Raw genomic sequence first — 57,671 nt, 5'->3', positions numbered from 1 at the left:
GCTCGTTGTGGAAAAACGAGGCGCCTACAGCCGTCAAAACATCGTCAATCTGAAGCAGGACGCCGTCTTCTCGCTTGCACGCCTGGCGCCGGATCGCGGCGTCGCAGGCAACATGCCCACCGTCGATGGCATCGCGCGCACCATACGCAACAACGAGCGGCAGACTGTCACCGAGATCAGGATTGAGCGGGACGGCATGGCGCTGCGTCGGCAACTTCAGAAACACTGCCGATTCATGGAATGGATGGCACCGTCCGACGGCCTTCCCGCCCGGCTTCCGCAACTGAAACGGCCCATCGGAGGGGTTTCTGCCTATCTCGACGTGCACGAGCCCAGCTCGACCAGGCGCATCATCGCGCAACATGAGCGGGAAGCGACGATCAGCTCGCCGTACCTCGACCCGGCATTTCCCGACGATCAATTTATCGGATCGACGGACCTGAACGACTGGCGCCTCGGCCCACCGGAGCGTATGCGCACCGAAACGCTCGTGCTTACGAGCCTGATGGACCTCGAGCGGAGTCTGAACGACTATTGCGCCGCGCAACCGGGCATCGACATCGTCCATGCGGAGGTGCATCTGCAGGAAAACAGGAGCGCAGACGATCGCTTCATACCTGTGCTCAAGATAGGGGAAGAATCCATCCGCCCAAACTTCCCGATCGATCTGATTTGCATCGCGGAAGGCGCGCACAGCGCGAATCGGGAAGTCATCGGCGGCGCACCGGCTGCGGTCGATCCGAATGAAAGCTGGCACCAAAGTGTTTACGTACAGCCCACAACCGGCGCATACCGTCCGGACAACTTCGACGTCATCGACGTCCGCCACGATCCGTTCCGGATAACCGTCGTCGATTACGTCGAGCAGCCCCGTCAGTCGGTCGCCCTCGTCTCAGTCTGCACGCCCGCAGACGCGAGACCGAACGAAGCGGCGATGCGCGCCGAGCTGGCGTGCGCACAAGCGCATATCGTCGCGCGACGTACTACGCCTTTTCAAGTCGGCGAAGCGACACGCCAGTTTGCGTCGGGTGAAATCAACGTGAAACTGATGCGCGCGAAAATCGCCGGAAAGGGGAACGCGGTGATTGTCGGCGACGCCGCTGCCTGCGGATCTCCTGCCGGAGCAACCGGCGCGTCGTTTGCGGTGTCCGCGTACCCCGAAGCCATCGAGCGTCTGGTCACGCATCCGCAATTCGGTGGCTCAAACGGCGTGATCCCGAAAGCCCTGATGGCTACGTACAACGAGGAAATTTCCCGCATCGCCGACGTCGCTCATGGTAGACAGAGCACCATCATGCGCTCCATGGGGGCCTATTCACCGGAAACCGGGACAAATCTCGCCCGGCAGATCGCAAAGGCGCGATTCGGAAGACTCGAATGAAGTTTGGAACAGTGGGAGACCTGACGGCTTGCGGAAACCGGGGTCATCTGAAGGGGAATTTATCGGCGGTTGCGAAGGCTATCTATATAGATAACCTCGCAGGCCGAAGGATGCGCCGGCCGTGGCGCATCGCGAGGTCGTCGGCAAGTGCCGACCGCTCAGGCTGCCGTGCTATCGTCCGCTTCGAGCGGCTTGGCAGCCGAAGCCGCCTTGCCGTTCGAGGTCGACGCTGCCGGTGCGGGAGCCGACTCCGTCGAATCAATCGACTTGCCAGCCGAGACCGGCTTCGCCACCGGTTTGGCCGAGCTGACGATCACCGGCGCTTGCGGCTCGTTCGGCGAGACCTTGCGTCCCATGGACACGCCACGCAGTCGATCGCGCTCGGCGAGCACCTTTGCACCATAGCCACCGTCACCGGTGCTGGTCGACCCGACATACAGACGCAGACCGCCCGCGAGCGAACCGCCACGTGCGATGCATTCCTTCAGGATCAGTGCACCGACCTTGATATTGGCCAGCGGGTGCAGTGCAGCTTCCGGACCGCCGAAGTATTCAAGCTTGTCCTGATGCACTTTCGACATGACCTGCATGAGGCCTTGCGCACCGACGGTGCTCTCGGCATACGGGTTGAAACCCGATTCGATGGCCATCACGGCGAGCAGCAGCAACGGATCGAGTCCGACTTCGTTGCCCGTCGAGTAAGCCGCGCGCACGAGGTTACCCGTCACGTCGCCCGCCACGCGATAGCGGCGCGCGAGATAGTCGGCAACGGCAATCTGTTCACGCGTATCGAGCACCTTGGTGGCGCGCGCATCGGCCGCCACACGTTGGTTCGGAATATACGCCGCGAGGACAGCGGCCGACGGCACGTGCTGCGCCGCTTGCGCCATCATCGTCGAATCCGACGCCGTGCCTTGTGCGACGATGCCGCCGTTGGCGCCCTGGCCAGCCGCGCTGGCCGTACCGGTGGCTGCTTCAAGCAGCGGACCCACGCGCGACGCCATATCGGCGCGCCACGTCGGTCGAGCCCACAGCGCCAGCGTACCAACCACGGCAACGAGGCCAAGCGCGCTGGACGTGTACAGTCCAAAACGACCGCCGTGCCAGGCCAGGCGACGCCAATCGCGGCGAGCCACGGCTACCGTTGCCGCGCCGCGCGCGCGAAGCGCACCGAACACGGCCAGTAGCCAGGGTGATAAACCAGACTTCTTCATACTACGTACTCCGGTTACGCCGTCACCACGGGGTGGCCCCGGGGCGTAAGGAAGTAAGCCGGTATGCCCGCCAGGCATCCCGTTAAGCGCTTACTTACGGCATATGGAAAGAGGCGGTGCATCGTGTTGTCATGGACGATGCCGCTACCGCCGCAGCGCGCCGACCTGTTCAGGTCTCTGGCGCTGACGAGCTATCGCTCGCGCTGCTTCCTAAAACACTGGTTTCCCAACCTCAGTGAGAAAACCAGCCACTGAAAATCCACGTCGATGTTGTAGTTGTCGCTAAGCTCGAGCGGGTCGGCCTACCCGTCATCGAAGCCGCCTTTCTGGATTCAACGGGCGGATTGTAGCAGTGATATATAATCCGTCAATACTATTAACAGTCAAAATCATTACCAAAAGTAATTTGTAACGCCTGTTTTGCCGTGACGTTTTACTGCCTTGGCCGGTAAAATGCCCTGCCCCACCCCGCGTTTACAAGGGTGTCACCCCGACTTTCACGCGATTCAAACGCCCGTTCGATCCAGGCGTATGAATTTCGTAAAAATTTTTGGTAACGGTTTGTTTCATGAAATATCTCGATCTTCGTGACTTCACCGCGCAACTGGAGCGATCCGGCCAGCTTCGTCGCGTAGACGTGCCGGTCTCGCCGGTGCTTGAGATGACAGCGCTGGCCGACCGCGTGCTCAAAGCCGGTGGTCCGGCCCTGTGGTTCGAGCAGCCGACCGGTCATGACATGCCCGTGCTGGCCAACTTGTTTGGCACCCCTGAACGAGTGGCACTGGGAATGGGGGTCGAGCAGGGCGAGAACGCCCTCGGCTCGCTGCGCGATATCGGCCGTCTTCTCTCGACGTTAAAGGAACCCGAGCCGCCGCGCGGGCTGAAGGACGCAGGCAAGTTGTTCGGCATGGCCAAGGCCGTGTGGGACATGGCCCCGAAAGAAGTCAGTAGCCCGGTGTGTCAGGAGATCGTCTGGGAGGGCGACGACGTCGACCTCTCCCGTCTGCCGATCCAAACCTGCTGGCCCGGCGACGCAGCGCCGCTGATTACGTGGGGACTGGTCATCACCAAGGGCCCGCACCGTAAGCGTCAGAATCTCGGCATCTATCGTCAGCAGGTCATCAGCCGCAACGAAGTCATCATGCGCTGGCTCGCGCATCGCGGCGGTGCGCTGGATTTCCGCGAGTTCGCACAGGCGAATCCGGGCAAGCCATTCCCGATTGCCGTCGCCCTCGGGGCCGACCCGGCGACCATGCTCGGCGCGGTCACCCCCGTGCCCGACACACTCTCCGAGTATCAATTTGCTGGCTTGCTGCGCGGCAGCCGCACGGAACTGGCGAAGTGCGTGACGCCCGGACTGGAGTCGCTACGCGTGCCTGCCCGCGCCGAGATCGTGCTCGAAGGCTTTATTTATCCGTCCGAACAACCGCCTATCGTCCCCGAATGCGCACCGCCGCCGCCCTCGCGGGGTGCGACCGCCGGTTACGAACATGCGCTCGAAGGCCCTTACGGCGATCACACCGGCTACTACAACGAGCAGGAGTGGTTCCCGGTGTTCAAGATCGAGCGTATTACGATGCGCCGCAACGCCGTCTATCACTCGACTTACACGGGCAAGCCGCCCGATGAGCCGGCTGTCCTGGGTGTGGCCTTGAACGAAGTCTTCGTGCCGCTGCTGCAAAAGCAGTTCCCGGAAATCACCGACTTCTATCTGCCGCCCGAGGGTTGCAGCTACCGAATGGCCATCGTCCAGATGAAGAAGGCGTATCCGGGCCATGCCAAGCGCGTGATGTTCGGGGTGTGGAGCTTCCTGCGCCAGTTCATGTATACGAAGTTCATCGTCGTGGTGGACGAAGACGTCGATATCCGTGACTGGAAGGAGGTCATCTGGGCGATCACGACACGTGTCGACCCGACGCGCGACACCACGCTCGTCGACCAGACCCCTATCGACTATCTCGATTTCGCCTCGCCCAAGGCCGGGCTGGGCTCGAAGATGGGGATCGACGCGACCAACAAGTGGCCGGGCGAAACTTCGCGCGAGTGGGGGCGTCCGATCGAAATGACCGCCGACGTCGACGCGCGCATGGCTGCTCTATATAAGGATCTCGGCCTGTAAAACCGGCCACCGACTCCGCGTCATGCCCAACGCCGGCGGCCATCAGGCTGTCGGCGTTTGTGTTTGCGCGCAATGCACGCTGCACGTCACGAACCCTCTCCATCAATAGAGTAAGCTGGCATCCGAAAGACAGATAAGCCGTATCCGTTTCCGTCCCCCGGGTCGGCGCGAACTCCCCCCGAGCGCACCGGCCGGTCATCGAAAGGAGCTAATCGTGTCCTCATCCCGCGCCTCCCACACCGCCCACGCGTCGGCCAAGTCACATCCCGCGCTGGCTCGCCTCAAAGATCCCGACCTGCTCAAGTCCAGCGCCTACATCGACGGCGACTGGACGCAAGCCGACTCCCACGCCACCTTCGCGGTCAACGACCCGGCCACCGACGCCGAAATCGCGCAAGTTGCCGATCTCGGCGCGAAGGAAACCGAGCGCGCACTCGTCGCCGCCGAAACCGCCCTGCCCGAGTGGCGCCGCAAAACCGGCAAGGAGCGCGCCCGCATCATGCGTCTCTGGTTCGATCTCATCATGGCGGCACAGGACGACCTCGGCGCCATCATGACGGCAGAACAAGGCAAGCCGCTGTCCGAATCCAAGGGTGAGGTCGCGTATGGTGCGTCGTTCATCGAGTGGTTCGCCGAGGAAGCCAAACGCATCGACGGCGACGTACTCGCCTCGCCCGAAGGCGGCAAGCGCCTGCTGGTGCTCAAACAACCCATCGGCGTGTGCGCGTCGATCACGCCGTGGAACTTCCCCATCGCGATGATCACGCGCAAGATCGCGCCAGCCATCGCGGCGGGCTGCACCATCGTGGTCAAACCGGCGCGCCTCACCCCGCTGTCTGCGTTGGCTCTCGCCGAGTTGGCCGACCGGGCCGGGTTGCCCAAGGGTGTGTTCAATGTCGTGACGTCGAAAAACTCGTCGGACGTGGGTAACGCGCTGACGTCCAGCCCGCGCGTGCGTCACCTCTCCTTCACCGGCTCGACGCCGGTCGGCGCGAAGTTGATGGAGCAATGCGCGTCCACCATCAAGAAGGTGGCGCTCGAGCTCGGCGGTCTCGCGCCGTTTCTGGTATTCGACGACGCCGACGTCGATGCCGCCGTCGAAGGTTGCATCGCATCCAAATTCCGCAACGCAGGACAAACGTGCGTCTGCGCCAACCGCATCTACGCACAGGACGGGATTTACGACGCCTTCGTCGAAAAGCTCACTGCTGCGGTGAGCCGCCTGCGCGTGGGAAATGGCTTCGAGCCGGGGGTGGCGATCGGCCCGCTCATCGAGGATGCCGCCATCGCCAAGGTCGAGCGTCACGTCGAGGACGCAGTCGCCAAGGGCGGACGCGTCACCGTCGGCGGCAAGGTGCTGCACGGCCGCTTCTTCGAACCGACCGTCGTGGCCGACGCCAGCGCCGACATGCTCGTGGCACAGGAGGAGACGTTCGGCCCGGTCGCGCCCGTCTTCCGCTTCAAGGACGAAGGCGACGGCATCCGGCTGGCGAATGCATCCGACTTCGGACTGGCGTCGTATTTCTTCGCGCGCGACGTAGGCCGCGTATGGCGCGTGGCCGAGGGCATCGAGGCCGGCATGGTCGGCATCAACACAGGCCTCATCTCGAACGAAGTCGCGCCATTCGGCGGGGTCAAGCAATCCGGCTTGGGCCGTGAGGGGTCGAAATACGGCATCGATGAGTACCTTGAGATGAAGTATCTCTGCCTCGCGGGGATGTGAAAAACATCTGACCCCTTAACAATTGGTAAAAGTTGCTTTTCCCACGGCGTGAGCCACGCTCTCACTGGGTCGCGCGCATTTCGACCTAACGTCGCCGAACCGGACGCCATCGTGGAAACGTTACAAAGTCCCACAGATGGGGTCCGGCTCGGGTAGAATCGCGCTTTTTTCGCGAACCGCGACTCCGACCCCAATTCGTCCGACACAAGGGCCAATTGCGGTGTGACGTCGGAGGCCGGTGCAGTGTCGCGAAGCCGATCAACAGAAGTCGCGTCCGTCAGCGCCTCCCCCCGCCGTCATGCTCCTTGTGATGGCGACGGCCTGACGGCCGTGTCCGCCCTCGCGCAATGCGTCGCTCGCTCTCTGCGGGCGTCTGCTTGTCACCTCCCGGGCGTGGAGTAGACATCTATGGATAACAATCAATCTCTCATGCGCAACATCGGGCCGTTCGCCCTGATGTTGACCGGTCTCGGCTCGATCATCGGCTCCGGCTGGCTGTTCGGCGCCTGGAAAGCCGCCAAGATCGCCGGACCGGCCGCCCTTTTCGCCTGGCTTATCGGCGCCGTCGTGATCCTCGCCATTGCCCTGACGTACGCCGAGCTCGGCGCGATGTTCCCCGAGTCGGGCGGCATGGTCCGCTACTCCCGTTACTCGCACGGCAGTCTCGTCGGCTTTATCGCCGCCTGGGCCAACTGGATCGCCATCGTGTCGGTCATTCCGATCGAAGCCGAAGCGTCGATCCAGTACATGAGCACGTGGCCGTACGACTGGGCGCACGCCTTGTTCGTGGACGGTACGCTCACCACGAGCGGGCTGGTGCTATCCGCTCTGCTCGTGATCGTCTACTTCATGCTGAACTACTGGGGCGTGAAGCTGTTCGCACGTGCCAACACGGCGATCACGCTCTTCAAGTTCGCGATTCCTGCGCTGACCATCGCCGGTCTGATAATTGCCGGCTTCCATCCGGGCAACTTCAACATCGCCGAGCATGGCGGCTTCGCGCCGAACGGCATGTCGGCGGTGCTGACCGCCGTTGCCACATCCGGTATCGTGTTCGCGTTCAATGGCTTCCAAAGTCCCGTGAACCTCGCCGGTGAAGCGCGCGATCCGGGCCGCAGCATTCCGTTTGCGGTCGTCGGCTCGATCCTGCTCGCGACCGTCATCTATCTATTGCTGCAAGTCGCATACATCGGCGCGCTCTCGCCGGAGCAACTGGCGGGCGGCTGGCACATGGTGAGCTTCAGTTCGCCGTTCGCCGAACTGGCGATCGCACTGGGTCTGAACTGGCTGGCGATCGTGCTGTACTTCGACGCGTTCCTCAGCCCGAGCGGCACAGGCACGACGTACATGGCCACCACCAGCCGAATGATCTACGCGATGGAGCGCAACCGCACGTTGCCCGCCATCTTCGGTCGTGTACACCCGCTGTACGGTGTACCGCGCCAGGCGATGTGGTTCAACCTCGCCATCTCGTTCATCTTCATGTTCTTCTTCCGCGGCTGGGATTCGCTGGCCGCCGTGATCTCGGTGGCGACCGTGATTTCGTACCTCACCGGCCCGATCAGCGTGATGTCGCTGCGTCGTTCGGCACCGGAGATGCACCGTCCGCTGCGCCTGCCGGGTCTGCCGCTGATCGCGCCGTTCGCGTTCGTCTGCGCCTCGCTGATCCTGTACTGGGCCCGCTGGCCGCTGACCGGCCAGATCATCGTGCTGGTGGTCGTGGCGCTGCCGGTGTACTTCTACTATCAGGCAAAGGACAAGTGGCAAGGCTTCGGGCGCGACCTCAAGGCCTCGTGGTGGCTGATCGGGTATCTGCCGTGCATGGCGCTTTGCTCGTATATCGGCAGCAAGGAATTCGGCGGTCTCGGTCTGCTGCCCTATGGCTGGGACATGGTCATCGTCGCGGTGCTGTCGCTCGCGTTTTACCAGTGGGGCGTGAAGGCTGGCTGGCGCACGCCGTACCTGTCGGAAGAGCGTGAGAACGACGCCGCCAGCATGGAAGGTATGCCGACGCTGTCGCACTAAGCGTTAGAATGCTTCACACGAAAAGCCCGCCAATCGGCGGGCTTTTTTCATTGTGACGAAGCGCCGTCAACCGGCTTACCGGTGCGCCCGCCGCCGTTCGATGAACAGACTGTTGCCGAGCGCGCGCTTGGCCATCTTTTTGGCGTCGGCAGCGGCGGCCGAGACTTCCACATGTGACGGAAAGCTCTCCGGCGTGACCGCAACCACGCCAATCGACAGACTCGTGATCGGATGGAAGATGACCATGCCGCGACGATCCTCCGCCTCGAACCCGCCCGCCGCGATCTGATCCGGGTGAAAGTACTCCGTCACCGCTTCACCGAAGCGCGTAAGCGCTTCGCGGCACCGGGCCTCCCAATCGGGGCTGCGGAACAGAATCAGGAAGTCGTCGCCGCCGATGTGCCCGAGGAAATCGCGCTCGGGATTGCGCACCGCCATCAGCACGCGCGCGACCAGTTGAATCAGGTCGTCGCCGCGCCGATAGCCGAACACGTCGTTAAACGGCTTGAAGTTATCCAGATCGACGTAACAGGCGTGGAACGACTGACGCTCCCCGATCATGCGATCCATGTAGTCGTCGATGGGCACGTTGCCCGGCAGCAGCGTCAGCGGGTTGGCATAGCGCGCCGCATCCAGCTGCATATCGGTGATATGACGCATGAGCGCATGCCCCTGCGCCACGCCGAAATAACGCCCCTGATCCGTGACGATGAAACCGGCCGCGATCTGACGGCTCGCCCCTTCCGCAATCATCCGGCTCAGATCCTCGACGCGCGCCGCCTTGTCGAACGTGAGCGGTCGCGGCTCCATCACGGCCGAGCACGGCTTGCGCCCGTACAATTCGCGCGTAAACGGTCGTGCAAAGCGCCCGATCAGCGACGCCCGCCCGATCAGCCCAACCGCGCGCTCGCGCTCCACCACCGGCAGCACTTCCAACGCGGGATCGCTCTCGAAGCGCGCCATGACATCCTCGCTGCGCGTGTCCGGCGAGACGGGAGCGACATAGGACGCAATGCGCTCCAGCGTGACATTCCCCGCCCCCAACTGACTCGGTTGCTGATGGACGTAGGCACGGCGCTCGTTCACCACTTCCTGCACACTCGCGGTGATGGCGCGCTGCGGCTGCGCTTCGGGCCGCGCAATGAAATACCCCTGTCCAAGGAAGATGCCCAGATCGCGCACGACCTGAAGCTCCTCGGCATGCTCGATGCCTTCGGCAATGACCCGAGTGCCGCTCGTCTCCGCGATCTGACGCATCGAGCGCACGAACTGAAGTTTGACGGTGTCCGTGTCGATGCCGTCGACGAAATGCCGGTCGATCTTGACGTAGTCCGGCCGCAGCTCCGACCACAGACGCAAGCTCGCATAGCCCTCGCCCATGTCGTCCAGCGCCACTTCGAAGCCCAGCGCACGGTAGGCGGCAAGCGACGCGCGTGTGCTCGCCAGATCCAGCGTTGGCGCGTGTTCGGTCAGTTCCAGCACCACGCGCTCCGGCGCAAGCCGGAACGACTGAAGCATGGCGAATGTCTCGTCCAGCCCCAACGATTCACTCACGCCGCCGCCAGGATGTGCACGCGTGACCGGACCGATGTTCAGGAACAGGCGTTCGGGCAAGTCCTGCTCGACGAACTCGCGCAGCACCGTACGTCGACAGGCAAGTTCGAGCGGCCCGCTCACGCCGTGACGCCGCGCCGCAGCGAACAACGCAATCGGCGAATGAATCGACGTGCCCGCAGGCCCACGCACCAGACCCTCATAACCCGCAACTTCGGACGTCCGAAAATCGACGATGGGCTGGAACACGCAGGTCAGGCCGATGCCTTCGCACAACTCGGCGAGCAGCGACGCTTCATCGGGTTCGACGTAAGGAGCGGACGCGGAGGACGAGGTAGAGAGCGCGGACGCTGGCTGCGCATCGCGCGCGGTCGCGGGAGCGCCAAAGCGATCCTGCGGACGTATCCCGGCAACTCCGGCAGGCGGGAGAGGGTTCAACTGAGACTCCGTAAGTCGGTGCGGCGCGCCGGCATCATGCAAACAGCTGTACGTTATGCGGGCATGTGTCGGGCACACTCATACGCACCGGGGCATCTTTGCTTCGATGTGCCCCGATGAAGTCTCACCCGTTCCCCGTGTTTCACGTGCGGTCGCTGCTCTCTGGCCCATATCCGCGTCTTGTGACGGTGCCCGTGGGCACCCTCTTTTACTTGGCACTCAGGCTATCGCCGCTATTTGACAAAACCGTGACAGCACCGGAATTGCAACAAATGTCGACGCCCGCGCCCGTCTCCCGCTACGCGGGAATCCGTAGCCTGACGGAGGGGTTCGCGCCGCACAAGGACGAAAAAAAACGGCAACGCCGCAAAGCGTTACCGTCGTTCGTCAGGCGCAACCGGGCGGTGCGCCGCCGAATCGTCCTGAAACTTACCAGGCCGTCACAACCGAGCCGCCGAACTTCTGCTCGATGAATGCCTTCACTTCCGGCGAGTGGTAGGCCTTGATCAGCTTGGCGACCCACGGCTTGTTCTTGTCGGCCGAGCGGATGACCAGCACGTTGGCGTACGGGCCGTTCGCGTCTTCGATCGCGATCGAATCCTTCTTCGGGTTCAGACCGGCTTCCATCGCGAAGTTGGTGTTGATGACGGCCACGGCCACGTCGTCGAGCGAGCGCGGCAGTTGGGCAGCGTCCAGTTCCACGAACTTCAGCTTCTTCGGGTTCTCAGCCACGTCGATGGGCGTCGCCTTCAGACCTGCGTCGGCGCGCAGCTTGATCAGGCCCTGCTTTTGCAGCAACAGCAGCGCACGGCCGCCATTGGTCGGATCGTTCGGCAGGGACACCTTGTCGCCCGTCTTCAGATCGGCCAGCGACTTGATCTTCTTCGAGTAAATGCCCATCGGGAAGATCACCGTCTTGGCGATCGATTCGAGCTTGTAGCCACGGTCCTTCACCTGCGCGTCGAGGTACGGCTGGTGCTGGTAGCTGTTCACGTCCAGATCGCCCGACGACAGCGCGGCGTTCGGCTGCACGTAATCGCTGAACTCGATGACCTTGAGGTTCAGGCCGTCCTTGGCTGCGACCTTCTTCACTTCGTCGAAGATCTGAGCGTGCGGGCCGCCCGTCACACCCACCTTCAGGTTGATGGCGTCAGCGGCAACCGCAGGCGCCGCAAATTGCGTTGCGAAAACCGTGGCGGCGCCAACACCGGCCAGCAGCTTGAAAATCGTACGACGTTGCATGAAAAACCTCGCGTGTGTGAATGAAGTGCCGGTTCGACCGGCCACCGTTGTTATGTGGGAATTACTTGTGGCTCAGACGCCGCACCAGCCAGTCGCCGAACGTCTGCACCAGTTGCACGAAAACGATCAGAATCAGCACCACGGTGATCATCACTTCCGGTAGGAAGCGCTGATAACCGTAGCGGATGCCGAGGTCGCCCAGCCCGCCGCCGCCAATCGCACCGGCCATTGCCGAGTAACCGACCAGGCTCACGAACGTGATCGTCAGACCGGCGACGATGCCGGGCAACGCCTCGGGCAGCAGCACCTTCATGACGATCTGGCCAGTCGTCGCGCCCATCGATTGGGCGGCCTCGATCAGGCCTCGGTCCACTTCACGCAGCGCGGTCTCCACCAGCCGCGCCACGAACGGGGCTGCGGCGATGGTGAGCGGCACCACGGCGGCCATCGTGCCGATGGACGAGCCGACGATCAATCGCGTGAACGGAATCACCGCGACGAGCAGAATGATGAACGGCGTCGAGCGCACGGCATTGACGAGGATGCCGACAACCCGGTTGGTCGGCAGGTTCTGCAACACGCCGTTGCGGTCCGTCAGATACAGCAGCACGCCCAGCGGCACGCCCACGACCGCACCGATCAGGCCGGAGATGCCGACCATGATCAGCGTCTCCCAGAACGACGAGACGAACAGATCGAACATTTCACTCCACATGGCTCAGCTCCTCAACGACAACGCCCTGACTGGCGAGGAACGCCATGGCTTCGGCCACGCGGGCCGGGGTGCCGCCCGCCATCACGGCGAGCGATCCGAACGCCTGCCCCTGGATCTCGTCGATCTGGCCATGCAGGATATTGAAATCGAGTTCGTAGCGGCGAATGGCCTCGGAGAGCAGCGGCTGGTCCACGCCCGCGCCGGAGAACGCCAGACGATACAGATGGTCGTGACCGTTGCCGATGCGCGAGGCCACACGCTGGCGCACGCCCTCGGGCAGTTCCTGCGCAATCACGTCGCCGATCAGCGCGCGGGTGACTTCATGGCGCGGACGCAGGAACACGTCGATCACCGCCCCCTGCTCGACCACGCGGCCGGCGTCGAGTACGGCCACACGGTCGCAAACCTGCTTGATGACTTCCATCTGGTGCGTGATGAGCACGACCGTCAGACCGAGTTCACGGTTGATGCGCTTGAGCAGTTCGAGAATCGAGCGGGTCGTCTCGGGGTCGAGCGCCGAGGTGGCTTCGTCCGAGAGCAGCACTTGCGGCTCGCTCGCAAGCGCACGGGCGATGCCCACGCGCTGCTTCTGACCGCCTGAAATCTGCGACGGGTAGCGATCCTTCTGCGCCGTGAGGCCCACGAGTTCGAGCAACGGCAGCACCTTCGCACGAATGTCTGCGGCCGGCATGCCTGCGAGTTCCAGCGGCAACGCTACGTTCTGGTAGACGGTGCGCGAGCTGAGCAGGTTGAAGTGCTGGAAGATCATGCCGATGCGACGACGCGCCTGACGCAATTCGTCGGACGATAGCGAGGTCAGATCCTGACCGTCGACCCGCACCGAGCCGTCGCTGGGACGGTTAAGCAGGTTGATGACACGCACGAGCGTGCTCTTACCGGCGCCGCTTCGGCCGATAATGCCGAAAACTTCGCCGCGCTCGATCGACAGGCTGATATTGGAAAGCGCGTCGATCGGCCCCTTGGGCCCAGCGAAGCGCTGGGTAATGTTCTGGAGTTCGATCATGCAAAAAAATAGCAGCCCACTGCCCAAATTTCCCGAACAGTGCCGCCGCCAAGACTCTATTTAGCGCAAAGGCAATATTCTAGCCCATGCGCCTAAATAGTTGAAAATAATAAAATTTGATCTCTTTATACTGGTTTTCGCAGATAGAGAGCGCAGGCCTCAGGCCCGCCGCTCGTTGGCAAAATCGTCGAGCACCCTGATGACTTCGTCGAACTCCAGGGACTTGTCGAAAAAGTGCCGTACACCCAGTTGCTGGCAGCGCTTGCGGTAGGTCGCGAGCGCGTAGTTGGTCAGCACGATCGCCATCAGCTTTTCCAGCATGCCTTTACTGTGCAGGTACGACAGCACGTCCATGCCCGAGCCGCGCCGCAACTGGATATCGACGATGACCGCGTCGAAGGAATCGTTTTCAAGGGTACGGACCGCGTCGTCGGCCGTCTCCGCCACGCCTGTCACTTCGAGCATCCCGCTCGATCCGAGCGCTTCGGACAGACTCTCGCGAATCACCGCCGAATCTTCGATCAGCAGCACCTTGAGGGGCGCACGCGTCCCTGTCTGCGTTGCTGCGTTCTCGGTTGACATGAAAGCCTCTCTCAACTGATCAAGCCATTCTTGAGCGCGTAAAGCGTCAGGTCGGCATTGGTTTTCAGGTGCATCTTTTCCAGCACGCGCGCGCGATAGGTACTGACAGTCTTCACCGACAAATGCAACTCGTCGGCGATCTCGGTCGGCGTGCGGCCCTGCGCCAGCTTGCAGAACACCTGAAATTCGCGCTCCGAGAGTTGTTCGTGCATCGGTTCGTCAACCGGCTTGTCGAGCTTCTGCGCCAGCAGATCCGCCGTCACCTCGCTCACATAGCGATGACCGCGCGCCACCGTGCGGATCGCCCGAATGATCTCCTCGGGCGCGGCATCCTTCATCAGATAGCCGTCGGCACCGGCGCGCAGCAGGTTGACTGCGTATTGCGCTTCGGGATACGTGGACAGGAACAACACGCCCTGCTCGGGTCGCAACTGTTTGATCACGCGCAGGGTGTCGATGCCGTTCTTGTCAGGCATGGCGATATCCAGCAGCACGACATCGAATTCGGTTTCGCGCACGGCACGAATCACCTCGTCCCCGCTCGCGGCTTCGCCCAGCACCTCCATGTCCGACTCGTCGGCAATGAATTGCTTGAAGCCGGTACGAACGATGGCGTGGTCGTCGGCAATGAGGATTTTTATTGTCAGTGACATCTAAGCTCCAGAGACTGTCCCCGTCGGCCTCCTGGCCGCGCTTGAATGAATTCGGTGCGCGCGCCATGGCCTTCACTCCCGGTCGAGCAGATCCCGCATATCGTCGGCATGCTCCTCCTCGACCGCGAGGATTTCTTCGAGCAAGCGACGGGTTGTGGTATCCCGGTCGCCCAAATAATGAATCATCTCGCGGTAACTCTCAATCGCTATACGCTCGGCGACGAGGTTTTCGCGAATCATGTCGCGCAGGGTGTTACAAGTGACGTACTCGGCGTGGCTACGCGAGGTAAGCGTATCCGGCGAGAAATCCGGCTCGCCGCCCAGTTGCACGATACGCGCCGCGATGCGATCCGCGTGATCCTGCTCCTGCGTGGCGTGCTCGGCGAATTCGGCGGCCACTGGCTCGGCATGGATGCCTGTCGCCATGAAAAAATGGCGTTTGTAACGCAGCACGCAGACCAGTTCGGTGGCGAGCGCATCGTTGAGCATGTGCACGACCGCGTCGCGATCGGCCCGGTAGTCTTCCGTGACGGCTCCTTCGTCCAGGTGCTCACGGGCACGCTCGCGCAGGGCGCGAACGTCGATTTCGAAATCCTCTCCCGCGTGCTGGCTATGACCATTACCGGTCATCGCGTGCTCGGACTGCTTGGCGTGCTGTTTAGCTTGCTTGGCGGTGTGCATCTGCGAATTCTCCTGTAGCGGTTTGGCGCGTTTGCCGGGTTGGGTGAACGTCATTGCCATTTCTCACGCCGAATATGGCGAAGGGCGGCTCGGGCCGCCCTGCGTTCCCTGACGGTCTCTATCGTCGGACCACCCCGAAGAGCAGCGTGACCAGGAAGATCACCAGGAAGATGAAGAACAGAATCTTCGCGATTTCAGCCGCGCCAGCGACGATTCCCGTGAAACCGAAAACCGCGGCGATCAACGCGATCACGAAGAAAACAACGGCATAGTGAAGCATCGCAACCTCCTTGAATGTCGATGGCCCGTTAGCGCATGTGGCATGCGCAGCGCGAACCCCTTGCCGCGAGCCACATGACGATGCTGCGGCGCGAGACACCACTGCGCCGCAGCGTGCTTCTAGTCGACGATTTTCTTGGCGACGGTCAGGCCAAGCAGCAAGAAAATCACGAACAGCACCAAGAACAGCACGAACAGTATCTTCGCGATCCCGGCGGCGCCGGCGGCGATCCCGGTAAAGCCCAACAGGCCTGCCACGATCGATACCAGCGCGAACAACAAAGCCCACTTCAGCATGGCGTTCTCCTTGGTTTCATGTGTCGTTTCCCGGAGACTTCTGGCTCCCGGCGGCGGGCGCACTGCCTTGTCAGGCGGTACGCCAACCCGGGGGCGCTGAATGAATAGTAGAAAAACGCCGCTCGCAGGAATGCCCGCGCGGCGCTGGTTTTTGCGTAGGAATTTGCTGACAATTGCCCGGATGGTGCGATTTTCGCCGTATGATCGAAGCACTCCCCGCAATCAACGGTCATCCACACTCCGCCAATGCCCCGATTTACGTCCTGGTTGCGTCGCCGAAGCTGGATCATCGCCATGATCGCTGCGATCGTCATCACGGTTGGCAGTCTGATCGGTCTGGAATCGGCGCACCACCGCCTCGCGTCCACCTACGAAGCGGCGCTGCAAAACATGACCGCCGCCAATGAACTCAATGAGATCATCGCGCGCACCTCGACGGTGGTGGCAAGCCAGCGTGGCTATCTGCTCACAAACGATGTGGGCTATCTGGATCCCTATCTGTCGGCCGTGCGACGCATTCGCGATCTCTCGGCGCTCATCATCCAGCACTACCAGGACGTGGGCGACGATCAGGCCACGCGCGATTTCGCGCGCGTCATGACCCTGTTCTCCGAGCGCATCACGGCGATGGACACGGCACGATCCGCCGTGACGCAGGGCCAGATGACGATGGAGGAAGCGTTGTCACCGGCCCATCTCGGCCTCGGGACGATGGAATCGGTCCAGACCGGCATTACCGACCTCTATAACCGCGAGCTGGCCCGCGCCCGCACAGCGCAGGACAACGGCCGCTTCGATCAGGCGATCTCGGCGGTCAGCGCCGGCGCACTGTCGGTACTGACAATTCTGCTCTTCATCCTGTTGTTCCGCTTGCTCGGCAAGCAGATGCGTCAGGAACAACTCGCCCGCGACCAGTTGCACGAGCAGCAGGCTCACCTTGACAGGCTCGTGCGTGAGCGCACCGAACAACTCGACGAACTGGCCACCCACTTGCAGAACGTCAGCGAGGACGAGAAGACGCGTCTGTCACGGGAATTGCACGACGAACTCGGCGCGATTCTCACCGCCTGCAAGATGGATGTCACGTGGGCGCATCACAAGCTGCGCAACGTCGATCCTGTAATTTCCGAGAAACTTGCGCGCGCGCAACGCAATCTCGATTCCGGCATTCAGACCAAGCGCCGCATCATCGAGAACCTGCGTCCGACCGTACTGATCAACTTCGGCCTCGTCACCGCGCTGCGCTCGCTCGCGGAAGAAACGGCCGATCAGCAACACTGGCAACTCGATCTCGATCTGCCCGAGGAAGACTTCGCATTGCCCGAGTCGACCGCCATCGTGCTGTTCCGCGTAGCACAGGAAGCGCTGACAAACGCGGGCAAATACGCGCGCGCGACTACCGTACGGGTCGCCCTCGCGTGCGACGAGCAGCGCGTGCGCCTCGAAGTGATCGACAACGGCATCGGCCTCACGCAGGACCAGTTCAACAAGCCCAAAACGCACGGCCTGTTCGGCATGCGTCAGCGCGTCTCGGCCAAGGGCGGACGTATCGACATTCACTCGCTGCCACAGCGTCTGGGGACTGAGATTCAGGTCGTGCTGCCCTTGTGCAATCCAGCCGATGCGCTGGATATCGCGACCGAAGTCACCGAAAGCACCGTCTCCGCGCAATCGGGCGAGGCATCGTCCGACGGCAAGACGACCGAGTCGTCGAACGCGACACCTTCGCGCGACAGCGCCGGCACTACCGGCACGACTGACGCCTCGCAGCCTCCCCGCCCCCCGGTCGGAATGCACTGACAGCGCAACCCGACTCCGCCTACACCGCGTTGCCCTCGCGGCTGACAGCGCAAACACTTCGCACTCCCTACCATGGAATCACCTGCCGACGCCCCGAAGGGCGCGGATTGTGGGCTTCCGTGCGCACACCGTGCGGTGTGCGCCAGATAACGGAATCGCGGACTCCCCGCAGAAGCACCTGAACTAACCCAACACTGAGGAGTGGTTTATGAACTCGGATCTGATCAAGGGCAAGTGGAACCAGCTCAAGGGCGAAGCGAAGAAGCAGTGGGGCAATCTGACCGACGACGATCTGCTGAAGATCGAAGGCAATCGCGACAAGTTCGTCGGTGTGATTCAGGAGCGCTACGGCAAGGCCAAGGCCGATGCCGAGAAGGAAGTCGACACCTGGAACAACCAGCACAAGCTCTGGTAAGCCAACGGCACTCGCGTGAGCCAGGCCGACCGGGAGGTCGGGCTGGCGCCTCCCCCCTCGCGCGTCCTATGCGCTTCGGACGACATCATCTCTCCAAGGAGAATTCAAAATGAAACGATTGATCGCCATCGCACTGCTTTCGGGCTTCGCACTGGGCCTGGCCGGTTGCAACACTATTCACGGCGCAGGCAAGGACGTTGAAAAGGGCGGCGAAGCCATTCAGGGCGCGGCCGACCGCAACAAGTAACGCGGCATCGGCCGGTGCGCACCCACACCGGCGCGCAGCACCCGGCAGCATCGACATCCCCCCGATACGCGACGCGCGGCGCATGACGCAATCGCCATGCCGTCCGGGCGTCGCCCCAACGCTCGCCCAATCCCCAGACTAGGAGGACTTTGAGATGTCACATCGAATCGCTATGAACGTCCTGACCTGCGCCTGCATCGCGGCGGCAGGCATGTTCGGCACAACGGCGGCCAGCGCCGCCGATGCCGCGGCCAAGGACCGTTACGACGCCGCCCAGAAATCGGCCGAAGCCGACTACAAGGCCTCCGCTGCGCGTTGCGACGACATGAAGGACAACGCGAAGAAGATTTGTGTGGAAGATGCGAAGGGCAAGGAGAAGATCGCCAAGGCCAACGCGGAAGCCGACTACAAGCAAACGCCGAAGGCCCGTTACGATGCCGCCATCGCCAAGGCCGACGCCGATTACAGCGTCGCCAAGCTGCGTTGCGACGACAAGAAGGGCAACGACAAGGATGTGTGCGTGAAGGACGCCGACGCCGCCAAGACCAAGGCCTACGGTGATGCCAAGGTCATGCGTACGAGCCGCGAATCGTCCAAGGACACCGTGGAGGCGCGTCAGGACGCCAACGCCGATGCCAACAAGGCCCAGTACAAGGCCGCGATCGAGCGTTGCGACAGCCTGACGGGCAATAGCAAGGACAGCTGTGTGGCGGACGCCAAGTCGCGCTACCACCAGTAAGGCACCGTCGATATCGATTGGAACGACAGCAGGTTTAGCAGGGAGGAGGAGGCGTCACGGACCGTCACTACGGGTGTGCGCCGGACGTCGGCACCGGGCGAATGTTGCGCAAGCGGCATTCGCCCGGTGTTTTTGCGCCACAGGCCGGGGCGTCGCATGTAAATGAATGTAACAAGTGTCGCGCGACACGCGCGGCGCACCGTCTTCCGCCGCTTGGAGCGATGTCAACCGAAACGAGCGCAAAGCGTTGATTTTGAATAGAATAGAGGCCTGATTTTCACGTTTGGCGGCCGCTTTTCTACGCCCGAACGTTCCCCACACCGGATGGCTTCGCATACTTTGCAACAATTGCGTCGCGCCCGCGTTTCGGAACTTCAGTAAAGTAAAGCCAGAGAATCTGACGAACCAGGGTGCCGGCGGGCACCAGGCGCGTCGAACGGCATGGTGCCGCTCGGGCGCTGTCATCAGTACGCTGCCAAGTCCGCAGGAGAAATGTCATGAAAACCAAGTTTGCCGCCCTTGCTATCGCCGGGGTCGCGCTCGCCGCGGGTGCGATCGGGACGGCGCAGGCACACGTTTCGGTCGGTATCGGTATTGGCGTACCGCTGATCGCACCGGCGCCGGTCTATGCACCGGCACCGGTCTACGTTGCGCCGCCTCCGCCGGTCTACGTTGCACCGCCGCCCGTTTATGTCGCCCCGGCCCCCGTCTACTATGGTCCGCCCCCGGCATACTACGGTCGTCCGTACGGTTACGGCGGCTACGGCCGCGGTTACTGGCGTCATGGCCGCTGGTACGGGTATTGATCGACGGCGCCCCGTCCGAACGCCGAAACGAAACGCGCCGCCGACTGAGAAGTCGGCGGCGCGTTTCGTTTATGAGGAAGGAAAGTCCCCAGCAATGTCTAGCGTGCCACCCGGTACGCGATCCGGAAGCCGCCCCAGTGACGCCCGTTCACATAAATTGGCGCGGACGCATCCTTCATCACCACGAACTCCCCGCCCCCCATATCGCGACGATACGTTTGCAGCAACAGCGGCTTGGTGTTGCGCCCTGCCGCAGCGCCGGTGCGATCGTTGAACAGCCGTCGATTGCGACAGTGCGCGGCGTTCCACACGGGATCGTTCGTCGGCGCTTGCGAGAACTTGCGGTTGTGTGTCGGCAGATAGCCGTTTTCATCGACCGCCGCACAGAACGTGATGCGCTCGTTCATGCCGAGCAACGGTTCCTGAATCGCAGGCAGCGTCTCGTCCGTAAAGCGTGTAAAGCGCGCCATCAACTGCTGCGGATTAGAGCCCGGAATCGGTTCGTAGCGACGGTCGAACAATTCCTGCTCGCTGATCTTGCCCTTCGCAAGGGCCGCTTCGAAGCTTTCGCCGACCTGCTTGGCCGCGCGACGCACGGCTCGAATGAACGGTGTGTCCTCCGTCTCGACATCGGCTTCCGCAATGAGACCGATCAGATGCTCCGACACCGACAGCAGACCGTTGATCCGCTCGCGCGCGCGCTCGACGTGTTCGGCGGAATGCGTCACACCATCCGCCATTTCGTCGACGTGTGCGGCGAGCGTGTTGCATTCGTTTTCGATGGCTTCGCTCGCTTGTGCGATCTGTCCGGCCTGCCGGTCGAACGTATCGAGCGCCGTGCCAGCCGTCTCGATGACGCTGGCGATGGCCCGGGTGCCTTCTCGCGCGTCGTTGGCACGCGCAACGTTGGCGTTGCTCTCACGCATGAGACGCTGGGTGCGCTCGCTGAGCGCCGCCAGCGTGTGTTCGATTTGCTGCGTGGCCTCGGCCGTCTTGCTCGCGAGCAGCTTGACCTCGGTCGCCACGACGGCGAAGCTGCGTCCGGCCGCACCGGCCCGCGCGGCTTCGATAGCGGCATTCAGGGCGAGCAGATTGGTCTGGCGCGCGATGACGGAGATGCCTTCGGCGACCTTGCCGACGTGATCGAGCGCTTCGCGCAGGCCGGAGATTTCGTCCGCCATCCCGGAAACGCCTTCCACAAGCCCGTGAATCGACGCGAGCGACGCGTCGGCCGTGCTGCGCGATGCCGAGATTTCCGCACTGGCGCGATCGGCCACGTCGCGGGCTTCGCGCGCCGCTTCGGCAATACGCTGATTCCCTTCGCTGGTATCGGTCGCGGCGCGGCGAAGCTCCTGAAACACTTCGGCCTGACGCTTGATGCGAACGGCGATTTCGTCGACGTTGCCCGCGATATCGCACAACTCCACACCGAGGGTGCCGGCGTTGGCCGCCACCTCGTTCATGATGTTGACGGTCTGCCCCGCTCCCCTTGAGCGCGTGAATAGCCCCATCGTCAGTCTCCTCGCATCTCTGATCTGCTTGTTATGACGAGGGCGAGACGGTCGCCGGAACTGCCAAAACGTAAAACGCCGGATCGACGTCTGCGCCACACGTATGGGTATTCTTTTTACCCGGTGTCCGAAAGTATAACGGGAGAAAAAACGGCGGACTTGAGAGTTTCTTCGCGCGATTCGCCCCCGGTTTCTTTACTTTTCGACGTTTATACGGGCACCCTCTCACGCACGGCTTACGCGGGACTTACTGCCGGGCACGACATGCCGTCAAGGCGCTTTCAACGCCCCCGCCAGCGCATCGGCCAGCGCCACGACCAGCCCGCCCGCGTCACGGCGGCGTAGCAACGCGACTTCGCTCTCGGCATTCGCGTCGTCGAGCGCAACCCGGCGCACGTCCGGCCCGGCAAGCGCCGCGAGGCTCTCGGGCACGATCGCTACACCGAAGCCAGCCGCGACCAGATTGACGAGGGTTGCCTTTCGCGACGTTGCCGCCGCCGCCCTTGGAAAGAAGCCGTGTTGCTGACACAGTTGCGCGACCCGGTAGCTCAGTCCACCGCGCTCGCGATGCGGCAACGACACGAACGGCTCGGCAGCGAGCGCCGCCACGCTCACCGATGCCACGCCTGCCAGCGCATGATCGCTCGCCACCAGCAGCAACAAGCGCTCGCGGGCAATCGTCTCGCAAACGAGCGACGGCGCGGGGCGCAGCACAGGCAATCGCACCAGCCCCAGGTCGATGCGCCCGGCTTCGACTTCGTCCTGTTGTTGTTCTGAAGACAGCGTCGAGACCTCGACGGTGACGCCCGAGTTCGCCTGCAGGTGGGCACGCAACGCCACGGGCAGTCCTCCGGCGAACGGCACGGAACTGGAATGGGCGACCCGCACGCTGCCTTGCTCGCCGCGCGCGACGCTGCGCGTGAGCGCGATGGAGCCTTCGAGTTCGGTCAGCACGCGTCTCGCCTCAGTGACGAACGTGCGTCCTGCCGGGGTGAGCGTCACACCTTTGGACGAGCGCTCGAGCAACACCGCCTGCAACGCCTTCTCAAGCTCGGAGATCTGGCGGCTCAACGCCGACTGCGCGACGAACAGACGCTCCGCCGCCGCGCTGAACCCGCCCGCATCGACCACTTCCAGGAAATAACGCAACTGCCGCAGCGACACCATGACTATGCCGTTTCGAGATCGAACATCGCCACATTCTATATTGGCGCGACGCCTGCACGCGGCCCTATGCTGACGGAAATCCCACGTGCTCCCCGGCCTGTTCCCGAGCACATTGCGCATCGAATCCGAACGCCGCCACCATGCTCGCAACGCTCGCCACCTCACCGCTCGACGCACTCGGCTCAGTCACTGCGGCCCTTCCCACGCCCGGCCACTGGCTGCTCATGAGCGCAGCGCTCGTCGTCGCCTATGTGATTTTCGGCGTCGCTGGCTTCGGCACGGCGCTCGTCGCCAGTCCCATCCTGGCTTACGCAATGCCTGTCGCGCAGATCGTGCCGATGCTCGCACTGCTCGACTTCAGTGCGGCGTCGGGCAATGTCATGCGCAATGCCCACGCCGGCGATATGAGCGAGTTGCGACGTCTGCTGCCCGCCATCGTGATCGGCAGCCTCGCGGGCGGTGCGCTGCTGTTGCGACTGCAACCGGAAGTGCCGCTCAGGGCGCTAGCGTGGTTTGTGTGCGCTTATGCGGTGTTTTCGCTGATCGGGCCGCGCGCGAAATCGCGTCTGTCACAGGCCTGGGCGATTCCGTTCGGCGCGGTGGGGGGGATGTTCGGGGCGATGTTCGGCAGTGGGGGCTTCGTCTTCGCCATCTATCTGACGAGTCGACTGGAGCGCGTGGAGGCGATGCGCGTGACGCAGGCGACGCTCATCGGCTTCAGCACGCTCGCGCGCGCTGTGCTGTTCCTGCTCGCGGGCGTCTACGCCAACGTGTCGATGCTGGTGACGGCCGTCTCGCTCGTCCCCGCGATGGTGGTCGGCATGTGGCTCGGCAAACACATCACGCTGCGGCTCTCGCGCCAGCAGTTCGTTCGCGCAGTGAGTCTCGTGGTGTTGGCCGCAGGCATCGCGTTGCTGATACGCAGTCGGTAAACGTCGCGCCAACAAGCGGGTATGCGGGTATGCTGACGGCCATTCTTACGCGACGCGCCGCTCATGTCCCTGCCCGCCCTGCTCGTCTTTGGCGAAGCCCTCACCGATCTGATCCGTCAACCGGATCGCGACGCTCGTCAATGGATCAGCCGTGCGGGCGGTGCGTGTTGGAACGTCGCCCGGGTGACGGCGGCCATGGGCGTGGCGACGGGCTACGGCGGCGCGATCAGCACGCATGCCCCGTTCGGCACCGAATTGCTCGCGCTCTCCCGCGAGGCCGGGCTGGACGAGCGCTACTGGCAAGCCGTCGATGCCCCGCCGCTCGTGGCCGTCGTGCACCGGCACGATCCGCCCGCCTACTTCTTTCTCGGTGAAGGCGCAGCCGATCTGGCATTCGATCCGGCGGCTTTGCCCGTCGGCTGGCAGCGTGCCGCACGCGTCGCACATTTCGGCTGCATCAGTCTCGTGCGGGAGCCGCTGGCGAGCACGCTGCTCACCATCGCACAAACGTTGCACGACACCGGTGTCGCAATCAGCTTCGATCCGAATCTTCGAAATCTGATGGGACCGGCGTACTTCGCCACGTTCAGTCGCATGGCGGGACTCTCGACGTGGCTCAAGCTATCGGTGGAAGATTTGCGCGGCCTCTACCCGACGCATACCGATGACGACGCCCTCGCCGACGTGCGTCGCATCGCCCCGCAGGCCCAGATTCTGTTGACGGATGGGGTGCGCGGCGTGCGTTTACTGCTGCCGGACGGCGGTGCCCTCACCCATCCTGCATTCAACGTCGAAGTCGCCGACACCGTGGGCGCAGGCGACGCCGCGATCGGTGGCTGGCTGGCCAGCCTATCCCGGATGCCGGACGCACCGCTCGCCATGCATTTGCGCCGTGCTGCGGCAGCCGCCGCGCTGGCCTGCACCCGCACCGGCGCCCACGCGCCCGCCTGGGACGACGTCGAAGCGCTCGCCCGGACCTGACTTCCGGCGCGATGCAGACACAATCGCCCAGTCAATCATCCGAATACTGGCTATGATGAGAGCCAATCATCACTTCAGCCGATACATTCCACGACATGACGCCCGACCAATTGCTGACCTTCGCGACGGTGGCCGAACTGGGCAACATCAGCCATGCGGCGCAAGCGTTGCACCTGTCGCAGCCTGCCGTTTCCGGCCAGTTGCGGCTGTTGCAGGAGTCGTTCGGCGAGCCGCTTTACCGGCGTGACGGTCGCGGTATCCGTTTGACCGCGGTAGGCGAACAGGTGGCCGTCTACGCAAACAAACTACGTCAGGACTACCGTCAGGCGATGGCGTTGCGCGACAGCTTGCGGGGACTGGAGACGGGCGTGTTGCGGATTGGCGCGAGTACGACGCCCGCGAGCTATCTGTTGCCGTACGTCATCGCGGAATTCCATCAGCGCTACCCGGCAGTCGCGCTGCATATCGTCGACGGCAACACGAGCGAGATCGTGGCGCAGCTCGACCGGCTCGACGTCGCCTTTATCGAGGGTGCGGTGCCGCCGGGGTTGGCTCCTGAGATTGCGGTGCGTCCGTGGCGCGACGACGAGATCGTGGCGATTGCGCGCGCCGATCATCCGCTTGCACAGCATCCGGCGGGCGCGTCGTTGCAGAGCATCGCGGCCTATCCTCTGATCATGCGAGAACCCGGGTCTGGCGTGCGAGCGCTGGTGGCGCGCGCCTTCTCGGTATCGGGACTGGAGCCGCGCGTGGCACTCGAACTCGCAGGGGTGGAGAGTATCAAGGAAGCCGTTCGCGCCGGTATGGGCGTGGGCTTCGTGTCGGCCATGTCGATGCGTCACGAAGACGCGGCGCTTGCCACGGTGCGCATCGATCCGCCACACGGCCTCAAGCGTCTGCTCACCGCGCTCGTGCCGCATGCCGACGCGTTGTCGCGTCCCACCGAGCGCTTTCTTGCCCAGTGTTTTGCGGGGGACGCTGCCGATCCGGCCCCGATGCGGTGACACGTGACAACGACCCCATCGTGCGCCGCACGGCACTCGTCGCATCGCTAAGAACCGGACCGGCGCGTCAGGCCGATCTCCTACGGCCTCATTTGAAATCCCACGCCATCTGTTCTGCAACGGAAGTCGCTTCCGACGACCGCACGCACACGTCCAGATAATCGGTCACTGCGGGCGGCGGGGGCGTACCCTCACCGAGCAGACGACGGTTGTCGAACACATAATCGAGCGCCGCGAACGCGCCGTAGCGATGCAACGCCTTCGCCATCAGACGGCTGTTGCCATGCCCTAACTGACGCGCCAACGCAGGCGTCAGCCGGTCGATCTCCGCGTCGCCAATGTGGCGGAAGCGCTCGCCAAGGGGCGCCACGCCGCGCGCTCTGGCCAGCGCCGCCTCGATTTCGCGAATCGTGCGCGCACTGCCCTCGCCCGCCGACACGTGATACAGATCGTGACGCAGTCCGGGCAGGAACGCGAGATCGATGAGCGCATCGGCGCAGTAATCGACCGGCACGACGTCCAGACGGTCGTCGAGCCCGCACGTGAACGCGCCCAGCAACTGCACCATCCGGAACATCCAGAAAATGCTGCCCGACGGCTCACACCCGAGGCGGGTATGCCCCACCACGATGGACGGTCGCGCGATCACCAGCGGCAGGGCTGGCCACTCGCTGCGCAGACGCCGCTCGGCCTCCGCCTTCGACGCCGTGTAGGCCACCACCTGATGATCCGCGAGCGCCAGCTCGTGCGACTCCTTCACCAAGCCGGACAACGCGTCCCCGCACGCCATGGCGGTGCCGACGTGAACGAACCGCTCCAGCACCGGCGACGCCGCGACCGCGCGCGCCAGTGCCAACGTCCCGGTCACGTTGACGGTATCGAGTTGCGGATGCGCCGAGAAGCTCGCAATCGCCCCGGCGTGAATGACGTGCGTGACGCGACGCATGCGCGGGTCGTCGACGAACGTCACCGGCTGCGCCAGATCGCCGCAAACGATGTTCGTTTCGGTGAGCGTCAGCCGATGCACGGGTGCCACGCGAAAACGGTCCATTGCGGCGCGTACACGGGCAAGACCGTCGCTGCTCGAGCGCGCACGCACGAGCAGCAACAACGACGGACCGAAGCCGTCCTTCAGAAGTTGGGCGACAACGGCGCCGCCTACAAAACCGGTACTGCCGGTGACGAGAATTCGCATGGCGATGGCCTCACAGAACGATATGCGTCGCAGATCGCCCGATCAGAACGTGTAATCGAGCGTGGCCGCGGCCTGATAGTTGGTCTTGTTGAAGACGACGGGGCTCTTGGCCGCGTTACCGGTGTAGCGCATCACGCCACCCGCGACCGTCGTGCTCCAGTGCTTGGTGAATTTGTGCGTCCAGTTCGCCGTCAGGCTCACGCCGTAAAGGCCGCCGCCGGGCGCATACTGGCCGAAGCCGGAGTTCAGGCTCTGGTTGGCCGTCACGCCGAAATAGGTTTGGGCGTACTTGCCGCTGGCGAAGTGCGCGCTCGCGCCGATGCCGACGGAATCGGTAGCCGACTTGTAGACCACGCTATCGACCGCGAAGCGGTAGATGTTGCCGCGATCGCGGTTGGTCAGCGGAATATCGGTTGCAACACTCACGACCGCAAGATCGCTGATCGTGTAGCCAGCTTGCAGCGTGGTGAACAGCGAGCCCTTGATGTCGCCCATGCCGCGCAGCTTCTTCGAACCGGAGTCGAGCCCTTTGGGGTCGTCCTTGCGTCCGTCGTCATAGGACAGTGCCGCAGATACGAAGAAGCCGGCGGGCAGCGACAGGCGATAGCCGATGCCGCTCAGGCCGATGAACACGCCAAAAGGCGTTTGCAGCGCAAGGTTCAGCGCGGGCGTCGCACGATATTCGTCGCTGCCCATGTAGCGCGGCGAGACACCCACGCCGCCGCCGAGGGTAAATTCGTAGCCGCTATCCGCCGCGTTCGTGGGCAGACTCTGGTCAGGCTGAATGCCGCTGTATCGCGCGGGTTCGACCGCGAAGGCGGACGATACGGCACCAGCGAACAGCACGCTCGCCGCCCCGGCTGCCGCCACTGCCACGAGAGGACGCAAATGGCGGTTGCCGCAATGGCTTCGATGGTCGCGAAGACGACGGAGGGGGCTGGCGAGACGGCTTTTCATGGCACTCCTACAAAATTCGATGTGTTTCGGCACTGGGAAATCGGAACTTGGCATTGCGATCTGCGCACGGATCGCAAGTTGAACGCATGGTAGGCAAGAAGCCTTCGCGTGGCTGTTATCCGATTTAGGAGAGTTGTGAACAAATGTTTTCATTTGTTCGCAGGTTTGAAACGCCCGCCTGACGGGCATCCGGGGCAGTAAAATGCGCCTCACGGGAGTGCTTCCGGGCATCGGGCGCTGGAAGCCGGACGTGGAAAACCAGGTGGCACAGAAAAATTGACAGGAATAACGACCATGTATCGAGTCTTGCTGGTCGAAGACGATGCACGCCTTGCCGCACTCGTTACCGAGTATCTGCACGCTTACCGCTTCGAAGTAATAGTCGTGGGCGACGGCTCGCGCGCGCTGGAGCGGTTTCGCGCGTCTTCGCCGGACATCGTGATCCTCGATCTGATGCTGCCGGGAATGGACGGCATGGAAATTTGCCGCCAGTTGCGTGCGGTGAGCGCCACGCCGATCCTGATTCTCACTGCGCGCGAAGACACCTACGATCAGGTGGCGGGTCTGGAAGTCGGGGCGGACGATTACGTCGTCAAGCCGGTCGAGCCGCGTTTGCTGCTGGCGCGACTTCGGGCGCTGTTACGGCGTGTCGTGCCGAGCACCGAGCTGGAGATCGAGAACGACGACGGACTCGCGTTCGGCCAGTTGCGCATCGTGCCACGCGACCGAATGGTGTTCTGGCGCGGCGCAACGGTCGAGCTCAAGTCCAATGAGTTCAGTCTTCTCCTGATATTGGCGCGCGGCGCAGGGCGAGTCGTTACGCGCGACGAGATCCTCCAGCAGTTGCGTGGCATCGAATTCGACGGCATCGACCGCACCGTGGACGTGGGCATTTACCGGTTGCGCAAACGCTTCGAAGACACGGACGGTGAACCGCAGCGCATCAAGACGGTTTGGGGCCGGGGCTATCTTTTCAGCCCCTCGGCCTGGGAAAGTTGAAGGGTATCAATGCCCACTGGAATGCAAGGGAGAACTGGGGCATGTTTCGCGTCCTATTGAAGCTGTACGCGCTGGTCGGCATCTCTATCGTGGCGTCGATTCTGCTCATCACCTACACGTTCGGTCATCTGTTTCTGGACACCATGAACCGCTCGGCGCAGATGCAACTGGGCGGTTATGCATGGCTGATCAATGAGAAGCTCGGTGAGATTCCGGAATCCGAGTGGCCGAAATTCGTGAGCGAATTTGCGTCGAAGACACAGGACATCCTGACCCTGCAACCGCTCAAGGACTTACCGGTAGAGCGCGAGTACCTTCGCCAGGATCTCGAAGCGGGGCTGCCCATCGTGAACGGCACCGACGGCGAACACTACGCCATGCGCCTGCGCAACTCGCAGTGGGTTCTGACTTCGGCAAGCGGGACCGATCTGAGCATGAAACAGATCAACTACCTTGCCTATGCCGTGGTGGCCGTACTCATGCTGATCTCCGTGTTGACCTGGGTGCGCTGGTACTGGTCCGATCTGCAATCGCTCAATCGCGCGGCAATTCGCTTCGGCGAAGGCGATTTCAGCTCACGTGCCAAGGTGTCGCGATTTTCGAATCTGACCGCGCTGGTGCGCGTGTTCAACACCATGGCCGACCGTATCGAGCGGTCCATCAAAGCGCAGAAAGACATGATCAATGCCGTGTCGCACGAGTTGCGCACACCGATCGCGCGACTGGATTTCGGGCTGGAGATCTTGCAGCAACGGCGTCAGGAACCGGACGCAGACGACCGGATCAACGCACTCAAGGGCGATATCCGCGAGTTGGACGAACTGGTAACGGAGTTGCTTTCGCTGGCGCGACTCGACCAGATCACGGCGCCCCCGATGCGACAGACGGTGTCGTTGCGCCTGATGTTCGACAGCCTTGCGGCGAATTGCACGGAGGTGCTGGCGACGCGCTCGATTGCGCTGGACATCGCCGCCGAGCCGGGCGCGGATCGTGTGGAGGTGGAGCCCAAGCTGATGGCGCGTGCGGTACAGAACCTGCTCAACAATGCGATGCGGCATACGTCGCGACGCATCGTCTGCGGCGCGCGGACATGCGAGAACGGCGAGGTGATGATTTACGTCGACGACGATGGTGAGGGGGTCCCGACAGCCGAGCGAGCCCGCATCTTCGAGCCGTTCCACCGCCTGGACAGCAGCCGCAACCGCGCGACGGGCGGCTTCGGCCTGGGTCTGGCCATTGTGCGTCGCATCGCCCTGCTCCACGGCGGCCGCGTGCGCGTCGACACCTCGCCACTCGGCGGCGCCCGCTTCACGATCACGTTGCCAGCACCGCCCGCCTGACAGCGCACAATCTTCTTGTCGCCTGCGTTGTTTATTTGCAGAAACTGCTGTGATCGTTTGAGTTTTTGCAAATAAATAACGCGGCTCCCACATCTCCCCTCTGCCTGCCCCTCTGCGTTGTTGCGCATCTAGCAAGCCCCCTCTTTCGGACGACGACACATTGTCATGTTCGCGACATGTTGGCCGCTTACATTGGCGGCTCAATTTAATCCCAAAGAGGACCTTGAAATGAAACCCAACCTCCGCATCGCGGCGGCAGGGTGCTGCCTGGCGTTCGCCAGCAGCCTGCCCATGCCCGCTCTGGCCCAGTCAAACGTTCAGCTCTACGGCTTGATCGACTCGGGCGTCGAATTCCTCACCAACGCCGACAAGAACACTGCGGGCAGCGCCGTGAGTCTCACACGCGTCACATCGGGCAACCTCGCCGGTTCGCGCTGGGGCCTGAAGGGCGCCGAAGACCTCGGTGGCGGCAACAAAGCGTTGTTCCTGCTCGAAAACGGCTTCAACCTCGGTAACGGCCAATCGCTTCAGGGCGGCCGCGAATTCGGTCGTCTGGCCTACGTCGGCCTGTCGAACAAGTCGTTCGGCACCGTCACGATCGGCCGCCAGGGCGGTGTGTTCCTCGACTGGGTCAGCAAGTTCAACCCGCTCAACAACGCCGTGTACGCCATCAAGATGCAGGACACGGCGTTCTCCGACCGTCTCGACAACAGCCTTCGCTACAGCGCCAAAGTCGGCGACTTCGAAGCGATGGTCCAGTACTCGAAGGGGTACGACGATGTGAGCTTCGGCGCGGCCAGCACCACGCCGGGCGACAACCGTCGCGCGCAAGTCGTCGACGCTGGCGTGCGCTACGCCAACGGCCCGCTCTCGTTCGTGATCGCTTACGACCAGAAAAACGGCGGCTCGACCCTGCCCAACGCAGCCATGACCTCGAAGGTCGGTGGCTATGAAGGCAACATGGACCGCCGTATCGCGGCGGCCGTGCAGTACTCGCTGCAAAGCGTCGATCTTTACGTCGGCTACCGTTACCTGAACGCCAAGGCCATCCACCTCTCGGCCCTGAACAAGAGTCCGGTGGAAGCGTCGAGCTACTACTGGATCGGCTCCACCTGGCACGCCACGCCGGCGCTCGACCTGTCGGCCACCGCCATGTATCAGGACTTCTACGGCACGAACCGCGACCCGCTGTCGTTCCAGGTCAGCGCCGACTACAGCTTCTCGAAGCGTACGGACGTCTACGTCAACATGGGCTACGTCGTGAACCGCAACGGCTCCGATCTCGGTCTGAACGGTTTCGGCACCAACGTCATCGCCGGGAAGAACCAGTTCGGCACGATGGCCGGTATCAAGCACACGTTCTGATGACGAGCGACGCTCTGCCTGCGCCGCAAGGCGTCGCCGTGTCGCTGCGCGCGCTGCACCAGACTTTCGGTGCAGCGCGCGTGCTCGACGGCATCGACATCGATGTCCCGGCCGGCACCACGACCGCTTTGCTCGGCCCCTCCGGATGCGGCAAGAGCACGCTGCTCAAACTGCTCGCCGGTCTGCTCGCCCCCACCGGGGGCGAAATCCGTTTCGACGATACCGTTGTCGCCAGCGCCAGCGTCTGCCACGCCCCCGAGCTGCGCTCGCTCGGCATGGTCTTTCAGGACTACGCCCTGTGGCCGCACATGAGTGTGGCCGCCAACGTCGCGTTCCCGCTCGAGATGCGCGGTGTGAAGCGCACGGAGCGCGCCGAGCGCGTCGACGAGGCGCTCACGCTCGTTGGCCTTGCCGGTCTGGGCGCCCGCCGCCCGCAGGCGCTCTCCGGCGGCCAGCAGCAGCGCGTTGCCCTCGCGCGCGCCATCGTCTCGGCGCCGCGCCTGCTGCTGTTCGACGAACCGCTATCCAACCTCGACCGCGATCTGCGCACGCGTTTGTGCGCCGATATCGGCGCGCTGCTCTCGCGCCTTGGCACCACCGCCGTCTATGTCACTCATGACCGTGAAGAAGCCGAGGCGCTGGCCGACCAGATCGTGATCCTCGCCCACGGGCGCGTTGACAAACGTATTACGAGGTAGCCCATAATGCTCCACCGCAAAATTATCGCGACACTCACCATGGCCTTTGCTGCAAGCGTTGGCGTTCAGCACGCGCACGCGCTGACCGTCTATACCGCCGGCCCCGGCAACCTCAGCAAGAAGCTCGCTGCAGGTTTCGAGAAGAAGACCGGCATCAAAGTCGATGTATTTCAAGCCACGACCGGCAAGGTGATGGCGCGCATCGAAGCCGAACAGGCCAACCCGCGTGCCGACGTGCTTATCTCGGCCTCGTGGGACACCGCGCAGGATCTCGAAAAGCGCGGCTGGCTCGCCCCGTTTCAGAGTGCCAACGCCTCGCGCGTGCCGACCCCGTTCAAGACGACGCATTACGTCGCGCAAGGCCTCTCCGCGCTCGGCATCGTCTGGAACGCCAGGTCGGGCACGCCGGAACCGCATGACTGGCGCGATCTGACCAAGCCCGTCTACCGCAATCTCGTGACGATGCCTGACCCGGCCCTCTCGGGTGCGTCCGCCGATCTGCTGCTGGGTCTGCAAGCGCGTCTGGGCAGCGAGGCGTGGAAGCTGTTCGACGATCTGAAGCAAAACGGCATGGTGGTGTCCGGCCCGAACGCTCAGGCGCTCAACCCGGTGCTGCAAGGTGCGAAGGCCGCCGTGTTCGGTGCAGTCGACTACGTCGCCTATGCCGCCGCCGCACAGGGCGAAGCCGTGAAGGTGATCTTCCCGACGAGCGGCACGGTCATCGCGCCGCGTCCCATGATGATTCTGAACACGTCGAAGCAGCAGAACGAAGCGCGCCAGTTCATCGATTACGTGCTCTCGGAGGAAGGCCAGCAGATGGTCGCCGAAGCGTGGCTGATTCCGGCCCGCGAAGACATCGCCATCAAGCGCGCGTCGTTCAGGGATCTGCGTCTGCTGCCCCAAGGCGACGCGCAATCGTCGAGCACCTCGCGCGCCGACGTCCTCGCACGTTTCGCCAAACTCAACGGCCAGCACTCACGGTGAAATCGCTCCGACTACTGCCGACGGCGACCGTGGCAGCACTCGCCGTCGTGGTGGCGTTACCCGTCGCGTTCGTTCTGTTACAGGCTGTTTTTCCGCATCTCGCGCAGGGGTCGTTCGCTGCCCCCTTCTCCGCTGTCTGGCCCACGCTGTCACATGACAGCACGCTGCCGCTCGTCACCAATACGCTGAGACTCGGTGTGTCGGTGGCGCTCGGCACGGCGCTGGTCGGTGGTGCGCTCGGTGCAGTGCGCGGCCTGTTCTACGTGCCGGGCGCGCGGCTCTGGGATCTGTGCTTCCTCCTGCCGTTTCTCGTGCCGCCATATCTCGCGGCACTCGGCTGGATGCTGCTGCTGCAAACGGGCGGTTACGCCCAGCAGCTCACCGGCCTGGACGCCGGACAGTTCCTGTTCTCGCTGCCGGGCCTCGTCTTCGTGATGACGCTCAACATCTTTCCCGTCGTCTACTTCGCCGTGTCTCGCGCGCTCGCGACCACCGGCTCGCGGCTGGCGGATGTTGCCCGCGTGCATGGTGCGTCCGCGTGGCGCGCGTTCGCACGAGTGACGCTGCCGCTCGCGTTGCCAGCGTTCGCGGCCAGTCTGTTGCTCGCGTTCACGATGGCCATCGAAGAGTTCGGCGCCCCCGCCGCCCTCGGCGCGCGCGCCGGTTTCTCCGTACTCGTCACGTCCATCGAAGGCCGCTTCGCCGACTGGCCGATCGACCTGCCTGGCGCGTCGATTCTGTCGGTCGTACTGGCGGTGCTCGCACTCCTCGCGTTCGTGTTGCAACACCGGCTCGCGGCGGGCAAGGACTTCGAAACGCAAACGGGCAAGCCCATCGCATCGCCTCCGCGCGAACTGGGCCGCTGGAAAGGTCTCGTGCTCTTAGGCTTCGCCTTCGTGGCGCTGGTAGCTACCGTCGCACCGCTGTTCTCGGTGCTCGCCACGGCGTTCTCGGGCACGCTCTCGGGCGGCCTGTCGCTCGCCAACCTGACGACGGCGCACTTCGCGGCGCTCCTCGGTCAGGGCGCGGAAGGGCTTGAGGCGTTGGTGACGAGTCTGTCGCTGGCGCTGGGCACGTCGCTCGTCACGGGCGTGTTGGGCTTTCTGTGCGCGTGGTGCGTCGTGAAGTCGAAGATGCGAGGCCGCGTGCTGATCGACGGCCTGTCGCTGTTGCCGCATGCCTTGCCGGGCATCGTCGTCGGCGTGGGCCTGATCCTCGCGTGGAACCTGCCGTTCTGGCCCGTCACGCCTTACAACACCTGGGGCATTCTGCTGCTCTCATACAGTTGCCTGCTGCTGCCGTATCCGGTGCGCTACACGAGCGCTGCGCTGCGGCAGACGGCGGCGTCGCTCGAAGCCGCTGCGCGCGTGCACGGGGCACCGGCAGGTGTCGCGCTGCGACGCATCACGCTGCCGCTGGTGATGCCCGCGCTCGGCGCATCGCTGATGATCGTGTTTGCGATTGCGTCGCGCGAACTCGTGACCTCGCTGCTGCTCGCACCGAGCGGCGTGCAGACGGTCTCGATCTTCATCTGGCGTCAGTTCGAGCAGGGCTCCATCGGTCAGGGCATGGCCATGGGCGTCGTCTCGATGGCCGTGAGCGGCACGTTGCTCATGCTGGCGTCGCGTCTGGGAAACAAGCGCGAGCGCGCCGCCTGATCCTGACGCGATGGCAACGAAGGGCGCGCTGCCGGTAGCCGGTCAGCGCGCCCCTTTCATTCATACGGGCCAAGTCGTCACCGACGCCAGCGCAGCGGCCGACGCAACGGGTGAGATCATGCCCGCAACACCGAAGCCGGTGTTCATCATGCCGCCCGCCCCGCCCTGCACGGGGCATGTGATTCACCTCCTCCCTTCGCGACACCCGCGCGCACACCTGTCCATTATCTGAACAGGTGTCATGCCTGCGGACGCCCGTTCGCCCTCCGAAAATTCCCCTCAATCGTCTAGATTCTTACGTTTCGAGACGCTGGCATCGAACTTGCTGATCCCTGTGGGCGACGACTTGAAAGTCGCGCCGCATTCCCCCTCGCACAGGTTGATTTCAACATCGTTATCACAAGGATGCCTATCGTGGACAAGATCGAACATCTCGAACGTCAGATCAAGGAACATCACGCGACGCTTGCACATCACCCGGTGTTCCACTCCATCGAATCGATGCAAGGTTTGCAGACGTTCATGGAGTGGCACGTGTTTGCCGTCTGGGACTTCATGTCGCTGGTCAAGCGCCTGCAAGCCGACCTCACGACGATCACGCTGCCGTGGATCGCACCGCGCAATATTCATGCCGCACGTCTGATCAACGAGATCGTGCTCGGCGAAGAATGCGACGAGACGCCGCAAGGCCCGATGAGCCACTTCGATCTGTACCTCGCCGCCATGCGCGAGAGCTATTGTCGAATCTGGTGTACGGGGTGCTTTGGGAAATATGAGAAGGCGGTGGCGGTTTAGCTGAGAATGTTGCTTGTCGAAGGCACACCGAGCAAAGCCGGCGCGAGCCGGCCCCGACCACCATGAAGAAGATTATGAAAGAAACGAACGGCAGAAAAGCACAAACGAAGAGCGCGCTCGATGAACTGATCCAGCAAGGCGCGCGGCAGATCATCGAGCAGGCAGTCGAAGCGGAACTGGCGAGCATGCTTGAACAGTACAGCAACGTGAGGTCGATCGACGGTCGGCGTGCCGTGGTGCGCAACGGCTACCTACCAGAGCGCGAAGTCGTCACGGCCATCGGTCCGGTGCCGGTTCGGGTACCGAAGGTGCGTGATCGCTCGGGTTCGGGCATCCGCTTCAATTCGGCGGTCGTGCCGCCGTACGTTCGCAAATCCGCACGCGTGTCGGCCGCACTACCGTGGCTGTACCTGCGAGGCATCTCGACGGGCGACATGAGCGAAGCCATGGGCATCATGCTGGGCGGCCAGGTCAGCGGCCTGTCGCCAAATGTGGTGAGTCGTCTGAAGGCGCAATGGGCCGATGAGCATGCTCAGTGGAATCAGCGTGAGTTGTCGTTGGCGCGCTGGGTGTACTGGTGGGCTGACGGCATTCACACCGGCGTGCGCAGCGACGATTCCGACGGCCAGTGCCTGTTGGTGATCATTGGTGTCAAACCGGACGGAACGAAAGAGCGTGTGGCGATCAGTGACGGGTATCGGGAATCGAAGGCGTCGTGGGCCGAACTGCTGCTCGATCTGAAAAAGCGCGGTCTGCAGTCAGGGCCGCTGCTGGCTTGCGGAGATGGTGCGATGGGATTCTGGGCAGCGATGGAAGAAGTGTTCCCGCAGACCAAGCATCAGCGCTGCTGGTTCCACAAGATGGGCAACGTGCTCAACGCGCTGCCGAAATCGCAGCAGGCCCGCGCCAAAAAGGCGATGCAGGACATTTGGATGGCCGCCACGCGTGCCGAAGCGCTGGTTGCCTTCAATCACTTCGTTGATACCCACTCGGCAAAGTATCCGAAGGTGGTCGAAAAGCTGACGCAAGATCGCGACGAGCTGCTGGCATTTTACGATTTCCCGGCCGAACACTGGCAGCATCTGCGCACGACGAATCCGATTGAATCGACCTTCGCGACGGTGCGTCACCGCACCAAGCGCACGCGTAACTGCGTCTCGCGCGCGACGTTCCTCGGCCTGGCATTCAAGCTGATCGAGTCGGCCGAAGACTCGTGGCGGCGCATCCGCGCCCCCGAAAAGATCGCGACGATGCTTGACGGGATGACGTTCAAGGATGGAGAGCCGGTGACCGACAGCACACCGGCTCAGCAGCCCCTGGCCGCCTAATCTTGCTCACGCCCCGTACACCAGATTTGACTTTAACTCCATGCGCGACGTCGGCGCCGACACGCGCCAGATCGAGAAGCTGATCGACCTGCTGGTCAAGGGCCATAGCGTGAGCGCTGCGCTCGCCGCCGTCGACGCCCCCGCGCCGGTGCTGCGCTTCGTCAACTCGACGTTTGCGACCTGCTATGAAGGCAAGACGCATCAGGTACTCGGCAACTTCTTCTACGGCCGGGAAAACGTGATTCCCGACATGTTCCGCACGCTGCTCGACGGCTGGCAGATCGATCCGAAGAGCGTGCCGCTGCTCACCTTCTATCTGGAACGCCACATCGAAGTGGACTCCGGCGAACACGGCCCCGCTGCGCGCGCCATGATTGTGGAGGCCGCCAATAACGACGAGCGCCTGATGGTCGAAGCCCTGGAAGCAGGCCTGCGCGCCATCGACGAGCGTCTGCGTCTGTGGGACGGCCTGCACGAACATATCGTGGCGTCGCAGAAGGAAGCCGTCGCTGCTTGAGTCGCTCGCGTAAGTCGTTTGCGCGATTCGTTTGCGAGCACCTGTTTCATGAGGCAGGACGGTCGGGGGACCGGAGGGGCGCGGCCGACAGCAGGTGCTGTCGGCCGCACACGCCCCGCTTACATCCTTACATCCCTCACCGCATGCCGCATGCGCTCCCATCCGAATCCTGAGCCGCAGGTCTTCTACCGTCCCCCATATTCCGAGGCAACGCCATGTCATTGCAGAGTTACGTCAGCCACGCTGACCAATGGGAACAACGCGCCACGATCCGTTCCCGTCCGCGCCGCATCGTCGAAGACGACGACCTGAGCTACTACCCCGTCGAGCGTCAGCCGCTGTACGCGCACCCCGCCGTGATCGACGCCGGGCGCGAGGTGCAGGACTACATCCTGCTGCAAAGCTTCTACAAGTACATCAACGACGTCATCATCTTCGAGACGGAGATCGTCAACCGCACGGCGCTGGCCATCGCCAAGTCGCGCTTCCCGTTCGAGTTTCCGTTCGCGTGCCGCAGCGACGCCATGTCCGTTGTCATCGACGAGAACTACCACGCGTACGTGGCGATGGACTACCTCGACCAGGTCGAGCGCAGTACCGGTATCGGTCCCATCGAGCAAAACCGCGAGATCGAACTCTCGCGCGCCATTCCGCGCGCCATGGAATACGTGCCGCCGCAATACGCCGCCGGGATGGAACTGCTCGGCGTCGCGATCTCGGAGAACACGGTGACAGCCGAGGTTGCCGCCTTCTCGCGCGACACCACGCTCAAGCGTTCGGTCAAGGGTGTCATGGCCGACCATCTGGCCGACGAGGGCCGCCACTCGGTCTTCTGGATCAATCTGGTCAAGCTGTACTGGTCGGAGATCGATGAGACGGCGCGCATCGAACTCGGACGCGGCCTGCCGTTCTTCCTGCGCGAATACCTCACGAACGAGCTGCAACTCGAATTCGACCGTCGCCTGATCGGCACGCTCGATCTGCCCGCCGCCACGCGCGAACGGATCGCGAACGACATGGTCGGCGCGTACCCGATCACCAACCAGCACCCGATGATCGTCAACATCCGAAAGTTCTTGAAGATGGCGGGGCTGCTCGAACACGAACCCACTCGCGCGGCCATCGCGCAATACCTGTGAGGAACGAGTCATGAGAGCGATTTCCTTCGCCATCGCGGGCAACAACCGCCTCGGCGCACGTCTGTTCGCCGCGCTCCACGACATGGGGCACGACGTGGTGCCACTGTCGTACAGCAGCGGTCCGCTCACGGAGATGGCGGCGCAACTGGGCGCAAGCGTGCCGACGCCGGACAGTGGACTGCAGCGCGTCGAGTGGCGTATCGATTGCGGTGACGCCGCACCGGAAACCGCCTGTGCCGCTACGCACACCATGACGTTTCGCGCCAGCGCCCCGGCACTTCCGCCGGTCACGTCCACGCTCGCCTGGCAGTGGCATGGCCCGCGTGGCGAGGTCGACGTCGCGGCCACGGCCTGCGCGTTCGACGGCCTGCGCTGCGGCGCGGACATGGTCGCGCAGATCGACGCCGAAGCCGAAGCCATGCTCGTCGACATCGTCAGCCAGCTCGGCCGCGACGTGCTGACCACCGATGCGCTCGCATCGCGCCCCGTGGCCAAGGCTGCGCCGGGAAGCGTGGCGCTCGACCTGCATCGCCTGTCCGGCTGGCATGCGACTAACGAGACGGCCCGCGAGATGGCGTTGGAGCCATCGCTGCCCGAAATGATTTCACGTCGCGCGCTCGAGGCCCCGTCGGCCGTCGCACTGCGCGATGCCAACGGCGATGTCAACTATCGCACCTTCGTGGCAGCGTCGATGAAGCTCGCACTCGACATCGCCGCGATGCTGCCCGTGCAATCGCCCGACGATCGTACGCCGCAGGTGGCGGCAGTGCGACTGCCCAAGTCGCGACTGCTGTACACGGCGATTCTCGGCGCCATCGGCGCGGGCGCGGCGTATGCCCCGCTCGACCCGTCGTTTCCGGCCGAGCGCGTGCGCCAGATCGTCGAACAGAGCCGCGCGACGTGCCTGATTACCGACGACGACTTCGACGCGAGCGCACTCGACGGGCTGAACGTCAGAATCATTCGTCTGCGCTCGCTCAACGTGGCAGACGTGAACATCGGCGTAACGGCATGGCCCGTTTCGCGCCTGCCCGACCGCGCGAGCCGCTGCGCCATCACGATCTTCACCTCCGGTTCGACGGGCGTGCCCAAGGGCGTGATGCTCACGCACCGCAACATCGTGCACTTTTGCCACTCGTATCGCGACTACATCGGGCTGGACGCCAGTTCTCGCGCGTTGCAGTTCTGCACGGTGGCGTTCGATGTCTCCCTGCTCGACATCTTCCCGACGTTCCTCGCCGGCGCCATGCTGGAGATTCCGACCGAAGCCCAGCGACACGCGCTCGACGATCTGAGTGCGCTCATCGAACGCGAAGCCGTCACACACGCCTTCCTGCCGCCCGCGCTGCTCGGCGTGATGCCGGACGCGCAATGGCCTGCACTGAAGCATCTGCTGACCGGCGGTGATGTCTGTTTCCCGGAAACCATTGCGCGCTGGAGTCAGGACCGCGAGTTCCACAACATCTTCGGCCCGGCGGAATGCACGGTCTTCGTCACCGTGGCGCGCCTGAAGGCGGGCGACAGCAACCGGTTGATCGGGCGGCCGCTCGCGAACGTGCGCTGCTACGTGCTCACCGAGACAGGCGAACCGGCGCTCACGGGCGAGGCAGGCGAGCTATGCGTCGCCGGCGCCGGGGTCGCGGACGGCTATCTGCATCGTCCCGATCTGACGGAGCGCAGTTTCGTGCCCAACCGGTTTGCCGATCCGAATGGCCAGTGGCCGTCAGCCCATGACGAACTGCTGTATCGCACGGGCGACATCGTGCAATGGGATGAGAACGGCGCACTGCACTTCGTCGGACGCCGCGACGCTCAGGTCAAGATTCGGGGCTTTCGCGTCGAACTCGGCGAGATCGAATCGGCCGCGCTCGCCACGGGCCAGTTCGGTCAGTGCGCGTGCGTGGTCGACGACCGCAAGCGCATTCGTGGCTTCGTCGCGCGCCCGCTGGCGGCATCGGTCACGGGCGACACGCTGCGCGACCTGCTGGCGGCACGTCTGCCGGACTACATGGTGCCTTACGAGACCGTGGTGCTCGACGCACTGCCTGCCACCCACAACGGCAAGATCGACCGCAACGCGCTTGGCCGCATTCCGGCGCAGCGCGCCCGCACGGAGGACGACGCCGCGCAAGCACCGCTCACCGAAACGGAAACGAATCTGCGCGCGCTGTGGGCACGGCTGCTCGATCTGGAGCCGTTCGAAATCGGCCGCGACGATTCGTTCTTCAACCTCGGCGGCCACTCGCTGCTGGTCTCGCGACTCATGCTGGCCGTCAAGAAGGAGTTCGGCGGCAATGCACCGCTCGCCCGCTTCATGGAGCGTCCGACCATCGGCGCGCTGGCGTCGCTGCTCTCGAACGACGACGTCAACAAGGGCGAACGCATCCCGCAGCGTGTCTTCGACGACATGGTGCTGCCCGACGACATTCGCCCGGTCGACGGTCTGCGTCCTGTTGCAGACGGCGCACGCGCCATTCTGCTCACGGGCGCGAACGGCTTCCTCGGCACCTTCATCGCGGCCGAGCTGATCGCGCAAACGTCCGCCACGATCCATTGCATGGTGCGGGCAGCGAGTCAGAAGGAAGGCGAAGCGCGTCTTGCCCAGGCATTGCAGGCCAACGGACTGAGTGCGCTTGCGGGTCATCCGCGTCTGAAAGTCGTGCTCGGCGATCTGGCGAAGCCGCGGCTCGGCGTGTCACCCGACACATGGCGAACCCTGGCGCACGACATCGATGCGATCTACCACAACGGTGCACACGTCAATCACGTCTACGACTACCCGTATCTGTACGACGCGAACGTCGGCGCGACGCTCGAACTGTTGCGCCTCGCCTGCGAGTTCCGCAACAAGTCGATGCACTTCGTCTCGACGTTGTCCGCCGCGAGCGCGGTGAACGCCGACGGTCATGTGCTGGAGGAAGGCCCTGCCCGCAACGCCCCCGCCTTCGTGAACAACGGCTACAACGTGACGAAATGGGTCGCGGAGCATCTGGTGTGGGAGGCCGCCGAGCGCGGCGTCGACGCCACGATTCTGCGTCCGGGCAACATCACCGGGGTATCCGGCACGGGGCTGTGCCAGCCGACGCGCAACCGGATCCTGCTGCTCGTCAAGGGCTCGCTGCAACTGGGCGCGGCCCCTGCGGGGGATACGGATTTCGACTTCACGCCGGTCGACTTCCTGGCGCGCGCGATGGTCCGCTGCACGACCGACCCGCAGCGCGAGTTGCGCGTCTTCCACCTCCAGAACCCGCAACCGCTGACGTGGGAAGACTACCTCGGCGCACTCGCCCGATGCGGTTATTCGCTCGCCCTCGAAGAACCGGCTGACTGGCGCAATCGCCTGACGTCCATCGACGAGACCAACGCGCTGTTCGACGTGGTCGCGTTCTATCTGGACGACAGCCAGGAGGACATCGGCGACATGGCGCGCATCGCGCACCAGCAGTCGGCGCAAGCGCTTGCACGTCTCGGACTGGCCTATCCGCGCAAGGACGACGCCCTGCTCATGCATCACTTCGGCTATCTGATCGAAAGCGGTTTCCTGCCTGAGCCGGGCGGCAGTGGTGTCCGACGTACCGAAGCCAGGGCGAGCCAGGCGGGTATGGCGGGTAAGTCCGACGAGAAGGAGACGGCCTCCGTCGCCTGATCGGCGTGTGGGGTCTCTCAGCCACTTGTTGCACCTTTTATCGCGCAGTCCATTTTCTTCATCGAGGAGTTCATCATGCTGCAAAAAGTCCACACCGAACTGCAACCCGACACGCTGATCCACAACCTCACGACGACTGTGCACGCTGGGGTGGCCGACCTGAATGCGTCTGCACGCGACGTGTGGAACATCGTCGGCCGCTTCGATGGCTACAACCGCTTCGTGACCGGTCTCGAATACATCCAGATGACCGGTACGGCGACCGGCCCGCGCTCGCTGCGTCACAAGCACTTCACGGGGGGCGATCTGGTCGTCGAGCAACTCAACACGCGCAACGACGACGCCATGACCATGAGCTGGACGCTGATCTACACGACGTTCGACATCGGCAACATGTGGGCGTCGATGGAAGTGGTGCCGCGTGGCGACAAAGCGTGTACGGCGACGTATCGCATCGTCGGCGAAGCACGCTCCGGCGATCCGAAGGACCAACCGGCGTTCGACGACTTCGCCGTCGGCTTCCTGAAAATGGCAATGGGCAACCTGCGCAAGATGTTCAACGAGTAAAGCGCGGCGCTGCACGGCATCGATGTCATCGATGTCATCGATGGTATTGCGCCCTCACGGCTCATATCGTGAGGGCGTCCCACTTCTTCGTTGCGGACCGCACAATGGACAGACATCTCCCGCCCGCCGGTCGCTGGCAACTCGCGGCGCGCGCGCAACGCATGCAGCCCTCGGCGCTGCGTGAACTGCTCAAGGTCGCCGAGCGGCCCGACATCATCTCGTTCGCGGGCGGCCTGCCCTCGCCCTATGCGCTGCCGGTCGAACGGCTTCAGGCGTCGGTCGACCGGATCTTGCGGCGCGACGCCATCGGGGCACTGCAATACGGGCCGTCCGAGGGGTACCTTCCGCTACGTGAGGCTATCGCCGCGCGGCTGACCCGCCAGGGCGCGGCGGTCAGTCCGTCTCAGGTGCTCATCACGACCGGCTCACAGCAGGCGCTCGACCTCGTCGCACGCGTGCTCGTCGATCCCGACTCGCGCGTGCTGATCGAGACGCCGACCTATCTCGGCGCGGTGCAGGCGCTTGCGCAATACGAACCCGTGTTCGAAGAGGTGCCGACGGACGCGGCAGGCCTGCTGCCCGAACGGCTCAACGAGGCATCGATGCGCAATGCGCGCTTGCTCTATACACAACCGAACTTCCAGAATCCCACGAGACGCACGCTCCCGCTCGAGCGGCGCATGGCGCTGGCGTCGCTGGCGATCCGTCACGGCCTGCCGGTCGTAGAGGACGACCCCTACGGCGAACTCGTCTACACCGGCGTGACCCTGCCTTCACTGTTGTCGATGGCGCCCGGGAACGTCGTGCATCTCGGCTCGTTCTCGAAGGTCATTGCGCCGGGCCTGCGCGTGGGATACGTCGTCGCGCCGGAAACCCTCATGATCAAGCTGTTGCAGGCGAAGCAGGCGAGCGACCTGCACACGACCGGCATCACGCAGCGGCTGGCGCATGCCCTGCTCACCGACGGCGAGTACGACACGCACCTCGAAGCCATTCGTCTGCGGTATCGCGCGCAATGTGCGCTTATGCTCAAGTGCCTCTCCGAACATATGCCGGAGGGCGTGAGCTGGACACGTCCCGCAGGCGGCATGTTTCTGTGGGTGACGCTGCCGCCCGGCATCGACAGTGCGAACCTGTTCGAAGACGCGTTGTCGCGCGGCGTGGCATTCATTCCGGGCGCATCGTTTCACGCCGTCTCACCGAAAGCGAACACGATGCGGCTGACGTTCACGACCGCCACGCCCTCGCAGATCGAAACCGGCATTGCACGTCTGGCACAAGCCATCGAGACGCGGCTTCGCAAGACCGAAACCTGCCTCACTACCTCCTAGGTTGCGCTACACCGACACGGGCACTTCAGGCGCAGGCCTGAAGTGCCGCGTCCGACGGTTCGAACAGTCCGAGGCTCTGCGCTGTCTGCACAAAGCGCTGTACGCACGGGTTGCTGCTGTTCGCGCTCCATACCAGGGCCACGTCGATATGCGGCGCGTGCAGCAGCGGCACGAATTGCACGTTCTCCGCGCGCGTGCTGCGCATCGAGCTGTGCACCAGCGCGACCCCGAGGCGCTGTCCGACGAGATTCACAATCGTCTGCTGGAAGTTCGTCTCCAGTCGAACACGCGGAGAGAAGCCCGCCTGGCGACAGTGGTCCGTGATGGTGTTGTGGATGAACGGCGACGCTTCGCGCGGCGAGATGATAAAGGCGTCGTCACGCAGTTCGGCCACCGAAATGGCCGAGCGCGCCGCCAGCCGGTGACCGGCAGGCAAGGCCGCCACCAGCGGTTCGCGGAAGATGGTTTCCGTGCATAGCTCGACCGACGCATCGGAGGAATACATGATGCCCACGTCCACCTTGCCGCAGCGAAGTTCGGCGGCGAGGTCGGTCGGAATCGACTCTTTGAGTTTGACCTCGATACGCGGAAACGCCGCAGCAAACGCACGCGTGAGCACGGGCAGCACGCTGCAGGCGACCGCGAACATGAACCCGGCGCACAGCATGCCCGTGTCGCCGACTTCGGCCGCGCGGGCATGCGAGCGCGCCTGATCGAGCGTGGCGAGCACGGAGCGTGCATCGCGATAGAAACGCTGTCCCGCCGCAGTGAGCGCCACGCTGCGCTGTGTGCGTTGAAACAACACGACCCCCAACTCCTCTTCGAGCATCGCGATCTGACGCGACAACGGCGGCTGCGAGATGTGCAGCAAATTCGCTGCGCGCCCGAAGTGAAGTGTTTCAGCCAGTACTACGAAATAGCGAAGTTGCCTCAGTTCCATGGAGCCTTACCCCTTAAAAGAACATCGGTTTCTATTCATAGCGAACCGGTATCAGTCATCGCATCATATGGTATTGGAGACCGCTCGCGAATCGAACTATGCTTGGTCTTGCTTTATGGAGCACCCCCCAACGGCATTCGCCATGATGCGATACCGCGCCGCCAAACGCAGCGCCCGCCAATTCCAATAAAGTCAATGAGAGACGCTATGTACGCCCACGATCCGCTGGACCGTTCAAACGCAAACTTTCAGTACGCCTCCCGGCCAGCGCTTGACCGGCTCTGCGGCAGCGATCCCTCCATGCTGGCCACCCTCGCGCGTGCCAGACTGCTCATCGATCGCCAGCTTCCCATTCTGATTCTCGGAGAAACCGGTACCGGCAAGGAGTACCTCTCACGCGCCCTGCACGACTACAGCGCACGCCGTCAGGCGAGCATGGTGTCGGTCAACTGCGGCTCGATTCCCGAAAACCTTATCGAAAGCGAATTGTTCGGATACCAACGCGGCGCCTTCTCCGGCGCCCTCAACACGGGCATGAAGGGCAAGGTCGTACAAGCCGATGGCGGCACGTTGTTCCTCGACGAAATCGGCGATATGCCTTTCGCGCAGCAGACGCGTTTGCTGCGCGTACTCTCCGAGCGGGAAGTCACGCCCATCGGGGCTTCTACGCCGGTTCCCGTCGACCTGCAACTCATTTGTGCGACGCACCAGAATCTCGAATCCCGCGTGCAGACGGGGGCGTTTCGCGAAGACCTTTATTACCGTGTGGCCGTCGGCATCGTGCATCTGCCGCCGCTACGTCTGCGACAGGATCGCGCCTGGCTGCTCGACGCGATGATCGTCGCCGAATCTCACGGCAAAGCCAGCTTCGAATCGCTCGACCGCGAGACGCGCGAGCTACTACTGTCCTATGCATGGCCGGGCAATTTACGTCAGATGCGTGCGGCCGTTCAGTACGCCTGTGCAGTCAGGAGCGGCGACACGATCCGTGTGTCCGACCTCCCGGCAAATCTGCTGCAAAGTGCGATGGCTCCCGCCATTGCGCCGGCGATGACAGCGGCAGCCCTCTCGCCGACAGAGACCGGGGCATCCGGGCCCGCTGGCAACATCCAGATCGCACCGCTGGCGTCGCTATCGGCCATCGCCAACGGCGAGCGCGAGATCATTATTCGAGTGCTATCGTCGCGACGCTGGAATATCTCTGCCGCCTCACGCGAACTCGGCATTTGCCGCACGTCGCTCTATCGCAAACTGCGTGAACTGCATATTCCTCATGTACGCGATATGGGCAGCGACGTGTTGCTCGGACCGGATCGTTGATATCGACGCAAGAAACGAACGGTCGGACAACGGGGCGTCGTGCGCCTGGCGCCCCGGGTCCACCGTTCACTTCCATTTTCTTCGGTCCTGTTCAATTCCCCTCACACCGCTACGCCGGATCCGCCAGCAACGCCATCATGGCGGTCGGCTTGTAGCGGTTTCCGGAAGTCGCGTTCGCGCCGAAATGCGCGTCGAGTGCGCGCCCCATGCCCGGGTCGAGATGCACACTTGCCGCCGCAAGGTTCTCTTCAAGACGGCTGATACGGCGCGTGCCTGGAATCGGTACGATGTCGTCGCCGCGCGAGAGCAGCCACGCCAGCGCCAGTTGTGCGGGCGTCACGCCGATTTGCGCCGCATAGCCCGCGAGCGTCTGCGCCAGCTTCACGTTGGCGTCGAAATGCTCGCCTTGCAGACGCGGGTCCGACGTGCGACGCGAGTCGCCTTCCGGAAAATCTTCGGCGCGCCGCGCGGTGCCTGTCAGAAAGCCGCGCCCGAGCGGTCCGAACGGCACGAACCCGATCCCCAGCTCGCGAAGGCACGGCAGAATCGACGCTTCGATATCGCGATGCCAGAGCGAGTATTCGCTTTGCAACGCACTGACCGGATGCACGGCATGCGCGCGACGGATGGTACGCTCGCCAGCTTCCGAAAGCCCGAAGTAACGCACCTTACCCGACTTGACGAGCTCACCGACAGTGCCCGCCACGTCTTCGATGGGCACATTGGGATCGACGCGGTGCTGATACAGAAGATCGATATAGTCCGTGCCGAGTCGCGACAGACTGGCGTCGACCACTTCCCGGATATGCTCGGGTCGGCTGTCCGCCCCCGTGACCGCACCGTTTTCGAAGCGAAATCCGAACTTCGTCGCAATGATCGCCTTGTCGCGACGGCCCTTGAGTACGCGACCGAGAAGACGCTCGTTTTCGAACGGGCCGTACACTTCCGCCGTATCGAAGAAGTTGCAGCCGAGCGCAAGCGCCCGTTCCAGCACGCGAACCGACTCGGCCTCATCGGAAGGTCCATAGGCGTAATGCATGCCCATGCAACCCAGCCCAATAGCGGGGACTTCCAGCCCCTGTTTCCCCAACCGGCGTGTTGGCAGCATTGTCGAACTCCTGTGAAGTGGTCGTAGGGCCCGGCGTCTGTCGGTCGACACCGGTACGTCGTCATCACTATGCAAGTTTCGATCCATTGTTTTGCCTGCGACCCCGGCATTTCATCCGAAGCGCCTTGTTGAACCGAGGCGCTCTTACGCAACCCGCATGTCTACACGAAACATGACCGGCGCACTCGCTTATTGCGACGAACGGTATGGTGGTTAGAACGCGTGTTCGACATCGCATACCTGCGCAAACAGTTGTCCGACGCTGCGACACCTGTCGCAGCCTGCGACAGGTGTCCGCCTACGTGATGCGACGCAACAAGTAGCAGTCCACACCCGGATTACTCGGTTGTCGATATGGCATCCAAATTGCTTGGAGTCCGTCATTTATCTTCGCCGCTCACGGACGCACGACACACAATGAACAACGACAAGAACGCCGTGCAAGCTCGCACGGGTCTGGCGCTTTACGGGGCTTCGGCACACGTGTTGGCGCGCTTCAGGGGGTGGGCAGCGCATCTGAGTCCGGACGAGCGCAGGCGGGCCGACGCGTTTTCCCGACCGGCCGATCGGGAGGATTATGTTGCGGCGCATATTCTGGCGCGGGTCGCTGCGGCGCGCATCACCGGCAGTCCGGACACGCCCGGCCCCGCTGCGCGCACCTATGTGCTCGTGCAGCGCTGCGATCAGTGTGGTGGCGCGCACGGGCGTCCGCGCCTGCCCGCGCACCCGGGCTTGCATGTGAGTCTGAGCCACACCCGGGGTGCGGTCGCCGCAGCGTGCGCGATTTCGCCCGTCGGTATCGACGTCGAACACTGGGACGAAGCGCTCGCTCCGGATGCCGACCTCCCCGGCCTGAACGAGCGCGAGCGCAGGCGGCTCGGCGCGTTTGCCAGCGTCGCCTGCACGCATCATGCGCCGTCGCCGCGTGCGCTGGCGTGGCTGCGCCTCTGGACGCGCAAGGAGAGCCTGATCAAGGTCGGTGGCACGACGCTGGACGAGATGAGCGGCATCGATCTTTCGAGCCTGCCGATGAGCGAAGCGCCGCTGCGCGCATGGCAACGTCGCGTAGCGCATGGCGTGTGGGCGATGACCGACTGGCTGGACCCGGCGCTGCGCGTGACGGGCACGGTTTCCAGTGCGGGGGACATGAGCGTCGAGCGCATCGAGGCATGACATCTACCGCGCGCCCGACGCATAAGAACCAAGCCGCCTTCGCGCGGCCTGGGTCATGACAATGACGCGATGGATGCTCAGGCCACGGCGGCTTCGTTCTGCTCGGCGTCGACGTCGTCTTCTACCGAGCTGAGCATCAGGTGTTCGAACGCACCGAGCGACGCCTTCGCGCCTTCGCCGACGGCGATCACGATCTGCTTGAACGGCACAGTCGTCACGTCGCCTGCGGCGAACACGCCCGGCACCGAGGTTGCGCCCTTGGCATCGACTTCGATCTCGCCATGACGCGAGAGCGACACCGTGCCCTTAAGCCATTCGGTGTTCGGCACCAGACCGATCTGGACGAACACACCTTCGAGCGCAATCGTCGAGCGCTCGCCCGTGGCACGGTTCAGGTAGGTCAGGCCGTTCACCTTCTGGCCGTCACCGACGATCTCCGTCGTTTGTGCATTCATCAACACACGCACATTCGCCAGGCTGCGCAGCTTGCGCTGGAGCACCTCGTCGGCGCGCAGTTGGGTACCGTATTCGATCAGCGTGACTTCCTTGACGATGCCCGCCAGATCGATGGCCGCTTCTACGCCCGAATTGCCGCCGCCAACCACTGCAACGCGCTTGCCCTTGAAGAGCGGGCCGTCACAGTGCGGGCAGTAGGCTACGCCGCGATTGCGATATTCGCGCTCGCCCGGCGCGCCGATTTCGCGCCAGCGTGCACCGGTGGCCAGCACCACGGCGCGGGCTCTGAGCACCGCACCGCTAGCCAGATGCACTTCGTGAATCTTGCCCGGGATCAGCGCTTCGGCGCGTTGCGTGTCGATCACGTCGACGTCGTAGGTCTTCACATGCTGTTCGAGCGCCGTGGCGAATTTCGGCCCTTCGGTGTGCGTAACGGAGACGAAGTTCTCGATAGCCATCGTGTCGAGCACCTGCCCGCCGAAACGCTCAGCGACGACGCCCGTCGTAATCCCCTTGCGAGCAGCGTAAATCGCGGCCGCTGCACCTGCGGGGCCACCACCGACGATCAGCATGTCGTAGACCGGCTTGTTTTCCAGCGCCTTCGCTGCACGCGCCGTCGCCCCCGTGTCGAGCTTCGCCAGCAGTTCCTTCACGCTGGTGCGGCCTTGCGTGAACGATTCGCCGTTGAGGAACACCGTCGGCACGGCCATCACCTGACGCGCTTCGACTTCGTTCTGAAAGAGCGCGCCGTCAATGGTGACTTGCTGGATACGCGGGTTGATGAGCGCCATCACGTTCAGCGCCTGCACGACTTCCGGGCAGTTCTGGCACGACAGGGAAATATACGTCTCGAAGCGGAAGTCGCCGTCGAGCGCGCGAACCTGTTCGATGGTGTCGTCGTCGAGCTTGAGCGGGTGACCGCCGACTTGCAGCAGTGCCAACACCAGCGACGTGAACTCGTGACCCATCGGCAACCCGGCAAAGCGAATACGCGGTGCTTCCCCCGGCGTGCCGATCGCGAACGACGGACGACGCTCGCCGGCATCGGTGCGTGCCACAACGGCGATCTTGTCCGAGAGTGGCGCGATCTCTTCGATCAGCGCCTTCATTTCTGCGGACTTGGGGCTGTCGTCGAGCCACACGGCGATTTCGATGGGGCGCGTGACTTTCTGGAGATACGTTTGCAACTGGGCTTTGAGGTTCGCGTCCAACATGGCTGTTCTTCCGTCTCGATAGGGTGTGCGAGGTCCACCGCGTCGGCCGGGGGGCTGGCGCAGGCAAGCGTCGGGGATTCGGGGTTAGGTGCCGGCGCAGTGGGCTTTAGGGGGGACCCATGCGCTGGCAGGTGACGCCACTCTGTGACAGGAGCGGCGCTTGCTGCGGTACTACCGGTGAGACTCTGGGCGGCGCTTAGATCTTGCCGATCAGGTCGAGCGACGGGCTCAGCGTTTCAGCGCCCGGCGTCCACTTGGCGGGGCAGACTTCGCCCGGGTGAGCCGCGATGTACTGAGCCGCCTGCACCTTGCGCAGCAGTTCCTTGGCGTCGCGGCCAATCCCGTTGTCGTGGATTTCGCACAGCTTGATCTCGCCTTCCGGGTTGATCACGAACGTGCCACGCAGCGCCAGACCTTCCTCTTCGATCAGCACGTCGAAGTTGCGCGAGATCGCCAGCGTGGGGTCGGCCACCATCGGGTACTGGATCTTGCTGATCGTGTCCGACGTGTCGTGCCAGGCCTTGTGCGTGAAATGGGTGTCGGTCGACACGCTGTAGATCTCAACGCCCAGCTTCTTGAATTCTTCGTAATGGTCGGCCAGATCGCCAAGTTCGGTCGGGCACACGAAAGTGAAGTCGGCCGGGTAGAACACCACCACCGACCACTTGCCCTTCAGGGTTTCGTCGGTCACGGTGATGAAGTCGCCGTTTTGGTAGGCGTTGGCTTTGAACGGCTTGATCTGGGTGTTGATGATCGGCATGTCGTAGTCTCTTGGACGGGGTGGAAAGTGTTGCCAGTATGCCGAATGCTATCGATAGATAGAAATCGATTATTGAAATCTATTCGATTAAGGCAGGCTATCGAGACCGATAGCCTGCCTGCTATGACGACCGTCCCCGTCCGGACGGCCATGGGATTCGGGCCCTGTCAGCGATTCGAGCCCTTCGGGTAACGCACCGCGCGCACCTTACCGCTGGCGGCGCCGCCGCAGTAGAACGTACCGTTGCCGTCGTACTCGAGCCCGCTCACGACCAGACCGTCCGGCATCTGAACACGCTTCAGGACTTCGCCGCTGACGGCATCGATCTGGCGCAGCTCGCTCTCATCGTTCTCCCACGTGCCGTGCCAAAGTTCGTCGTTTGCCCACGTCACGCCGGTCACAAAGCGGTCGGACTCGATGGTGCGCAGCACGCGTCCATCGGTCGGGTCGACTTGCAGAATGCGTCGGTCCCGATACTGTCCGACCCACAAGCTGCCCTCGGCCCACGTCAAACCGGAGTTACTTCCCCGCTCTGCCGGTGCGGGAATCGAATGCACCACGCGGCCGGTGGACGGTTCGATCTTGTTGATGCGCGACTCGGCGATCTGGTACAGATGCTTGCCGTCGAAGGCGGTGCCCGCATCGCTCGGTGCATCGACGGTGCGACGGACCTCGCCATTCGCGGGATCGAACGCAACGAGCGTCTGCCCGGTCGCGGCCCATACCTGCCGTCCGTCGAAGGTCACGCCGTGGATGCGCTCGATGCCCGGGAAAGGGCCGTACTCGCTAATGATGTCGGCTGCGCTTACGGCGGCCGTGCGGAAGTTTCGTTGCGGTGTGCTCGTCATGTCAGGCTCCGGTTGTTACGCCGCGTTCGGCGTGCAAGTCCACTCTAGCCAAACGACCATCCGGCAGGGAGTAACAAAATTGTCGTGAATTCGGTGAGCGGCGGCGCCATCCAGCGCCGCGCCCGCGCGAGGCCGACGGCACGTACGCGCCCTTCGGCTTCGAGTTCGCCGAGTGCGCGCTGGACGGAACGCTGGCTCGCGTTCAATGCAAGGGCGAGTGCAGACGTCGACCACGCTGCGCCGTCTGCCAGCAAGGCGACGAGCGAGGCGCGCTCGCCGTCGATGGGCGGTAGCAGGACAGCGACGGACGGGCTGCCGACGTCAGAATCGACAACTGTCGTGGTTCGCTCGCTTGCGTGAGCGCGCGGGTGAGTGTCGAGGGGGCGCAAGGCAAAGCCATTCGGTGTTGCATCGATCTCGGCAATGCCTTTGAGCACATTGCGCAAACGTCCGATTTCGACACGCAGGCGCGCCCGATGCGTCTCGTCGGGACGGCGCAGGCGGAACGCCTCGGCAATCAACGTCTGCCTGTCGATATCCCCGGGCCACGCGCGCGCCAGATGCAGCGCGAGCGTGAAGAGCACCGGCCGTCTGGCCAGCGGACGCCACACGTTGCCGGTCCCGATGCCTCGGCGGCAAGCATCGACCACCAGGGTGTCCGAGTGCAGGAGGGTGGCGGCCTGCGCGAGCGACAACATCTGCTCGCCATCGCGATGCCACCGTCTCGCTGCCGGACGCCGCATCGTTTCGCGAAGACTCCGGACTTCGGCGCTGAGCGCCGGCACGTCGGCCGCCGCCGCTGCGGTCTGCGCCTGGTCGAGCGCGGCGTGCGCGTCGGCGATGCGCAGCGTGCGTAGCGCCAGTTCCGCAGTCGTCAATGCATGGACCGCCGTCAATCGCGCGGGGACGTGGGGCAACGGCGCATCTTGCAGGGCGATTGCTGCGGCGTCGAGTTTGCCCAGCAGCAACAGGCGCCGCGCGACGATCAGCCGCGCGAGCATGGCGTTGGGGAAGTCGGCGCGTTCGGTAAGGTGCGAAGCGGCGGCTTGTAGCGACCGGTGGGTGCCGCCGAGGTCTCGCATGGCGAGCGCGACCTCGGCATCCGCCACGACACACCGTGCGCGGGCGACCGACGCATGCGTGCCGAAGCCACGTGCAGCACGCTTGAGCAGATCCCGCGCGCGAGCGAAATCCCCAAGCTGCGCCATCGCGATCCCACGCAACGCAAGGGCCGGTGGGTCATCGCGAAGCGCCACACGACGCAGTGCGCCGAGCGGATCGCCCGACGCCAGCGCGCGGGCCGAAGCGGCAATGAGGGAGTCCATCGCGGGATATTACCGCGCGCGACAGCGAAGTCCGGGATCGGCGCTCGTCGAACGGTCGAACGACGGATGCAGAGTCTTAGGCCCAGTAACCGTTAAAATTGGGGTTTTCGTCCGGAATACGTCCATGTCTTTTGACTCGCTGGGTCTGATCGATCCGTTGCTGCGGAATTTGCAGGATCTCAACTACGCGACACCTACGCCGGTGCAGGCGAAAGCGATTCCTGCCGTCCTCGCGGGCAAGGACGTCATGGCGGCCGCGCAGACCGGCACGGGCAAGACGGCGGGTTTTGCGCTGCCGCTATTGCAGCGCCTCGTGCAACTCGGACCGAAAGTGTCCAGTAACCGGGCGCGCGTGCTGGTGCTGGTACCCACGCGCGAGCTGGCGGAGCAGGTGCTGCAAAGCTTCGTCGGGTACGGCAAGGGGCTTGGCTTGCGATTTCTCGCAGCTTACGGCGGCGTGAGTATCAATCCGCAAATGATGAAGTTGCGCAAGGGCGTGGATGTGCTTGTGGCGACGCCGGGTCGTCTGCTGGATTTGAATCGCCAGAACGCCGTGCAGTTCGATCAGGTTCAGACACTGGTGCTCGACGAAGCCGACCGAATGCTGGATCTCGGTTTCGCACGCGAACTCAACGCGGTATTCGCGGCCCTGCCCCCCCAGCGTCAGACGTTGTTGTTCTCCGCGACGTTCACCGACGACATTCGCGCGATGGCCGCGAACATTCTGCGCGAGCCGGTCGATATCAGCGTGAGTCCGCGCAACGTCACAGCCAGCAAGATCAGGCAATGGGTCATCCCGGTGGACAAGCGCAACAAGCCGGAACTCTTCATGCATCTGGTCGCCCAGAACGACTGGAAGCATGCGCTGGTATTCGTCAAGACGCGTAATGGCGTGGACTATCTGGCGGGCGTACTGGACGAGGCGGGCTATTCGGTCGACACCATTCACGGCGACAAGCCGCAACCGGCACGACTGCGTGCGCTGGAGCGCTTCAAGACAGGGGACGTGCAGATGCTGGTGGCGACCGACGTCGCCGCGCGCGGGCTGGACATCGACGACCTGCCGCTCGTCATCAACGTCGACCTGCCCATCGTGGCGCAAGACTATGTGCACCGCATCGGCCGCACCGGCCGCGCGGGCGCGAGCGGCGTGGCCGTATCGCTAGTGTGTGCCGACGAAGCACCCCAACTGGCCACCATCGAAGCACTGATCCAACAGACGCTGCGTCGCGAGGAGGCGCCCGGCTTCGAAGCCGAACACCGTGTGCCGGAGACCAGCGCGACGGGACAAATCATCAAGAAACCGAAAAAGCCGAAGAAGCCGAAGGTGCCGAGCCTTCCGCAAGGCGGCGTTGGCAAGCAACCCCTACCCAGCACGAAAGCGCAGCCGCAACACGGCGAGAAGAAGCGCAATCCTGCGGCACAGCGCCCGGCATCGACAGGCAACACCCCGAAGCCCGCCAGCGGCAACCCGTTCAGCGGACAAAAGGCGCGCAGCAAGCCTGCGAAAGACTCGATCGCAAATTTGCTTAGGCCTGCAAGTGAACCGGCGAAGGGTCGCGGCAAACGTTGATTCTGCTCCGCTGATTAGTCGCCGCATCCCGATGGACCGTGCTTGGAAAGGCGTGCGTTTGATCGATCTCGATTGCGACCTTGCTCAGCACCTCAAACACTGCGCCCGGGGCCGCTTGGGAGGGCGGTGTCTTATTGCTGTTCCGATGCGCGATCCAGTCGCGGTACCTTTTGATCTGCTTCACGCGTCCGACGAGATCCACGTCCAACTCCGGTTTGAATAGGTCGAGAATCTCGTCGAATCGCCAGTACTCGACCTCTGCCTTGAACTTCTCGGCAAGCTTGCGCGAATATCCCGAAGGATGTCCGGACGCCAGCCGTTCATTGGCCATCTGCAACCGCTCGATGACGTATCGCTCGAATGTAGCAAGAAGGGCGAAAACCGCGAGGTCGTCTGCCTGCCGCGTTGCACTCACCAAGGCTGCTCCCATGTCCTTGCGCTCGGTGCTCAACATCCCGGCCCATGAGATGGGTAGGTCGCTGTTTTCACTCGCAATGCGCTCTACAGCGAAGAGACCTTCACGCGACAGCAGATATGCCTTGTAGACAGCTTCCATCGGGTTGTTAAAGGTCATAGCCGCTAACGTCCGCAAGCAAGTCGATAAACAGTGCTTCATCAACGAGCACCGCGCGACGCACCCTCGACTCGATCCAATACCATCCTTGCTCGTTCACTCTTCGTATGACCCGCGCTCTGAGCGGACGTCCAGGTTGATCCGTCATCATCGTCGCCGACTTGAACCCCGGGTCGTAGTCGCCGTAGAAAACGAGATGATGGAAATTGACCCCTCCATCGATAATGGCAAGTCCGTCGCCTGCGATGACGTCGGACGCTTTTGGAATGAGTTGACGCTCCTATGTCAAGAAGCACTCGCTGAATCGGCTAGATCGGCAAGAATGAGTGGGTACAATTCTCTGACGATATAGCGCTTCAGACAGCGGTGAATTTCCTTGTTCGACATACCTTCTTTGGTTCGGCGCTCGACGTATGCTCGAGTTCTCGGATCACTGCGCATGCGCACCATCGCTATGGTCCACAGGGCATTGTTCGCTGCTCGATCACCCCCACGGTTCAAGCGATGTCGGACTGTCTTGCCAGAGGAGGCTTGCAACGGACTCGTGCCACAAAGTGCAGCGAGCGCCGCATCGCTTTTCAAGCGCTCCGGGTTGTCGCCAGCAACGGCGACAAGCACTGCTGCCGTTTGAGGTCCAACGCCGAATCGCTCTCGAAGCCTTCTGGCATGTCTTTGTGTTAAGTGTTCGAGCATCGCATCGAGCGTTGAGAGTTCCTCCGCGAGCGCGAGGTAGCGCTTTGCTAGCAGGCGCAACGTAGTCGCCAATGCCTGCAACATTGGTGCACCTCCCAACGAACGCAGCTTCGCGCAGTTAGCAACGCATTCCGAAGTCTTCGTCCTCAGAAGCCGTTCGCGGATGTCTTGCGGCGCACTCACCAGCAAGGCTCGCAATTGGTTTATCGCCTGTGTCTTCGCCTTGACGGCACTGCGACGTGCAACTGATACAGTTCGCATTGCCTCAGCCGCGCCCGACTGCTCTTTGGGAATCGCAGTGGCTCGTCCAGCGAGGACCGCTCTCGCAGCATTTTCCGCATCAGTCGGATCAGATTTTCCTCGTGATCGACGCGCTGCACGATCAGGGCGATTGACCTCCAGTACATCGATATCATGATCTCGCAACACTCGGGCAAGACCTGCGCCATATGTGCCGGTCCCTTCAACTCCGGCGCGCCGAACATGCCCCAATGAGTTCGCCCAAGTCAGAAGCTTGAGATACCCCGTAGTTTCGGCCGCGACTGACAGGGTTCCAACGAGTTTCCCTGTTTCACTAATTAATGCACCGACATGGGTATCGAGATGCGTATCGACGCCCAGAATGACTTCGCCTTCAATCGCTCGATCGTCCATATTTGTTTCCCAAGAAGTGGACGCATCGCCAACCCCATTCGCTGGACAGGACACTCATGGTGCAGAACAAAGCTCCTATTAGGTCACAAACGCTGGGCCCGGCAACGCTCGGGGAACGTCGGAGATCGATCGACAGGTCAACTCAAAGGCAGCTTCGCCAATCCCAGCAAGGGTCAGATCGGACCGACGTTCAAAGCCGATCTTAGACTGAGTTTCCCAACAATTTTCCGCCTCGTGAGATGTGCAAGGAGGGGACTTCATACTCGCCTTCTCGTTGCTCGTTCAGCGCATGCGGTCGGACTTCAACCTCCAGCCCGTGGCGTTGGCACCACTGAGTCGCGTCGCGAAGCAAGGCGTCGACTCGCTGGAGATATTGCTTAAGGAGGGGGGATTGTGTGGGGCGAAGCTCGCTCATCTCGTGACTCGTTGAATTCTGCAAGGATCGCGACGCGAAGTCCGCGTGCTATGCCATCACCAAGCGGTTGAAGGAGTCATGAGCGTACGTGAAGCAATCATCTGTGCGACGCAAGCATTTGCTCTGGGGAACATGATGTAAAACGCTTCTCCCCGGAAACGACGGTGTCCGGCACGCGCCAGAGGCTTCCGACAACCCCATGCCTTCGAAACGAAAATCAGAAATCTCTGGGCTTTTCACAAAGCCCTACGCAAACCACTCAATACCCCATCACCACCGCGAACGCGAGTGCGCCGCCCGAGAGCTGCGCAATCGGTCCGATGATCGGCATGCTCACCGCTGCCTTGCCCGACACCGAAGGGATAAAGACGTCCAGCGCCATCTGCACGCCCATCAGGACGCGACGCGACCCAGAACGCCATGACCATCGGCATGCGTCACACGTTCTGACACGGCTCGGATAAAGGTAGGAGAGCGTAGGAAAACCGCACCCTGCAACGGGGTGCGGCGAGGCTTTACCGAACATCAGCGAGGAGGCGACTCCCCGTCGTCCCGGCAATCGTTCCCGGA

The 57,671-nt window shown here is 63.2% G+C and carries 52 protein-coding genes (2 of these 52 cut by a window edge); 28 read left to right on the top strand and 24 right to left on the bottom strand.

Features of this window, described 5'->3' with window-relative positions:
- Nucleotides 1–1,381: the 3' portion of a hypothetical protein gene (locus MB84_RS05515; RefSeq protein ID WP_046291047.1), read on the top strand. The gene continues 305 nt to the left of window position 1, outside the view; the window shows 1,381 of its 1,686 coding nt (coding positions 306–1,686); the start codon falls outside the window, past its left edge; it ends in the stop codon at nucleotides 1,379–1,381.
- A 158-nt stretch (nucleotides 1,382–1,539) separates the two neighbouring features.
- Here the strand turns inward: MB84_RS05515 and MB84_RS05510 are convergent, their stop codons facing one another.
- A complete protein-coding gene (locus tag MB84_RS05510; RefSeq protein WP_084009620.1) occupies nucleotides 1,540–2,595 on the bottom strand; it encodes a lytic transglycosylase domain-containing protein in 1,056 nt (351 codons plus the stop codon).
- 568 nt (nucleotides 2,596–3,163) lie between these two features.
- On the opposite strand from MB84_RS05510, the gene MB84_RS05505 reads away from it, so the two are divergent.
- The 3 genes from MB84_RS05505 to MB84_RS05495 all read left to right on the top strand — a co-directional run bounded on the left by MB84_RS05505 (nucleotide 3,164) and on the right by MB84_RS05495 (nucleotide 8,462).
- On the top strand, nucleotides 3,164–4,714 hold the full coding sequence (locus MB84_RS05505; RefSeq protein WP_046291046.1) for a UbiD family decarboxylase: 1,551 nt from the start codon (nucleotides 3,164–3,166) through the stop codon (nucleotides 4,712–4,714).
- A 214-nt stretch (nucleotides 4,715–4,928) separates the two neighbouring features.
- Nucleotides 4,929–6,437 (top strand): NAD-dependent succinate-semialdehyde dehydrogenase, encoded by a 1,509-nt coding sequence (locus tag MB84_RS05500; protein ID WP_046291045.1) that lies wholly within the window; start codon nucleotides 4,929–4,931, stop codon nucleotides 6,435–6,437.
- A gap of 408 nt (nucleotides 6,438–6,845) precedes the next feature.
- On the top strand, nucleotides 6,846–8,462 hold the full coding sequence (locus MB84_RS05495) for an APC family permease (RefSeq protein WP_046291044.1): 1,617 nt from the start codon (nucleotides 6,846–6,848) through the stop codon (nucleotides 8,460–8,462).
- 75 nt (nucleotides 8,463–8,537) lie between these two features.
- Here MB84_RS05495 and MB84_RS05490 read toward each other — a convergent pair whose 3' ends face one another.
- From MB84_RS05490 to MB84_RS05450, 9 genes are all read right to left on the bottom strand, one after another.
- The gene (locus MB84_RS05490) at nucleotides 8,538–10,454 is read right to left on the bottom strand and encodes a GGDEF domain-containing protein (RefSeq protein ID WP_245725487.1); all 1,917 of its coding nucleotides are present in this window, start codon (nucleotides 10,452–10,454) and stop codon (nucleotides 8,538–8,540) included.
- A 429-nt stretch (nucleotides 10,455–10,883) separates the two neighbouring features.
- A complete protein-coding gene (locus MB84_RS05485; protein ID WP_046291043.1) occupies nucleotides 10,884–11,696 on the bottom strand; it encodes a MetQ/NlpA family ABC transporter substrate-binding protein in 813 nt (270 codons plus the stop codon).
- Nucleotides 11,697–11,757: 61 nt separating this feature from the next.
- Complete coding sequence (locus MB84_RS05480) at nucleotides 11,758–12,411, bottom strand: methionine ABC transporter permease (protein WP_046291042.1); 654 nt, start codon at nucleotides 12,409–12,411, stop codon at nucleotides 11,758–11,760.
- On the bottom strand, nucleotides 12,401–13,435 hold the full coding sequence (locus MB84_RS05475) for a methionine ABC transporter ATP-binding protein (protein ID WP_046291041.1): 1,035 nt from the start codon (nucleotides 13,433–13,435) through the stop codon (nucleotides 12,401–12,403). Before MB84_RS05475 ends, MB84_RS05480 begins: the two co-directional genes overlap by 11 nt.
- 159 nt (nucleotides 13,436–13,594) lie before the next feature.
- Nucleotides 13,595–14,017 (bottom strand): response regulator, encoded by a 423-nt coding sequence (locus MB84_RS05470; RefSeq protein WP_046291040.1) that lies wholly within the window; start codon nucleotides 14,015–14,017, stop codon nucleotides 13,595–13,597.
- Between the two features lie 11 nt (nucleotides 14,018–14,028).
- Entirely contained in the window at nucleotides 14,029–14,670 is a 642-nt protein-coding gene (locus MB84_RS05465; protein WP_039400349.1) for a response regulator, read from the bottom strand.
- 72 nt (nucleotides 14,671–14,742) lie between these two features.
- The gene (locus MB84_RS05460) at nucleotides 14,743–15,300 is read right to left on the bottom strand and encodes a ferritin-like domain-containing protein (RefSeq protein WP_046293442.1); all 558 of its coding nucleotides are present in this window, start codon (nucleotides 15,298–15,300) and stop codon (nucleotides 14,743–14,745) included.
- 169 nt (nucleotides 15,301–15,469) lie between these two features.
- Entirely contained in the window at nucleotides 15,470–15,631 is a 162-nt protein-coding gene (locus MB84_RS05455) for a DUF1328 domain-containing protein (protein ID WP_046291039.1), read from the bottom strand.
- Between the two features lie 119 nt (nucleotides 15,632–15,750).
- A complete protein-coding gene (locus MB84_RS05450; RefSeq protein ID WP_046291038.1) occupies nucleotides 15,751–15,927 on the bottom strand; it encodes a DUF1328 family protein in 177 nt (58 codons plus the stop codon).
- Between the two features lie 294 nt (nucleotides 15,928–16,221).
- Here MB84_RS05450 and MB84_RS05445 point away from each other — a divergent pair, with 294 nt between their 5' ends.
- From MB84_RS05445 to MB84_RS05430, 5 genes are all read left to right on the top strand, one after another.
- Nucleotides 16,222–17,727: a sensor histidine kinase gene (locus MB84_RS05445; RefSeq protein WP_169834984.1), complete on the top strand. Its 1,506-nt coding sequence runs from the start codon at nucleotides 16,222–16,224 to the stop codon at nucleotides 17,725–17,727.
- A gap of 208 nt (nucleotides 17,728–17,935) precedes the next feature.
- Nucleotides 17,936–18,142, top strand: coding sequence for a CsbD family protein (locus tag MB84_RS05440; RefSeq protein WP_039400354.1), 207 nt, complete (start codon nucleotides 17,936–17,938; stop codon nucleotides 18,140–18,142).
- Nucleotides 18,143–18,251: 109 nt separating this feature from the next.
- Entirely contained in the window at nucleotides 18,252–18,389 is a 138-nt protein-coding gene (locus tag MB84_RS28830) for an entericidin A/B family lipoprotein (RefSeq protein ID WP_039374867.1), read from the top strand.
- 172 nt (nucleotides 18,390–18,561) lie between these two features.
- Complete coding sequence (locus tag MB84_RS05435; protein ID WP_046291037.1) at nucleotides 18,562–19,128, top strand: hypothetical protein; 567 nt, start codon at nucleotides 18,562–18,564, stop codon at nucleotides 19,126–19,128.
- A 497-nt stretch (nucleotides 19,129–19,625) separates the two neighbouring features.
- Nucleotides 19,626–19,934 carry a hypothetical protein gene (locus MB84_RS05430; protein ID WP_046291036.1) on the top strand — a complete coding sequence of 103 codons (309 nt, stop codon included), beginning with the start codon at nucleotides 19,626–19,628 and terminating at the stop codon, nucleotides 19,932–19,934.
- A 98-nt stretch (nucleotides 19,935–20,032) separates the two neighbouring features.
- On the opposite strand, the gene MB84_RS05425 is transcribed toward MB84_RS05430, so the two are convergent.
- A complete protein-coding gene (locus MB84_RS05425; protein ID WP_046291035.1) occupies nucleotides 20,033–21,445 on the bottom strand; it encodes a methyl-accepting chemotaxis protein in 1,413 nt (470 codons plus the stop codon).
- Between the two features lie 270 nt (nucleotides 21,446–21,715).
- Entirely contained in the window at nucleotides 21,716–22,612 is an 897-nt protein-coding gene (locus MB84_RS05420) for a LysR family transcriptional regulator (protein WP_046291034.1), read from the bottom strand.
- 140 nt (nucleotides 22,613–22,752) lie between these two features.
- Between MB84_RS05420 and MB84_RS05415 the strand changes: the two genes are divergently transcribed.
- The 3 genes from MB84_RS05415 to MB84_RS05405 all read left to right on the top strand — a co-directional run bounded on the left by MB84_RS05415 (nucleotide 22,753) and on the right by MB84_RS05405 (nucleotide 25,529).
- Nucleotides 22,753–23,544: a sulfite exporter TauE/SafE family protein gene (locus tag MB84_RS05415; protein ID WP_084009618.1), complete on the top strand. Its 792-nt coding sequence runs from the start codon at nucleotides 22,753–22,755 to the stop codon at nucleotides 23,542–23,544.
- Nucleotides 23,545–23,607: 63 nt separating this feature from the next.
- Nucleotides 23,608–24,525: a PfkB family carbohydrate kinase gene (locus MB84_RS05410; RefSeq protein ID WP_046291033.1), complete on the top strand. Its 918-nt coding sequence runs from the start codon at nucleotides 23,608–23,610 to the stop codon at nucleotides 24,523–24,525.
- A 95-nt stretch (nucleotides 24,526–24,620) separates the two neighbouring features.
- Nucleotides 24,621–25,529 (top strand): LysR family transcriptional regulator, encoded by a 909-nt coding sequence (locus MB84_RS05405; RefSeq protein ID WP_046291032.1) that lies wholly within the window; start codon nucleotides 24,621–24,623, stop codon nucleotides 25,527–25,529.
- 88 nt (nucleotides 25,530–25,617) lie between these two features.
- Here the strand turns inward: MB84_RS05405 and MB84_RS05400 are convergent, their stop codons facing one another.
- Nucleotides 25,618–26,724 (bottom strand): SDR family oxidoreductase, encoded by a 1,107-nt coding sequence (locus MB84_RS05400; RefSeq protein ID WP_046291031.1) that lies wholly within the window; start codon nucleotides 26,722–26,724, stop codon nucleotides 25,618–25,620.
- A 42-nt stretch (nucleotides 26,725–26,766) separates the two neighbouring features.
- Nucleotides 26,767–27,681 carry a MipA/OmpV family protein gene (locus MB84_RS28825; RefSeq protein WP_052652979.1) on the bottom strand — a complete coding sequence of 305 codons (915 nt, stop codon included), beginning with the start codon at nucleotides 27,679–27,681 and terminating at the stop codon, nucleotides 26,767–26,769.
- 276 nt (nucleotides 27,682–27,957) lie between these two features.
- Between MB84_RS28825 and MB84_RS05390 the strand changes: the two genes are divergently transcribed.
- From MB84_RS05390 to MB84_RS05325, 13 genes are all read left to right on the top strand, one after another.
- Nucleotides 27,958–28,680 carry a response regulator gene (locus tag MB84_RS05390; protein WP_425415886.1) on the top strand — a complete coding sequence of 241 codons (723 nt, stop codon included), beginning with the start codon at nucleotides 27,958–27,960 and terminating at the stop codon, nucleotides 28,678–28,680.
- Between the two features lie 41 nt (nucleotides 28,681–28,721).
- A complete protein-coding gene (locus MB84_RS05385) occupies nucleotides 28,722–30,020 on the top strand; it encodes an ATP-binding protein (RefSeq protein ID WP_046291029.1) in 1,299 nt (432 codons plus the stop codon).
- A 228-nt stretch (nucleotides 30,021–30,248) separates the two neighbouring features.
- Nucleotides 30,249–31,385: a porin gene (locus MB84_RS05380; RefSeq protein WP_046291028.1), complete on the top strand. Its 1,137-nt coding sequence runs from the start codon at nucleotides 30,249–30,251 to the stop codon at nucleotides 31,383–31,385.
- Entirely contained in the window at nucleotides 31,385–32,083 is a 699-nt protein-coding gene (locus tag MB84_RS05375) for an ABC transporter ATP-binding protein (protein WP_046291027.1), read from the top strand. Before MB84_RS05380 ends, MB84_RS05375 begins: the two co-directional genes overlap by 1 nt.
- Nucleotides 32,084–32,089: 6 nt before the next feature.
- Nucleotides 32,090–33,067 (top strand): ABC transporter substrate-binding protein, encoded by a 978-nt coding sequence (locus MB84_RS05370; protein WP_157122639.1) that lies wholly within the window; start codon nucleotides 32,090–32,092, stop codon nucleotides 33,065–33,067.
- Nucleotides 33,068–33,096: 29 nt separating this feature from the next.
- Nucleotides 33,097–34,725, top strand: coding sequence for an ABC transporter permease (locus MB84_RS05365; protein ID WP_245725486.1), 1,629 nt, complete (start codon nucleotides 33,097–33,099; stop codon nucleotides 34,723–34,725).
- 414 nt (nucleotides 34,726–35,139) lie between these two features.
- Complete coding sequence (locus tag MB84_RS05355) at nucleotides 35,140–35,520, top strand: DUF3050 domain-containing protein (RefSeq protein WP_245725485.1); 381 nt, start codon at nucleotides 35,140–35,142, stop codon at nucleotides 35,518–35,520.
- Nucleotides 35,521–35,582: 62 nt separating this feature from the next.
- Nucleotides 35,583–36,848 carry an IS256 family transposase gene (locus MB84_RS05350; protein ID WP_046290953.1) on the top strand — a complete coding sequence of 422 codons (1,266 nt, stop codon included), beginning with the start codon at nucleotides 35,583–35,585 and terminating at the stop codon, nucleotides 36,846–36,848.
- Nucleotides 36,849–36,888: 40 nt separating this feature from the next.
- The gene (locus tag MB84_RS05345) at nucleotides 36,889–37,365 is read left to right on the top strand and encodes a DUF3050 domain-containing protein (protein WP_084009616.1); all 477 of its coding nucleotides are present in this window, start codon (nucleotides 36,889–36,891) and stop codon (nucleotides 37,363–37,365) included.
- Between the two features lie 215 nt (nucleotides 37,366–37,580).
- Nucleotides 37,581–38,504, top strand: a complete 924-nt coding sequence (locus MB84_RS05340; protein ID WP_046291024.1) for a diiron oxygenase — start codon at nucleotides 37,581–37,583, stop codon at nucleotides 38,502–38,504.
- 10 nt (nucleotides 38,505–38,514) lie between these two features.
- Nucleotides 38,515–42,150 carry an amino acid adenylation domain-containing protein gene (locus tag MB84_RS05335; RefSeq protein WP_052652977.1) on the top strand — a complete coding sequence of 1,212 codons (3,636 nt, stop codon included), beginning with the start codon at nucleotides 38,515–38,517 and terminating at the stop codon, nucleotides 42,148–42,150.
- 75 nt (nucleotides 42,151–42,225) lie between these two features.
- Nucleotides 42,226–42,717, top strand: coding sequence for an SRPBCC family protein (locus MB84_RS05330; protein WP_046291023.1), 492 nt, complete (start codon nucleotides 42,226–42,228; stop codon nucleotides 42,715–42,717).
- A gap of 104 nt (nucleotides 42,718–42,821) precedes the next feature.
- A complete protein-coding gene (locus MB84_RS05325; RefSeq protein WP_046291022.1) occupies nucleotides 42,822–44,048 on the top strand; it encodes an aminotransferase-like domain-containing protein in 1,227 nt (408 codons plus the stop codon).
- A 25-nt stretch (nucleotides 44,049–44,073) separates the two neighbouring features.
- On the opposite strand, the gene MB84_RS05320 is transcribed toward MB84_RS05325, so the two are convergent.
- Nucleotides 44,074–44,988 carry a LysR family transcriptional regulator gene (locus MB84_RS05320; RefSeq protein ID WP_046291021.1) on the bottom strand — a complete coding sequence of 305 codons (915 nt, stop codon included), beginning with the start codon at nucleotides 44,986–44,988 and terminating at the stop codon, nucleotides 44,074–44,076.
- Nucleotides 44,989–45,288: 300 nt separating this feature from the next.
- Between MB84_RS05320 and MB84_RS05315 the strand changes: the two genes are divergently transcribed.
- Nucleotides 45,289–46,308, top strand: coding sequence for a sigma-54-dependent Fis family transcriptional regulator (locus MB84_RS05315; protein WP_342672639.1), 1,020 nt, complete (start codon nucleotides 45,289–45,291; stop codon nucleotides 46,306–46,308).
- A gap of 109 nt (nucleotides 46,309–46,417) precedes the next feature.
- Here MB84_RS05315 and MB84_RS05310 read toward each other — a convergent pair whose 3' ends face one another.
- Nucleotides 46,418–47,416 carry an aldo/keto reductase gene (locus MB84_RS05310; RefSeq protein WP_046291019.1) on the bottom strand — a complete coding sequence of 333 codons (999 nt, stop codon included), beginning with the start codon at nucleotides 47,414–47,416 and terminating at the stop codon, nucleotides 46,418–46,420.
- Nucleotides 47,417–47,833: 417 nt separating this feature from the next.
- Here MB84_RS05310 and MB84_RS05305 point away from each other — a divergent pair, with 417 nt between their 5' ends.
- Nucleotides 47,834–48,589: a 4'-phosphopantetheinyl transferase family protein gene (locus MB84_RS05305; RefSeq protein WP_052652975.1), complete on the top strand. Its 756-nt coding sequence runs from the start codon at nucleotides 47,834–47,836 to the stop codon at nucleotides 48,587–48,589.
- Between the two features lie 77 nt (nucleotides 48,590–48,666).
- On the opposite strand, the gene ahpF is transcribed toward MB84_RS05305, so the two are convergent.
- From ahpF to MB84_RS05285, 4 genes are all read right to left on the bottom strand, one after another.
- Nucleotides 48,667–50,259: an alkyl hydroperoxide reductase subunit F gene (gene ahpF / locus MB84_RS05300; protein ID WP_046291018.1), complete on the bottom strand. Its 1,593-nt coding sequence runs from the start codon at nucleotides 50,257–50,259 to the stop codon at nucleotides 48,667–48,669.
- Between the two features lie 196 nt (nucleotides 50,260–50,455).
- Nucleotides 50,456–51,019: an alkyl hydroperoxide reductase subunit C gene (gene ahpC, locus MB84_RS05295; protein WP_046291017.1), complete on the bottom strand. Its 564-nt coding sequence runs from the start codon at nucleotides 51,017–51,019 to the stop codon at nucleotides 50,456–50,458.
- Nucleotides 51,020–51,186: 167 nt separating this feature from the next.
- Entirely contained in the window at nucleotides 51,187–51,867 is a 681-nt protein-coding gene (locus tag MB84_RS05290) for a Vgb family protein (RefSeq protein ID WP_046291016.1), read from the bottom strand.
- 44 nt (nucleotides 51,868–51,911) lie between these two features.
- On the bottom strand, nucleotides 51,912–53,192 hold the full coding sequence (locus tag MB84_RS05285) for a hypothetical protein (protein ID WP_046291015.1): 1,281 nt from the start codon (nucleotides 53,190–53,192) through the stop codon (nucleotides 51,912–51,914).
- A 124-nt stretch (nucleotides 53,193–53,316) separates the two neighbouring features.
- On the opposite strand from MB84_RS05285, the gene MB84_RS05280 reads away from it, so the two are divergent.
- Complete coding sequence (locus MB84_RS05280; protein ID WP_046291014.1) at nucleotides 53,317–54,765, top strand: DEAD/DEAH box helicase; 1,449 nt, start codon at nucleotides 53,317–53,319, stop codon at nucleotides 54,763–54,765.
- Here MB84_RS05280 and MB84_RS05275 read toward each other — a convergent pair.
- The 4 genes from MB84_RS05275 to MB84_RS05260 form a co-directional block, all read right to left on the bottom strand.
- Complete coding sequence (locus MB84_RS05275) at nucleotides 54,722–55,339, bottom strand: hypothetical protein (RefSeq protein ID WP_046291013.1); 618 nt, start codon at nucleotides 55,337–55,339, stop codon at nucleotides 54,722–54,724. The two genes, MB84_RS05280 and MB84_RS05275, sit on opposite strands and share 44 nt — an antisense overlap.
- Nucleotides 55,340–55,624: 285 nt before the next feature.
- Complete coding sequence (locus tag MB84_RS28820) at nucleotides 55,625–56,686, bottom strand: IS110 family RNA-guided transposase (RefSeq protein ID WP_084009614.1); 1,062 nt, start codon at nucleotides 56,684–56,686, stop codon at nucleotides 55,625–55,627.
- A 674-nt stretch (nucleotides 56,687–57,360) separates the two neighbouring features.
- On the bottom strand, nucleotides 57,361–57,495 hold the full coding sequence (locus tag MB84_RS31430) for a hypothetical protein (protein ID WP_281192324.1): 135 nt from the start codon (nucleotides 57,493–57,495) through the stop codon (nucleotides 57,361–57,363).
- A gap of 131 nt (nucleotides 57,496–57,626) precedes the next feature.
- Nucleotides 57,627–57,671, bottom strand: partial view of a hypothetical protein gene (locus tag MB84_RS05260; RefSeq protein WP_046291010.1) — the end only. Its footprint extends 198 nt past the window's final position; only the last 45 of its 243 coding nucleotides appear in the window; its start codon lies off the right edge, out of view; its stop codon occupies nucleotides 57,627–57,629.

The sequence above is a fragment of the Pandoraea oxalativorans genome (genome assembly GCF_000972785.3).
GTDB lineage: Bacteria > Pseudomonadota > Gammaproteobacteria > Burkholderiales > Burkholderiaceae > Pandoraea > Pandoraea oxalativorans.
This window is presented reverse-complemented; position numbering and strand designations above follow the sequence as displayed.

Bases quoted from the DNA above. Each gene is read 5' to 3' on its own strand.
- MB84_RS05510 (WP_084009620.1), bottom strand. From the start codon at position 2,595: ATGAAGAAGTCTGGTTTATCACCCTGGCTACTGGCCGTGTTCGGTGCG.
- MB84_RS05505 (WP_046291046.1), top strand. From the start codon at position 3,164: ATGAAATATCTCGATCTTCGTGACTTCACCGCGCAACTGGAGCGATCC.
- MB84_RS05495 (WP_046291044.1), top strand. From the start codon at position 6,846: ATGGATAACAATCAATCTCTCATGCGCAACATCGGGCCGTTCGCCCTG.
- MB84_RS05485 (WP_046291043.1), bottom strand. From the start codon at position 11,696: ATGCAACGTCGTACGATTTTCAAGCTGCTGGCCGGTGTTGGCGCCGCC.
- MB84_RS05480 (WP_046291042.1), bottom strand. From the start codon at position 12,411: ATGTGGAGTGAAATGTTCGATCTGTTCGTCTCGTCGTTCTGGGAGACG.
- MB84_RS05475 (WP_046291041.1), bottom strand. From the start codon at position 13,435: ATGATCGAACTCCAGAACATTACCCAGCGCTTCGCTGGGCCCAAGGGG.
- MB84_RS05470 (WP_046291040.1), bottom strand. From the start codon at position 14,017: ATGTCAACCGAGAACGCAGCAACGCAGACAGGGACGCGTGCGCCCCTC.
- MB84_RS05465 (WP_039400349.1), bottom strand. From the start codon at position 14,670: ATGTCACTGACAATAAAAATCCTCATTGCCGACGACCACGCCATCGTT.
- MB84_RS05460 (WP_046293442.1), bottom strand. From the start codon at position 15,300: ATGACCGGTAATGGTCATAGCCAGCACGCGGGAGAGGATTTCGAAATC.
- MB84_RS05455 (WP_046291039.1), bottom strand. From the start codon at position 15,631: ATGCTTCACTATGCCGTTGTTTTCTTCGTGATCGCGTTGATCGCCGCG.
- MB84_RS05450 (WP_046291038.1), bottom strand. From the start codon at position 15,927: ATGCTGAAGTGGGCTTTGTTGTTCGCGCTGGTATCGATCGTGGCAGGC.
- MB84_RS05445 (WP_169834984.1), top strand. From the start codon at position 16,222: ATGATCGCTGCGATCGTCATCACGGTTGGCAGTCTGATCGGTCTGGAA.
- MB84_RS05440 (WP_039400354.1), top strand. From the start codon at position 17,936: ATGAACTCGGATCTGATCAAGGGCAAGTGGAACCAGCTCAAGGGCGAA.
- MB84_RS28830 (WP_039374867.1), top strand. From the start codon at position 18,252: ATGAAACGATTGATCGCCATCGCACTGCTTTCGGGCTTCGCACTGGGC.
- MB84_RS05435 (WP_046291037.1), top strand. From the start codon at position 18,562: ATGAACGTCCTGACCTGCGCCTGCATCGCGGCGGCAGGCATGTTCGGC.
- MB84_RS05430 (WP_046291036.1), top strand. From the start codon at position 19,626: ATGAAAACCAAGTTTGCCGCCCTTGCTATCGCCGGGGTCGCGCTCGCC.
- MB84_RS05425 (WP_046291035.1), bottom strand. From the start codon at position 21,445: ATGGGGCTATTCACGCGCTCAAGGGGAGCGGGGCAGACCGTCAACATC.
- MB84_RS05420 (WP_046291034.1), bottom strand. From the start codon at position 22,612: ATGGTGTCGCTGCGGCAGTTGCGTTATTTCCTGGAAGTGGTCGATGCG.
- MB84_RS05415 (WP_084009618.1), top strand. From the start codon at position 22,753: ATGCTCGCAACGCTCGCCACCTCACCGCTCGACGCACTCGGCTCAGTC.
- MB84_RS05410 (WP_046291033.1), top strand. From the start codon at position 23,608: ATGTCCCTGCCCGCCCTGCTCGTCTTTGGCGAAGCCCTCACCGATCTG.
- MB84_RS05405 (WP_046291032.1), top strand. From the start codon at position 24,621: ATGACGCCCGACCAATTGCTGACCTTCGCGACGGTGGCCGAACTGGGC.
- MB84_RS05400 (WP_046291031.1), bottom strand. From the start codon at position 26,724: ATGCGAATTCTCGTCACCGGCAGTACCGGTTTTGTAGGCGGCGCCGTT.
- MB84_RS28825 (WP_052652979.1), bottom strand. From the start codon at position 27,681: ATGAAAAGCCGTCTCGCCAGCCCCCTCCGTCGTCTTCGCGACCATCGA.
- MB84_RS05385 (WP_046291029.1), top strand. From the start codon at position 28,722: ATGTTTCGCGTCCTATTGAAGCTGTACGCGCTGGTCGGCATCTCTATC.
- MB84_RS05380 (WP_046291028.1), top strand. From the start codon at position 30,249: ATGAAACCCAACCTCCGCATCGCGGCGGCAGGGTGCTGCCTGGCGTTC.
- MB84_RS05375 (WP_046291027.1), top strand. From the start codon at position 31,385: ATGACGAGCGACGCTCTGCCTGCGCCGCAAGGCGTCGCCGTGTCGCTG.
- MB84_RS05370 (WP_157122639.1), top strand. From the start codon at position 32,090: ATGCTCCACCGCAAAATTATCGCGACACTCACCATGGCCTTTGCTGCA.
- MB84_RS05350 (WP_046290953.1), top strand. From the start codon at position 35,583: ATGAAGAAGATTATGAAAGAAACGAACGGCAGAAAAGCACAAACGAAG.
- MB84_RS05345 (WP_084009616.1), top strand. From the start codon at position 36,889: ATGCGCGACGTCGGCGCCGACACGCGCCAGATCGAGAAGCTGATCGAC.
- MB84_RS05340 (WP_046291024.1), top strand. From the start codon at position 37,581: ATGTCATTGCAGAGTTACGTCAGCCACGCTGACCAATGGGAACAACGC.
- MB84_RS05335 (WP_052652977.1), top strand. From the start codon at position 38,515: ATGAGAGCGATTTCCTTCGCCATCGCGGGCAACAACCGCCTCGGCGCA.
- MB84_RS05330 (WP_046291023.1), top strand. From the start codon at position 42,226: ATGCTGCAAAAAGTCCACACCGAACTGCAACCCGACACGCTGATCCAC.
- MB84_RS05325 (WP_046291022.1), top strand. From the start codon at position 42,822: ATGGACAGACATCTCCCGCCCGCCGGTCGCTGGCAACTCGCGGCGCGC.
- MB84_RS05320 (WP_046291021.1), bottom strand. From the start codon at position 44,988: ATGGAACTGAGGCAACTTCGCTATTTCGTAGTACTGGCTGAAACACTT.
- MB84_RS05315 (WP_342672639.1), top strand. From the start codon at position 45,289: ATGCTGGCCACCCTCGCGCGTGCCAGACTGCTCATCGATCGCCAGCTT.
- MB84_RS05310 (WP_046291019.1), bottom strand. From the start codon at position 47,416: ATGCTGCCAACACGCCGGTTGGGGAAACAGGGGCTGGAAGTCCCCGCT.
- MB84_RS05305 (WP_052652975.1), top strand. From the start codon at position 47,834: ATGAACAACGACAAGAACGCCGTGCAAGCTCGCACGGGTCTGGCGCTT.
- ahpF (WP_046291018.1), bottom strand. From the start codon at position 50,259: ATGTTGGACGCGAACCTCAAAGCCCAGTTGCAAACGTATCTCCAGAAA.
- ahpC (WP_046291017.1), bottom strand. From the start codon at position 51,019: ATGCCGATCATCAACACCCAGATCAAGCCGTTCAAAGCCAACGCCTAC.
- MB84_RS05290 (WP_046291016.1), bottom strand. From the start codon at position 51,867: ATGACGAGCACACCGCAACGAAACTTCCGCACGGCCGCCGTAAGCGCA.
- MB84_RS05285 (WP_046291015.1), bottom strand. From the start codon at position 53,192: ATGGACTCCCTCATTGCCGCTTCGGCCCGCGCGCTGGCGTCGGGCGAT.
- MB84_RS05280 (WP_046291014.1), top strand. From the start codon at position 53,317: ATGTCTTTTGACTCGCTGGGTCTGATCGATCCGTTGCTGCGGAATTTG.
- MB84_RS05275 (WP_046291013.1), bottom strand. From the start codon at position 55,339: ATGACCTTTAACAACCCGATGGAAGCTGTCTACAAGGCATATCTGCTG.
- MB84_RS28820 (WP_084009614.1), bottom strand. From the start codon at position 56,686: ATGGACGATCGAGCGATTGAAGGCGAAGTCATTCTGGGCGTCGATACG.
- MB84_RS31430 (WP_281192324.1), bottom strand. From the start codon at position 57,495: ATGGGCGTGCAGATGGCGCTGGACGTCTTTATCCCTTCGGTGTCGGGC.